48 protein-coding genes, 4 tRNA genes and 1 other RNA gene (2 of these 53 only partly in view) are annotated in these 57,671 nt (G+C 67.7%); 22 read left to right on the forward strand and 31 right to left on the reverse strand.

Annotated elements, in window-relative coordinates; all coding sequences use genetic code 11:
• Window positions 1-492, reverse strand: partial view of a DUF8020 domain-containing protein gene (locus tag NK1_RS02705; RefSeq protein ID WP_063006962.1) — the 5' portion only. The gene continues 204 nt to the left of window position 1, outside the view; 492 of the gene's 696 nt are visible here — the first part of the coding sequence; it begins with the start codon at window positions 490-492; its stop codon lies beyond the left edge, outside the window.
• A gap of 174 nt (window positions 493-666) precedes the next feature.
• On the opposite strand from NK1_RS02705, the gene NK1_RS02710 reads away from it, so the two are divergent.
• Both NK1_RS02710 and NK1_RS02715 read left to right on the forward strand, forming a co-directional pair.
• On the forward strand, window positions 667-1,818 hold the full coding sequence (locus NK1_RS02710) for an LLM class flavin-dependent oxidoreductase (protein WP_063006963.1): 1,152 nt from the start codon (window positions 667-669) through the stop codon (window positions 1,816-1,818).
• 207 nt (window positions 1,819-2,025) lie between these two features.
• Window positions 2,026-2,781 (forward strand): SDR family NAD(P)-dependent oxidoreductase, encoded by a 756-nt coding sequence (locus NK1_RS02715; protein WP_063006964.1) that lies wholly within the window; start codon window positions 2,026-2,028, stop codon window positions 2,779-2,781.
• Between the two features lie 15 nt (window positions 2,782-2,796).
• Here the strand turns inward: NK1_RS02715 and NK1_RS02720 are convergent, their stop codons facing one another.
• Window positions 2,797-3,384, reverse strand: a complete 588-nt coding sequence (locus tag NK1_RS02720) for an HhH-GPD-type base excision DNA repair protein (RefSeq protein ID WP_063006965.1) — start codon at window positions 3,382-3,384, stop codon at window positions 2,797-2,799.
• 140 nt (window positions 3,385-3,524) lie between these two features.
• On the opposite strand from NK1_RS02720, the gene NK1_RS02725 reads away from it, so the two are divergent.
• Window positions 3,525-4,364 carry a methyltransferase domain-containing protein gene (locus NK1_RS02725; protein WP_036497176.1) on the forward strand — a complete coding sequence of 280 codons (840 nt, stop codon included), beginning with the start codon at window positions 3,525-3,527 and terminating at the stop codon, window positions 4,362-4,364.
• 51 nt (window positions 4,365-4,415) lie between these two features.
• Here NK1_RS02725 and NK1_RS02730 read toward each other — a convergent pair whose 3' ends face one another.
• Both NK1_RS02730 and ffs read right to left on the reverse strand, forming a co-directional pair.
• Window positions 4,416-5,702 carry an aspartate aminotransferase type Ic gene (locus NK1_RS02730; protein WP_063006966.1) on the reverse strand — a complete coding sequence of 429 codons (1,287 nt, stop codon included), beginning with the start codon at window positions 5,700-5,702 and terminating at the stop codon, window positions 4,416-4,418.
• 125 nt (window positions 5,703-5,827) lie between these two features.
• Window positions 5,828-5,922, reverse strand: an RNA gene (ffs, locus tag NK1_RS02735) — signal recognition particle sRNA small type.
• A gap of 107 nt (window positions 5,923-6,029) precedes the next feature.
• On the opposite strand from ffs, the gene NK1_RS02740 reads away from it, so the two are divergent.
• The gene (locus NK1_RS02740; RefSeq protein WP_157104043.1) at window positions 6,030-6,998 is read left to right on the forward strand and encodes a hypothetical protein; all 969 of its coding nucleotides are present in this window, start codon (window positions 6,030-6,032) and stop codon (window positions 6,996-6,998) included.
• 44 nt (window positions 6,999-7,042) lie between these two features.
• Window positions 7,043-7,127, forward strand: a tRNA-Ser gene (locus NK1_RS02745).
• Between the two features lie 61 nt (window positions 7,128-7,188).
• On the opposite strand, the gene NK1_RS02750 is transcribed toward NK1_RS02745, so the two are convergent.
• Complete coding sequence (locus NK1_RS02750) at window positions 7,189-7,686, reverse strand: nitroreductase family deazaflavin-dependent oxidoreductase (RefSeq protein ID WP_063006968.1); 498 nt, start codon at window positions 7,684-7,686, stop codon at window positions 7,189-7,191.
• A gap of 131 nt (window positions 7,687-7,817) precedes the next feature.
• Here NK1_RS02750 and NK1_RS02755 point away from each other — a divergent pair, with 131 nt between their 5' ends.
• The 4 genes from NK1_RS02755 to NK1_RS02770 all read left to right on the forward strand — a co-directional run bounded on the left by NK1_RS02755 (window position 7,818) and on the right by NK1_RS02770 (window position 10,822).
• The gene (locus NK1_RS02755; RefSeq protein WP_063006969.1) at window positions 7,818-8,414 is read left to right on the forward strand and encodes a TetR/AcrR family transcriptional regulator; all 597 of its coding nucleotides are present in this window, start codon (window positions 7,818-7,820) and stop codon (window positions 8,412-8,414) included.
• A gap of 117 nt (window positions 8,415-8,531) precedes the next feature.
• A complete protein-coding gene (locus tag NK1_RS02760) occupies window positions 8,532-9,422 on the forward strand; it encodes an RNA polymerase sigma-70 factor (protein WP_063006970.1) in 891 nt (296 codons plus the stop codon).
• Window positions 9,419-10,423 (forward strand): methyltransferase, encoded by a 1,005-nt coding sequence (locus tag NK1_RS02765; protein ID WP_218023038.1) that lies wholly within the window; start codon window positions 9,419-9,421, stop codon window positions 10,421-10,423. The genes NK1_RS02760 and NK1_RS02765 overlap by 4 nt, the downstream gene beginning before the upstream one ends.
• Before the next feature lie 63 nt (window positions 10,424-10,486).
• Window positions 10,487-10,822 carry a hypothetical protein gene (locus tag NK1_RS02770; RefSeq protein WP_157104044.1) on the forward strand — a complete coding sequence of 112 codons (336 nt, stop codon included), beginning with the start codon at window positions 10,487-10,489 and terminating at the stop codon, window positions 10,820-10,822.
• A gap of 16 nt (window positions 10,823-10,838) precedes the next feature.
• Here the strand turns inward: NK1_RS02770 and helR are convergent, their stop codons facing one another.
• Together helR and NK1_RS02780 are read right to left on the reverse strand one after the other, a co-directional pair.
• A complete protein-coding gene (gene helR, locus NK1_RS02775; protein WP_174552685.1) occupies window positions 10,839-13,040 on the reverse strand; it encodes an RNA polymerase recycling motor ATPase HelR in 2,202 nt (733 codons plus the stop codon).
• Window positions 13,041-13,250: 210 nt separating this feature from the next.
• Window positions 13,251-14,696 carry a WS/DGAT/MGAT family O-acyltransferase gene (locus NK1_RS02780; protein ID WP_063006971.1) on the reverse strand — a complete coding sequence of 482 codons (1,446 nt, stop codon included), beginning with the start codon at window positions 14,694-14,696 and terminating at the stop codon, window positions 13,251-13,253.
• A 102-nt stretch (window positions 14,697-14,798) separates the two neighbouring features.
• Here NK1_RS02780 and qcrB point away from each other — a divergent pair, with 102 nt between their 5' ends.
• Window positions 14,799-16,409 carry a cytochrome bc1 complex cytochrome b subunit gene (gene qcrB / locus NK1_RS02785; RefSeq protein WP_063006972.1) on the forward strand — a complete coding sequence of 537 codons (1,611 nt, stop codon included), beginning with the start codon at window positions 14,799-14,801 and terminating at the stop codon, window positions 16,407-16,409.
• An 83-nt stretch (window positions 16,410-16,492) separates the two neighbouring features.
• Here the strand turns inward: qcrB and NK1_RS02790 are convergent, their stop codons facing one another.
• A complete protein-coding gene (locus NK1_RS02790) occupies window positions 16,493-16,702 on the reverse strand; it encodes a DUF397 domain-containing protein (RefSeq protein WP_063006973.1) in 210 nt (69 codons plus the stop codon).
• A gap of 398 nt (window positions 16,703-17,100) precedes the next feature.
• Between NK1_RS02790 and NK1_RS02795 the strand changes: the two genes are divergently transcribed.
• Together NK1_RS02795 and gluQRS are read left to right on the forward strand one after the other, a co-directional pair.
• Window positions 17,101-17,571, forward strand: a complete 471-nt coding sequence (locus NK1_RS02795; RefSeq protein ID WP_157104054.1) for a DUF309 domain-containing protein — start codon at window positions 17,101-17,103, stop codon at window positions 17,569-17,571.
• The gene (gluQRS, locus tag NK1_RS02800; RefSeq protein WP_063006975.1) at window positions 17,568-18,488 is read left to right on the forward strand and encodes a tRNA glutamyl-Q(34) synthetase GluQRS; all 921 of its coding nucleotides are present in this window, start codon (window positions 17,568-17,570) and stop codon (window positions 18,486-18,488) included. Before NK1_RS02795 ends, gluQRS begins: the two co-directional genes overlap by 4 nt.
• Window positions 18,489-18,530: 42 nt before the next feature.
• Here the strand turns inward: gluQRS and NK1_RS02805 are convergent, their stop codons facing one another.
• Window positions 18,531-19,067, reverse strand: coding sequence for a DUF4190 domain-containing protein (locus tag NK1_RS02805; protein ID WP_063006976.1), 537 nt, complete (start codon window positions 19,065-19,067; stop codon window positions 18,531-18,533).
• Between the two features lie 49 nt (window positions 19,068-19,116).
• Here NK1_RS02805 and NK1_RS02810 point away from each other — a divergent pair, with 49 nt between their 5' ends.
• Entirely contained in the window at window positions 19,117-19,890 is a 774-nt protein-coding gene (locus NK1_RS02810) for a queuosine precursor transporter (protein WP_063006977.1), read from the forward strand.
• Window positions 19,891-19,917: 27 nt separating this feature from the next.
• On the opposite strand, the gene tgt is transcribed toward NK1_RS02810, so the two are convergent.
• From tgt to NK1_RS02835, 5 genes are read right to left on the reverse strand one after another with little or no spacing between them, the layout of a single operon-like run.
• The gene (tgt, locus tag NK1_RS02815; protein WP_063006978.1) at window positions 19,918-21,186 is read right to left on the reverse strand and encodes a tRNA guanosine(34) transglycosylase Tgt; all 1,269 of its coding nucleotides are present in this window, start codon (window positions 21,184-21,186) and stop codon (window positions 19,918-19,920) included.
• A gap of 25 nt (window positions 21,187-21,211) precedes the next feature.
• The gene (locus NK1_RS02820; RefSeq protein ID WP_063006979.1) at window positions 21,212-23,158 is read right to left on the reverse strand and encodes an ABC transporter ATP-binding protein; all 1,947 of its coding nucleotides are present in this window, start codon (window positions 23,156-23,158) and stop codon (window positions 21,212-21,214) included.
• The gene (locus NK1_RS02825) at window positions 23,155-24,891 is read right to left on the reverse strand and encodes an ABC transporter ATP-binding protein (protein WP_063006980.1); all 1,737 of its coding nucleotides are present in this window, start codon (window positions 24,889-24,891) and stop codon (window positions 23,155-23,157) included. The genes NK1_RS02820 and NK1_RS02825 overlap by 4 nt, the downstream gene beginning before the upstream one ends.
• 46 nt (window positions 24,892-24,937) lie before the next feature.
• Window positions 24,938-25,423, reverse strand: coding sequence for an RrF2 family transcriptional regulator (locus NK1_RS02830; protein WP_063006981.1), 486 nt, complete (start codon window positions 25,421-25,423; stop codon window positions 24,938-24,940).
• On the reverse strand, window positions 25,423-26,019 hold the full coding sequence (locus NK1_RS02835; RefSeq protein WP_062994680.1) for a TetR/AcrR family transcriptional regulator: 597 nt from the start codon (window positions 26,017-26,019) through the stop codon (window positions 25,423-25,425). Before NK1_RS02835 ends, NK1_RS02830 begins: the two co-directional genes overlap by 1 nt.
• Before the next feature lie 206 nt (window positions 26,020-26,225).
• Here NK1_RS02835 and NK1_RS02840 point away from each other — a divergent pair, with 206 nt between their 5' ends.
• Window positions 26,226-28,598 (forward strand): MMPL family transporter, encoded by a 2,373-nt coding sequence (locus tag NK1_RS02840; protein ID WP_063006982.1) that lies wholly within the window; start codon window positions 26,226-26,228, stop codon window positions 28,596-28,598.
• 230 nt (window positions 28,599-28,828) lie between these two features.
• Window positions 28,829-31,138 carry an MMPL family transporter gene (locus NK1_RS02845; protein WP_063006983.1) on the forward strand — a complete coding sequence of 770 codons (2,310 nt, stop codon included), beginning with the start codon at window positions 28,829-28,831 and terminating at the stop codon, window positions 31,136-31,138.
• Between the two features lie 29 nt (window positions 31,139-31,167).
• Here NK1_RS02845 and NK1_RS02850 read toward each other — a convergent pair whose 3' ends face one another.
• From NK1_RS02850 to NK1_RS02865, 4 genes are all read right to left on the reverse strand, one after another.
• Complete coding sequence (locus NK1_RS02850; RefSeq protein WP_063007063.1) at window positions 31,168-32,103, reverse strand: LLM class F420-dependent oxidoreductase; 936 nt, start codon at window positions 32,101-32,103, stop codon at window positions 31,168-31,170.
• A gap of 48 nt (window positions 32,104-32,151) precedes the next feature.
• Window positions 32,152-33,357 carry an aminotransferase class I/II-fold pyridoxal phosphate-dependent enzyme gene (locus NK1_RS02855; RefSeq protein ID WP_245660313.1) on the reverse strand — a complete coding sequence of 402 codons (1,206 nt, stop codon included), beginning with the start codon at window positions 33,355-33,357 and terminating at the stop codon, window positions 32,152-32,154.
• 234 nt (window positions 33,358-33,591) lie between these two features.
• Window positions 33,592-39,918 carry a type I polyketide synthase gene (locus NK1_RS02860; RefSeq protein WP_063006985.1) on the reverse strand — a complete coding sequence of 2,109 codons (6,327 nt, stop codon included), beginning with the start codon at window positions 39,916-39,918 and terminating at the stop codon, window positions 33,592-33,594.
• A 35-nt stretch (window positions 39,919-39,953) separates the two neighbouring features.
• A complete protein-coding gene (locus NK1_RS02865; RefSeq protein WP_245660314.1) occupies window positions 39,954-40,550 on the reverse strand; it encodes a GNAT family N-acetyltransferase in 597 nt (198 codons plus the stop codon).
• 531 nt (window positions 40,551-41,081) lie between these two features.
• Here NK1_RS02865 and NK1_RS02870 point away from each other — a divergent pair.
• The gene (locus NK1_RS02870) at window positions 41,082-41,387 is read left to right on the forward strand and encodes a hypothetical protein (RefSeq protein ID WP_063006987.1); all 306 of its coding nucleotides are present in this window, start codon (window positions 41,082-41,084) and stop codon (window positions 41,385-41,387) included.
• Window positions 41,388-41,440: 53 nt separating this feature from the next.
• Here NK1_RS02870 and NK1_RS02875 read toward each other — a convergent pair.
• The 3 genes from NK1_RS02875 to NK1_RS02885 form a co-directional block, all read right to left on the reverse strand.
• A tRNA-Ser gene (locus NK1_RS02875) sits at window positions 41,441-41,531 on the reverse strand.
• Between the two features lie 68 nt (window positions 41,532-41,599).
• A complete protein-coding gene (locus tag NK1_RS02880) occupies window positions 41,600-42,088 on the reverse strand; it encodes a nucleoside deaminase (protein ID WP_063006988.1) in 489 nt (162 codons plus the stop codon).
• Window positions 42,085-42,621: a tRNA adenosine deaminase-associated protein gene (locus NK1_RS02885; RefSeq protein WP_039775235.1), complete on the reverse strand. Its 537-nt coding sequence runs from the start codon at window positions 42,619-42,621 to the stop codon at window positions 42,085-42,087. The genes NK1_RS02880 and NK1_RS02885 overlap by 4 nt, the downstream gene beginning before the upstream one ends.
• A 58-nt stretch (window positions 42,622-42,679) precedes the next feature.
• Between NK1_RS02885 and NK1_RS02890 the strand changes: the two genes are divergently transcribed.
• Complete coding sequence (locus tag NK1_RS02890; protein ID WP_063006989.1) at window positions 42,680-43,630, forward strand: prephenate dehydrogenase; 951 nt, start codon at window positions 42,680-42,682, stop codon at window positions 43,628-43,630.
• Between the two features lie 13 nt (window positions 43,631-43,643).
• Here NK1_RS02890 and NK1_RS02895 read toward each other — a convergent pair whose 3' ends face one another.
• From NK1_RS02895 to NK1_RS02905, 3 genes are all read right to left on the reverse strand, one after another.
• Entirely contained in the window at window positions 43,644-44,264 is a 621-nt protein-coding gene (locus NK1_RS02895; protein WP_084460522.1) for a putative glycolipid-binding domain-containing protein, read from the reverse strand.
• A 64-nt stretch (window positions 44,265-44,328) separates the two neighbouring features.
• Window positions 44,329-46,296, reverse strand: coding sequence for an ABC transporter ATP-binding protein (locus tag NK1_RS02900; RefSeq protein WP_084460523.1), 1,968 nt, complete (start codon window positions 46,294-46,296; stop codon window positions 44,329-44,331).
• Window positions 46,250-48,121, reverse strand: coding sequence for an ABC transporter ATP-binding protein (locus tag NK1_RS02905; RefSeq protein WP_084460524.1), 1,872 nt, complete (start codon window positions 48,119-48,121; stop codon window positions 46,250-46,252). The genes NK1_RS02900 and NK1_RS02905 overlap by 47 nt, the downstream gene beginning before the upstream one ends.
• A gap of 328 nt (window positions 48,122-48,449) precedes the next feature.
• Between NK1_RS02905 and NK1_RS02910 the strand changes: the two genes are divergently transcribed.
• From NK1_RS02910 to NK1_RS02920, 3 genes are all read left to right on the forward strand, one after another.
• Window positions 48,450-49,619 carry a DNA cytosine methyltransferase gene (locus NK1_RS02910; RefSeq protein ID WP_063007067.1) on the forward strand — a complete coding sequence of 390 codons (1,170 nt, stop codon included), beginning with the start codon at window positions 48,450-48,452 and terminating at the stop codon, window positions 49,617-49,619.
• 70 nt (window positions 49,620-49,689) lie between these two features.
• Window positions 49,690-50,106: a very short patch repair endonuclease gene (locus NK1_RS02915; RefSeq protein ID WP_063006990.1), complete on the forward strand. Its 417-nt coding sequence runs from the start codon at window positions 49,690-49,692 to the stop codon at window positions 50,104-50,106.
• Between the two features lie 79 nt (window positions 50,107-50,185).
• Window positions 50,186-50,974: a DUF998 domain-containing protein gene (locus tag NK1_RS02920; protein WP_084460525.1), complete on the forward strand. Its 789-nt coding sequence runs from the start codon at window positions 50,186-50,188 to the stop codon at window positions 50,972-50,974.
• Here the strand turns inward: NK1_RS02920 and NK1_RS34175 are convergent.
• Both NK1_RS34175 and NK1_RS02925 read right to left on the reverse strand, forming a co-directional pair.
• Window positions 50,919-51,077, reverse strand: a complete 159-nt coding sequence (locus tag NK1_RS34175) for a hypothetical protein (RefSeq protein WP_157104046.1) — start codon at window positions 51,075-51,077, stop codon at window positions 50,919-50,921. The two genes, NK1_RS02920 and NK1_RS34175, sit on opposite strands and share 56 nt — an antisense overlap.
• A 68-nt stretch (window positions 51,078-51,145) precedes the next feature.
• Window positions 51,146-52,705 (reverse strand): esterase-like activity of phytase family protein, encoded by a 1,560-nt coding sequence (locus NK1_RS02925; RefSeq protein WP_084460526.1) that lies wholly within the window; start codon window positions 52,703-52,705, stop codon window positions 51,146-51,148.
• A gap of 113 nt (window positions 52,706-52,818) precedes the next feature.
• Between NK1_RS02925 and NK1_RS02930 the strand changes: the two genes are divergently transcribed.
• On the forward strand, window positions 52,819-53,595 hold the full coding sequence (locus tag NK1_RS02930) for a maleylpyruvate isomerase family mycothiol-dependent enzyme (protein WP_063006991.1): 777 nt from the start codon (window positions 52,819-52,821) through the stop codon (window positions 53,593-53,595).
• A gap of 10 nt (window positions 53,596-53,605) precedes the next feature.
• On the opposite strand, the gene NK1_RS02935 is transcribed toward NK1_RS02930, so the two are convergent.
• From NK1_RS02935 to NK1_RS02955, 5 genes are all read right to left on the reverse strand, one after another.
• The gene (locus tag NK1_RS02935; RefSeq protein WP_063006992.1) at window positions 53,606-54,439 is read right to left on the reverse strand and encodes a dienelactone hydrolase family protein; all 834 of its coding nucleotides are present in this window, start codon (window positions 54,437-54,439) and stop codon (window positions 53,606-53,608) included.
• Between the two features lie 25 nt (window positions 54,440-54,464).
• Window positions 54,465-55,316, reverse strand: coding sequence for a helix-turn-helix domain-containing protein (locus NK1_RS02940; protein WP_245660315.1), 852 nt, complete (start codon window positions 55,314-55,316; stop codon window positions 54,465-54,467).
• A 75-nt stretch (window positions 55,317-55,391) separates the two neighbouring features.
• Window positions 55,392-55,464: transfer RNA gene (locus NK1_RS02945), tRNA-Arg, on the reverse strand.
• Between the two features lie 36 nt (window positions 55,465-55,500).
• Window positions 55,501-55,590, reverse strand: a tRNA-Ser gene (locus NK1_RS02950).
• An 86-nt stretch (window positions 55,591-55,676) separates the two neighbouring features.
• Window positions 55,677-56,534: a dienelactone hydrolase family protein gene (locus NK1_RS02955; protein WP_063006993.1), complete on the reverse strand. Its 858-nt coding sequence runs from the start codon at window positions 56,532-56,534 to the stop codon at window positions 55,677-55,679.
• 162 nt (window positions 56,535-56,696) lie between these two features.
• On the opposite strand from NK1_RS02955, the gene hisC reads away from it, so the two are divergent.
• Window positions 56,697-57,671: the 5' portion of a histidinol-phosphate transaminase gene (hisC, locus tag NK1_RS02960; protein ID WP_063006994.1), read on the forward strand. 105 nt of this gene lie beyond the right edge of the window; only the first 975 of its 1,080 coding nucleotides appear in the window; the start codon lies at window positions 56,697-56,699; its stop codon lies off the right edge, out of view.

Below are 57,671 nucleotides of genomic sequence, written 5' to 3' on the forward strand. Positions count from 1 at the left end.
GCCCGCGATGCAGCCGATGACCGCGCCACCGATACCACCGGCCGCGGTGCCGATGGCAGCGCCGGTGGCGATGGTGTCCTTGAGACGGGTGAAGGCGGCGACCTCACGCTCGTAGGGGGTCTTCCACGGGGCGCTGTCCTCGAACGGGAGCGCGACCGGCTTGTAGACCGCATGCTGCAGATCGAACTGCGGGGTCAGCGTCGCCGTGCGACCGGAGATATCGGCGGCGATCGGGAACTCGAAATCGTCGACCCGGAACGTCAGCGGGGTTCCGGCCACGGTGGTTCCGTTGGCGGCCTTGATCTTGAAGACGCCGTCCTCGACATCCATCGACCCGGCGTCGGTCGAAACGATCGCCGCGTTCTCGGTGGATCTCGCCTGATAGTTCACCACACCGTCGTCGGCGGCCGGAGCGGCTTGAACCGTTCCCGCCAGCGCACCCAACGTTGTCGCGACCAGCGCCGTGAGCACGGCGAATTTCCTCATCTTCACTGCTTGATTCCTCGACTTTCCGACTGCCGGCACGCGGCAGCACAGGTTGCCGTGTCCGGCACAGACACACGGCATCGGTGGAGTTTGCGGGCTTTCGATGCGGATGGGCCAGATTAAGAACCAGCCCGATTACAACCGGTGACTCACTTCCGGCCATCGGCCATCATGTCCGAAATGAGCCTTTCGTTCCACTGGTTTCTTCCCACCTATGGCGATTCCCGCAATCTGGTCGCGGGCGGTCACGGCACCTCGATGTCGGGCGACCGTCCGGCCTCGCTGCGCTATCTGAACCAGATCGCGGGTGCGGCGGAGGAGAACGGCTTCGAGGCGGTGCTGACACCGACGGGCGCATGGTGTGAGGACGCCTGGCTGACGACGGCCATGCTGGTCGAGACCACCGAAACCCTGAAATTCCTGGTCGCCTTCCGGCCCGGTGTAGTGAGCCCCACGCTGGCCGCGCAGATGGCCGGAACCTTCCAGCGGCATTCCCGCGGACGGCTGTTGCTGAACGTGGTGACCGGTGGCGAGCCGCACGAACAGCAGGCCTACGGCGACTTCCTGGACAAGGAACAGCGCTACGAGCGCACCGGTGAATTCCTGCACATCGTGCGCGAGCTGTGGGAGTCCGACGCTCCGGTGACGTTCGAGGGCAAGCACCTTCAGGTGCGCAACGCGCAATTGAACAACCGGCCGGACCCGATTCCCCCGGTGTTCTTCGGCGGTTCCTCGGCCGCTGCCGGACCGGTGGCCGCCCGCTACACCGATACCTACCTCACCTGGGGTGAGCCGCTGTTCGCGGTGAGCAAGAAGCTGGAGTGGATCCGCCGGCTCGCGGTGGACGAGGGCCGCGTCCTCGATTACGGCCTGCGCATTCACGTCATCTCCCGCGACACGTCGGAGCAGGCCTGGGCCGAGGCCGATCGCCTGCTGGAAGCGGTGAACCCCGCGGATATCGAACGGGTGCAGGCGAATCTGGCCCAGAGTGAATCCGAGGGCCAGCGTCGGATGCTGGAACTGCACGGCGGCAACACCGATCGGCTCGAGATCGCACCCAACCTGTGGGCCGGTGTCGGACTGGTGCGCGGCGGCGCGGGAACGGCGCTGGTCGGCTCGCACGAAGAGGTGGCCGAGCGGCTGGTCGAATACTCCCGCCTCGGCATCACGCAGTTCATCCTCTCCGGTTACCCGCATGTGGAGGAGGCGTACTGGTTCGGCGAAGGTGTGCTGCCGATCCTGCAGCGCCGCGGACTGTGGCAGCCGCCCGCCCATCGCGAAAATCGCGTCACCACAACGCCATTCGCTACCGCGGCCGCGAGCAGCAGCTAGTCACCCACATGTCCGGTGTCCGCGCGAGCACGGTGCGGACGCCGGATGCCCGCGGCCGTTACCGCGCGCGGACCGCCACGCACTCGGCCGACCTCTCGGCGTACTCACCGGGCGTTTTATACAGTCGCTAACTCATAGCTACACTCGTTGACGAGCGATCAGAACCCCGTACATGAGCTAACCGATGTCTCGGAGAGGGTGTCGAGCATGGCCGTATACGACGTGAGCAACCGTGCGGCAATAGTCAGCGGTGGCGGATCCGGGATCGGACGTGCGGTCGCGCACGAACTCGCGCGCAGTGGCGCCGCGGTCCTGGTGTTCGATCTCGACGAGGACAACGCGAATACGGTGGTCGAGGAGATTCGCGGTGCGGGCGGGCAGGCGGCCGGCTTCGCCGGCGATGCCTCCGATCCGGAGACCGTCCGGCGCAGCGTCGCGGCGGCCGGCGAACTGGGACCGCTGCGGATCGCGGTCAACAATGCCGGCATCAGCGGGGAGAGCGCGCTGATCGGGGACTATTCGCTGGACGGCTGGCGCAAGGTGCTGTCGGTGAACCTCGACGGCGTGTTCTACGCACTGCGCGAACAACTTCCGGCCGTCGCGGCGGCCGGCGGTGGCGCCATCGTGAATATGGCGTCGATCCTCGGCAGCGTCGGATTCGCGAATTCGTCGGCGTACGTCACGGCCAAACACGGCCTGCTCGGGCTGACCCAGAACGCGGCCCTCGAATACGCGGCCCAAGGCGTGCGAGTCACCGCGGTCGGACCCGGATTCATCCACACACCGCTGCTCGGGGCGAACCTCGACGACGAAACCCAGGCGTTCCTCGCTCAGAAACACGCCCTGGGCAGGCTGGGCACCCCCGAGGAGGTCGCCGGGCTGGTCGCATTCCTGGCCAGCGACGCGGCCACGTTCATCACCGGCAGTTATCACCTGGTCGACGGCGGATACACCGCGCAGTAGCCGGATCGGCGGAAGCTATGTCGCCTTGGCTTCCTTCGCGGCAACCTTCATCTGCTTCTTGAATGCCCGCACCTCGAGCAGGGACTCGTTGTCGACGATATCGGCGGCCGAGCGGCGCGAATTCGGCTCCGAGTAGGCACCGGCCGCCTTCTCCCACCCCGCCGGGCGCACACCGAGTTGTTTGCCCAGCAGCGCCAGGAAGATGCGGGCCTTCTGGTCGCCGTAGCCGGGCAGTTCCTTCAGCCGGCGCAGCACTTCCTTGCCGTCGGGGTTGTCGCGAGTCCAGATCTCGGAGGTGATGCCGTCGTAATGTTCGACGACGTATCGGGCCAGTTCCTGGGTGCGTCGGGCCATCGACCGGCCGTAGCGGTGAATGGCGGGCGGGGTCGCGCCCAATTCCTCGAATTCCTCCGGATCGGCCTCCGCGATCCGGTGGATATCGAATCCGTTCATGCGGTCGGCGATCTTCTTCGGACCGCGGAAGGCGTGTTCGAGGGGAAACTGCTGATCCAGCAGCATCCCGGTCAGGAGGGCGAAGTCGTCCTCCGACAACAGCTTGTCCGACTCCGGTTCCTGCGCGAGGCACACTTTGCGGCTCACCATGTATCGATCATGGCAGACGGGCGAATATCCGCCTACCGACCGGCGTGACCGGTCTCACATGTCTACCCACCCGTAGATTTTCTGCGCGCGTAGGGTGAATCTTCATGCCCGACACTTTGGCAACACCCACGGTGGAAGATATGGCGCCCACACACAGCTCCTCGGCAGACAATTCCTCATCCTCGGGACTGAGGCCGGACCGCTTCGATCGCGCGGGCCGCGACCAACTCATCGATGTGCACGATCTGCAGGCCGCACTTCCCGGAATTCGCGGACTTCGCCGCTGGGCGCACGACGCCCTGGCCGTCGCTCCGGGCGAAAGCGCGGTCGACATCGGCTCCGGCACCGGCTCGGAGGTCCTGGTCTTCGCCGACGCCGTCGGCCCGACCGGTGACGCGGTCGGCGTGGAACCCGATCCGAATCTGCTGGCCGGGGCGGAACACCGTGCGGCCCAGCACAATTCGCCGGCCCGGTTCGTCCCCGGCGATGCCTACGGGCTGCCGTTCGGCGGTGACACCTTCGACGTCGCCCTGTGTGAGCGGGTCTTCCAGCATCTGACCGCCCCGGAGCGCGCCGCACGGGAGATCGCCCGGGTGCTGAAACCGGGCGGACGCGTGGTCGTCATGGACAGCGACTGGGGCACCGCCATCGTGCATCCCGGCGACCGGCGGGTCGTGCACGAGGTGATCGAAACTTTGATCACCAACACCACCAATCCGTTCTCGGGACGGCGGCTGCCCGGCCTGCTCACCCGAGCCGGGCTGGTCGTCGACGATATCGGCTCGCATGCGCTGGTGCAGGACGCGAGCGCCGGTGCCGGTGCGCTGGTGGCCCGCATCGCCGGGATGGCGGAGGCGCGCGGGGCGATCACCGAGGCGCAGCGGCGGGAACTGCTGGCGGAACTGGAAGCCGGTGCGCGCACCGGTGACATTCACCTCTCGGTGACGATGTTCGCGGTGCTGGCGCACAAGCCGCAGTAACCGATTCCGGCCGGACAGCCGCACATCGCGGCTGTCCGGTCCGCGCCACCGCTACTTCTCCAGCAGCTTCTCGGTCGCGGCGAGCAGGACACAGGTCGCCAGACCGTCCATCGCCTTCTCCAGATCGGCCAGCGACGGGAAACTGGGGGCGATGCGAATGTTCTTGTCCTCCGGGTCTTTTCCGTAAGGAAACGCCGAGCCCGCGGGTGTCAGGGCGATTCCGGCCTCCTTGGCCAGCGCCACCACTCGCCCGGCCGTACCCTCGACCACATCCAGGCTGATGAAGTAGCCGCCCTTGGGCTCGGTCCACGAGGCGACCTTCGAGGCGCCCAGGCGATCCTCCAGGATCCGCAGTACCAGTTTGAATTTCGGTTCGAGCAGCGCACGGTGGGCCTGCATATGCCGGCGCACACCCTCGGCATCGCCGAAGAAACGCAGGTGACGCAGCTGGTTCACCTTGTCCGGGCCGATGCTCTTCTTCGCGGCGTATTTCAGGTACCAGGTCAGGTTCTCGGTGGAGGCGCCGAAGAAGCTGACGCCGGAGCCGGCGAAGGTGATCTTCGAGGTGGAGGCGAAGACGAAGGGCCGGTTGGGGTTTCCGGCCGCGGCCGCCAGCCCGAGAACGTCGTACACCGGGGCGGCGGTATCGGTCAGCGGGTGTACCGCGTACGCGTTGTCCCAGAACAGGCGGAAGTCCGGCGCCGCGGTGGGCATCGAAACCAGTTCGCGCACAACCTCTTCGGAGAAGTTCACGCCGGTCGGGTTGGAATAGTTGGGAACCGCCCACAGACCCTTGATCTGCGGATCGGACGCGACCAGTTCGGCGATGGCGTGCACGTCCGGGCCGTCGTGGTTGATGGCGATCGGAATCATCTGCACGCCGAGCGATTCGGTGATCCCGAAGTGGCGGTCGTAACCCGGGCTCGGGCACAGGAACTTGATCGGTTCGTCGGCCCAGCGGCTCGGCGAATCGGCCGTGCCGTGCAGCATCGCGAACACGATCACGTCGTGCATCAGTTCCAGGCTGGCGTTGTTGCCGGCGAGCAGGTTCTCGACCGGAATGCCCAGCAGTTCACCGAAGATCGCGCGCAACTCCGGCAGCCCGTGCAGGCCGCCGTAGTTGCGGCAGTCGGTGCCGGTGCCGTCGCGGTAGTCGTCGGCGCCCGGCAGGGCGAGCAGGCCGGTGGAGAGATCGAGTTGCTCCGACGAGGGCTTACCCCTCGTCAGATCCAGCGTGAGCTTCTCGGTCTGGAGCTTCGCGTAGTTCGCGGTCTGCGTCTCGTGTTCCGATACGAGTTCCGCATGGCTCATCAAACCGATCTGCGTTTGCCGGGGCATCCTGAGCAGCCTTTCAAGCAGCGAGGTAACAGGTTGACGGATCGTGCGCTTCTGGCGCGGACCCAGCCGACCACGTTACCCGCCTGATGCGCCCCGCGGCAGTGAAGAAGATTTCCCCCGAGAAAGTAAGGGGACCCCGCGCACCCGGCAGAGCCCGTTGACCCTTGCTGCCTTCCGGCCCTGGGGGAGTTCACAGGATGCGCGCCGCGCGGGATCCGTCGGCCAGTGTAGTCACAACTGTCCACTCGAGTGGAATCCGGGCGGAGTCGATACGATCACCTGCGACATTTTTCGAGGGGGCTTCCGCGCCAGGACCGGAGGAAAGACGTGACAGGCAGTAATCCACCGCACGGTGGGCCCGAGTATCAGGGGCAGGGTCAGCCGCCCAACGAAACCGTGCACTGGTGGTCGACGCCGGCGGCTCCGGAGCAGCCGCTCACCGGTACCGATCCGACCGTGATGGGCGGGCGGCCCGGACCCGTGACCGGGACGGATCCGACGGTTCTGGGGGCGGGTTTCGACGCCTACCACGGTGGCGCACCGCAGCAGCCCTACGGGCAGCAGCCGCCGTCCGTGCCGAACTATCCCCAGCAGCAGTTCCCACCGCCCTACGCCCAACAGCCGGCCTATCCACAGCCGCCCAAGAAGAACAACACGCCGTGGATCGTCGGCGGCGTGGTGGGCCTGGTCGTGGTGATCGGCATCGTGATCGGCGTGATCGCGCTCACCGGCGGTAGCGGAAGCGGGGGCAAGGGCCCGCTCGGCGACAAGAAGGGCGTCGACGGCAACTACTCGATGGCCAATGTCACCGACGCCTGCTCGCTGATCGATACGACAGTCCTGCGCAAGTGGGCGCCCACACCCAAGGACGCTCCCGAGCACACCGAACGCGCCCCCGACTCCAGCTTCGGCGGCGGCAACCTGACCTGCCGCGCCCGCTACGACGGCGCCGGAAAGTACGGCACCGACGGCTCCGATATCGACCTCGAGGCCGACTTCCAGAGCAAATACAGCGATCCGCAGTTCAACAGCTGGAAGAACTACGACACCAAGACCACCGGCAGCGGCCGCACCTCCGGCGATATCGCCGGCATCGGCAGCCAGGCCTACTACGCGGCCTACCAGCAGAACTACTCGAGTTTCGTCACCCTCGACTACACCTGCGCGGCCCTGGACTCCAACGTCTCGGTGAAGGTGGAACTGCGGATTCAGGCCGAGGGCAGCATCAACAGCGACGACGTCGGCACCACCTGTAAGGACCAATTGAAGAAAGCCCTCGCCGGCCTGCACAAATAGCCCGGTTTGCGGTTGCAGGGGGTCCACCCGGTATATTGCTCTGCGGAGGATTCGCCTAGTGGCCTATGGCGCTCGCCTGGAACGCGGGTTGGGTTAACGCCCTCAGGGGTTCAAATCCCCTATCCTCCGCCGCGAAACGCCCGCTACCCGAGTGGTAGCGGGCGTTTCTTGTTGTCGGGGGTCCGGCACGTCAGCGGCCGGCCGGTCGGGGATGCAGGACGACCACGGGGATTTCGCGTTCGGTCCACGCTTGGTAGGTGTCGAAGTCGGCGTAGGCGTCGACGAGCAGCGGCCACAGGCGGGCCCGTTCCCCCGGGTCGGCGGTGACGGCGTGGACGGGATGGCGATCCCGCCCGATCTGGATGTGGGTATCGGGCTCGGCGCGCAGGTTGAGATACCACTGCGGATGCTTCGGAAGGCCGCCCTGCGAGGCGACGATGACGGTGTTCGCGCCGTCGGTGATGTAGAGCAGCGGCGTCGTGTAGACCACGCCCGACTTTCGGCCGCGATGTTCGAGCAGCAGGGTCGGCACCGGCTTGCGGAAGCCGGCCCCGATACGCCACTTGCCGCCGATGCGGCCGCCGGTGCGCCGGTAGGTCCACACCTGCGCCCGTCCCACGATCTTGAAGATCTTGGGCAGCAGCGGGGAGTCGAGTTGTTTCGGGCGGGGTGGCGTCGTCGTCGGCATGGGCTTCCTTCTGTCCGGGGACTTCCGCTCGACCATACAGTTGATTCCATATGTATGGTCAAGAGCGGAGGGCCGCTATCTCGGCAGACTCGGTACGGTCGACCACGCTTCGAGGAAGGGAGACGCGATCGGTGCGCACGCATGGCTGGGCGGGGGCGACGCCCGCGAACGACGACGAAGCCGTCGCGCGGATCCTCGCCGCCGCCCGCACCGCGATCGATCGATCCGGCAGCGAGTTCAGCATTGCCGAGGTCGCGCGGGATCTCGGCGTCACCCGTCAGACCGTGTACCGCTACTTTCCCAGCGCCGAGAGCCTGCTGACCGCGACGGCCGTCGCGCAGACCGGATATTTCCTCGATGTGCTGGCCGAGCATCTGAGCGATATCCGCGACCCGGCGACGGCGGTGGTCGAGGGTATCGCCTACACCCTCGAACGGCTGCCGCACGAGAAGTACCTCAACCTGCTGCTCACCCCGGGCCGCGCCGGGGCCTTCTCCGCGGGCGTAACCTCCGACACCGCACTGACATTCGGCCGATCGATCCTGCAGCGCTTCGCCGTCGACTGGACCGCGGCCGGATTGTCCGGCGCCGATCTGGACGAACTCGTCGAACATATGCTCCGGATCGTGCAGTCGTTCGTCGTGGACCCGGGTCGCCCGCCCCGGGGCGGCGCCGAACTACGTCGCTATCTCGCGACATGGGTCGCGCCAGCCGTCGCCGCGCGGTGACCGGGGCCCACAAACACCAGTGCAGTGATGCGCATCACTTGCCGGTGGTGTCACATCGAGGGGCCGGCGAGCGTCTCGTGTGTGCCGGAGTCGACAGAGCAGGGACAGGAGCCACCCATGAGCGAGCGCATCGACGGCGCCACCGAAGCGTTCGTCACCCACCGCAACCTGCTGTTCACGGTTGCCTACGAGATGCTCGGTTCGGCGGCCGACGCCGAGGACGTCCTGCAGGAGACCTGGTTGCGATGGGTGGACGTCGACCTCGACGAGGTGCGTGACCAGCGTGCGTACCTGGTGCGGATCGTCACCCGGCAGGCCTTGACCCGGCTCCGCACGCTCGGGCGCCGCAAGGAGTCCTACGTCGGCCCGTGGCTGCCGGAGCCGCTGCTGACCACCCCCGATGTCGCCGAGGACGTCGAACTGGCCGACAGCGTGTCGATGGCGATGCTGCTGGTCCTGGAGACCCTCGCACCGACGGAACGCGCGGTGTTCGTGCTGCGCGAGGTGTTCGATCTCGGCTACGACGAGATCGCCGCGGCCGTCGACAAGACACCCGCCGCCGTGCGCCAGATCGCCCACCGCGCACGGGCTCACGTCGCCGCCCGCCGCCCTCGCGGAGTGGTGTCCGCCGACGAATCCCGCCGGGCCGTCGAAGCCTTCCAGCAAGCCATCGAAACCGGCGACCTCCAGCATCTGGTCGACATGCTGGCTCCCGATGTGGTGCTGCTCGGCGACGGCGGCGGCGTGGTCCAGGCGGTCCTGCGCCCGATCGCGGGCGCCGACCGGGTCGCGCGCGCCCTGCGTACCGGACTGCCGCGACTGCGCGCCGAGGCGACCGTCGAAGCGGTGCAGATCAACGGCTGCCCCGCGCTGATCGTGCGGATCGACGGCCGAATCGACGACGTGGTGGCGATGCGCCTCGACGACGGCCGCATCACCGGCCTCTACGTGGTCCGCAATCCGGAGAAGCTCTCGCGCGTCGAACAGCAGATCACGGTCAGCCGGTGAATTCGCCGGAGCACCCCGCCTCGATCCTCGCCCTGGCCGATCTGGCCACACCGATGGCGGTCCGGGTGGCCGCCACCCTCCGGCTGGTGGACCACGCGGGCACCGTGGGTGCGACCGCCGAAGAATTGGCGGCTCGCACCGGCACCACCGCTCCCGCTCTCCGGCGACTGCTCGACCATCTGGTCGCCGTCGGCGTCTTCGACCTCGAGGCGGCGTCCGGCCGCTACCGGCCCACGAGCCTCGGCGACCAGATGAGCGCGGACTCCCCCGACGCGTTCGAACTGCTGCTGCTCGATATCGGCAGCGCCGGCGGACGCGCCGAGCTGGCCTTCGTGGATCTGCTGAGCACGATCACCACCGGACGACCCGCCTATCCACGCAGGTACGGGCGTGACTTCTGGGCCGATCTGCAGGCCGAGCCCGCGCTGCGCGCCTCCTTCGACGCCCAGATGAATTGCCGCTTCCGGGTTTACGCGGATCAGATCGCGCACCGTTTCGACTGGAGTCGCTTTCCCGGCATTCTCGACGTCGGCGGTGGCGACGGCACCTTGCTGACGGCGATCCTGCGCGCACATTCCGGTGTCCGCGGGCGAGTGCTGGATCTGGCGCCGACGGCTGCCGCGGCCACCGAGCGATTCGCGGCGGCCGGCCTCGACGATCGGGCGACCGCCGTGGCGGGCAGCTTCTTCGACCCGCTGCCGATCGGGGCCGACGCCTATCTCCTGTCCGATATCCTGCACGATTGGGACGACGAGCTCGCCGCGGCCATCCTCGCCGAATGTGCCCGCGCCGCAGCGCCTAACGGGACGGTGGTGGTGATCGAGCCGATTCGGGGTCGCGGGGCCGACACGGCGATCGACCTGTTCATGCTGATGTGCTTCGGTGGCCGGGAACGAACGGTGCCGGAGTTGGCCGAGCTCGGTGCGCGATGCGGCCTGGCGCTGCGGACCTCGTCCCCGGTCGCGGACGGGCGGACTGCCTTGGAATTCCGGGCCCGATGACACCCGGAAACCATGAGCTATTCTACGAGCTATTTGTCGGCGCTCCGGTTTATGATCGAACACATGTTCGAGCATTGGCCGGAGAAGGGAGAGTTCGCGCTGCATCGGGTGGTGGTTCCGCCGATGCCGGTGCTGGTGGACGTGGCTGCCGCTATCCCCACCTATCCACGGATGGCCGCACCCGAGGCGGTGGCGCAACCGGTGCGGGCGGGCGGGCTCGAGATCACGGGGCGCCTTCCGGGGAGATTGCATGCCTGGGCGCGAGCGGCGGACGGAACGTGGTTGGGGCTGGTGGAATTCGAGTTGCGCACCGGGAACGGGCGCAGCCGATTACCGGTGACCCAATGGTGTCCGGCGCACGCGCTGATCATGCGCGGCGGGTGCGGGCCGCCCGAGTAGACGGCCCGCGACATCGCTACGCGGAGCGAAGATTTCCGGCCGCCGCGGGCGCGCCGACCGGGACCAGACCGCTCAGTGCCGTGGGCAGCGGGTCTCGGTGCAGCACCCCGAGCCGCTGGGTCGCACGAGTGAGGGCCACGTAGAGTTCGGCGGCGCCACGCGGCCCGTCGGCGAGGATGCGCTCGGGTTCGACGACGAGAACGGCATCGAACTCGAGGCCCTTGGTCTCCGACGCCGGGACCGTGCCGGGCAGTCCGGGCGGGCCGATCACGACGGCGGTGCCCTCCCGGCCGTCCTCGTCGCGAACGAATTCCTCGATGGCGGAGGTCAATTCGCTCTCGTCGACTCGGCGCGACCACGGCCGCACGCCACAGGCACGCACCGACTCGGGCGGACGCACGGCCGGGGCGAACTCGGCGAGCACCGCGGCGGCGACCGCCATGATCTCCGCCGGCGTGCGGTAGTTCACCGTGAGCGAGCGGTAGCGCCAGCGGCCGGGGACATAGGGCTCGAGCATGGCATCCCACGACGTCGCACCGGCGGTCGACCGACGCTGGGCGAGATCGCCGACCACGGTGAAGGAGCGGCCCGGGCACCGCCGCATCAGCACCCGCCAATCCATCTCGGAGAGTTCCTGCGCCTCGTCGACCACGATGTGGCGATAGGTCCAATCCCGGTCGGCGGCAGCGCGTTCGGCGAGCTCGCGGGTATCCCGATCGGCGAATCGGGCGGCGAGGTCCTCGGCGTAGAGCAGATCGGTGGCGAAGAGGTGGTCCTCGTCGTCCATCGAGTCCTCGCGGCCGGTCATGAGCTCCAAGACGCCTGCGGCATACCGGGCTTCGGCCGCGCGTTCGCGTTCCACGGTGTCCTCCGCCGGCTTCTCCCGGCCCAGCAGATCGACCAATTCATCGAGCAGCGGCACATCCGACACCGTCCACGCGGCGCCGTCGGCACGCCACAGGGCCGGGTCGGCGCCCGCCGCGCGCAGCCGCTCCGGCGACGAATACAGCTCGGCCAGCAGCTGTTCCGGGGTGAGCACGGGCCAGAGCCGGTCGAGCGCGGCGGTGAACTGCTCACTCTCGGCGAGTTCGGCGACGAGGTCGGCGCGCAGGTTCTCCCACGCTTCCCGGTCCTCGCGGGTGATCCAGCCCTTGCCGATCCGGGCGATCGCGCGCTCGGTGATCACATAGGTGACGATCTCGCGGAACACCGCACGCGCCTCGTTGTGCGGCAGACCGCTCGTGCGTGCCTCCTCCCGCGCCCATTCCGCGGTCGCCGCGTCGATGCGCGCGGTGACATCGGCCAATTCGATGGTCAGCGGTTCCGCCGGGAGGCACTGCCGGTCCGCGACCGCGGCCGCGAGCACATCCAGCATCCCCAGCGAACCCTTGACGCGCACCGCGTCCGGAGTGTCCTCGGCGGTGACGTGCAGGCCCGGTACCAGATCGCCCGTGGTGGTGAAGACGACGTTGGTTTCACCGAGCGAGGGAAGTACTCGATCGATATGGCGCAGGAAGGCCGGGTTGGGGCCTACCACGAGAACGCCGTGACGTTCCATCTGCTCGCGCTGGGTGTAGAGCAGATAGGCGACGCGGTGCAGCGCCACCACCGTCTTGCCGGTCCCGGGACCGCCCTCGATCACCAGCACGCCGGGATGATCGAGCCGGATGATCTCGTCCTGTTCGGCCTGGATGGTCGCGACGATGTCGCGCATCCCCTCGCCGCGTGCCGCGTCGACCGCCGCGAGCAGCGCCGCATCACCGCGCTCCCCGGCGCTCGGGCGGCCGAAGATCTCGTCGGTGTAGTCGACGACGCGACGGCCGCGGGAATGGAACTGGCGGCGCCGCCGCATCTGCTCCGGGCTGGCGGCGGTGGCGGTGTAGAACGCGCGTGCCGCCGGAGCCCGCCAGTCCAGCAGCAACGGCTCGAAGTCGTCGTCCTGGTCGAACAGCCCGATACGGCCGATATACGAGCGCTCGCCGGAGTCGCTGTCCAGTCGGCCGAAGCACAGTCCGTTGTCGGCCACGTCCAACCGCTTCACCTCCCGCGCCAGCGTCCGCACCTCCACATCGCGATCCACCAGCGCACCGCCGTTGCCGCGCAACGCCGCGCTGTAGCGGCGCTTGGCCTCGGCGCGCTCGCCGTCGAGTCGCGTGTAGAGCGCGGACACGTAGTCCTGTTCGGCCCGCAACTCGTCCTGGTACCCCGGATCCGACATGTGTCCCTCACTTCCCTGGCTCGACATGGTTCATGTGGACACCTGTGTCCGTCTCGGCCGCTGCGCGTCTCCTCCCGTTTTCGCAGGTACACGGCCTCGGCGGGCCATTGTGCGGCACCACCGGGGCCTTGCCGCAAGCCCCCCACTCCGCTATATATTGAATATGGAAAGAGGTGCAGGGCCCTCTTCCGTCTCTCCCACCCCGTCGGATCAGTCTCCGGTGAGCTGCGTGGTCACCTCGCGGACCGCGGCCCGCAGTATCTCCGCGTAGTCGTCCACATCCACCACCAGAGGATCGGCGTGGACGGACAGGGTGACCGTCCTTCCCAGCCCGTGCAGGCCGTGGGTCAGATGCATCACCGCGCCGAGGGCGGGAAAACCGGCCGTGAAGCGGACCGCGCCGCCGGCGATCGACAGATCCGCCTCGCCGCGGTGGACGCTGGACAGCACCGTATGACCCGATATCCGCTCGGGGACCAGGTCCAGCGGGTAGCCGGCGATATCGCGACGGAGAACCGGGGCGGGGATCGCGTCGGTGACGCGGTCGCGCGCGGACTGCAGCGGATGGGTGGCGCGGACTCGTCGTTCGGCCAGCGCCGCGGCGATGCGGCGCGCCCGCAGAGGCAGGTCCGGTTCCGAGGCGCACAGATCGACGCCGAGGTCGCGATAGTTGTTGCGCGGGACCGCTTTTCGATCGGCCGACAAGGGCCCGGCCATCGAGACCTGTGCACCCAACGGGTCGCCGGATTCGCCGTGGAGGGCGAGATAGCGACTCATCGCGACGGATATCGCGGTCAACGCGACGACCGTGACCGTGTACTCGGGAACGTGCAGCTGCTCCCCCGCGATCACGCGGACGACCCGACGCGCGGGCGCCGGCGGGCGGTTCAGTGCGGTGGGAGCGAAGTTCGGTGCGGCGGGCGGGATCTCACCTGCCTCGGCGAGGCTGTGCAGTTCCCGATCCGCACGAGCCGCGACAAGGCCCCGCCGCACCGTGCGCGCCATCCGGGGCAGAAACGAAACCAGCGAGATCGCCTCGACAGCAATGGTTTTCGCGCTTCGCCCGAGGTCGGGGCGGATCCACCCGCGGTGGTGCCGATTCACCGCCGAACCGTCCGGCGATACCGCATCGACGGGTGAACCCGTGTCACCCGAACCGCCACCGAAATCGGCGTCCCCCCACGCTGCCGTATCCAGACCCCGCAACAACTCGCGCGCGATGGTGGCGGCCCGTTGCCCGTCGGCCAGCGCATGCGAAAGTTGCAGCACCACAACGAGTGCGGGCATGGAGCCACCCGGTGCGTCCCGGATTCCGCGATACAGATGAACGCGCCAGGTGTATCGCCGCGCCGGTACCGCTTCCCCGAGAATCTCCCCCAGTGAAGCTTCCACAGTCGTCCACAGCGACTCCGCGAGCGTGTGGACGACGACCTGCGCGTCATCGAAATCCGCAGGCTCCCAGGCGGGATAGGCGAAGCGATGTTCGCGGATCCGGACGCGCAAATCCGGGATTTCGGCGCTGCGCGCGATCACCGCTGCCCGCAGCGCGTCCGCGGACCGTCCGGTGTCGTCGAAGCAGTAGAGCAGGAACAGGTCGTTGCAGGCCCGGCGCGACAGCCAGAACCTGGTGGCATCCTGCGGCGTCAGTAGATCCACCCGCCGACGATATCCACAACCGTCCACAATTCCCGCACCGACACTATCGACGCAGGTCAACTCCAGTGCTACGCTCTGTAGTAGACAGTCTCGACCACTCTCATACACCCGGGGCGGGGTGAGTGCCATGACAATCCCGGACGGCGCGACGAGAGATTCCGCGCGGCGCCCTTCCTCAGAAGATCCATCGACAAGGTCTTTCCGACACACTGGTCGTTCCTGCTCGGAGAGATCGCGCTCTACAGCTTCGTCATTCTGCTGCTGTCGGGTGTCCATCTGACGCTGTTCTTCGATCCGTCGATGACCGAGGTCGTGTATCAGGGCTCCTACCAGCCGTTACGCGGTGTCTCGATGTCCCGGGCCTACGAATCGGCGCTGAACCTCTCCTTCGAGGTGCGGGGCGGCCTGTTCGTGCGGCAGGTGCATCATTGGGCCGCATTGCTTTTCGCCGCCTCGATCGTCGTGCATCTGTGCCGCGTCTTCTTCACCGGCGCGTTTCGCAAACCACGCGAAGGCAATTGGGTGATCGGCTCGTTGTTGCTGATCCTGGCGACGTTCGAGGGCTTCTTCGGCTACTCGCTGCCCGACGATCTGCTGTCCGGGACGGGCCTGCGGGCGGCATTCGCCGGAATCACCATGGGTATTCCACTGATCGGCACCTGGCTGCACTGGTTGATGTTCGGCGGCGACTTTCCGGGCACGATCATTCTTCCGCGCCTGTACATCGCGCACGTGCTGCTCCTACCCGGCATCATGCTGGCATTGATCGCGGCGCACATCGCCATCGTCTGGTATCAGAAGCACACGCAGTTCCCTGGGCCGGCGCGCACGGAGAAGAACGTGGTGGGCACGCGGATCGTGCCTGTCTTCGTCCTGGATCAGGGCGCGTTCTTCATGTTCACTCTCGCCGTGGTCGCGACCATGGGCGGGGTGCTGCAGATCAATCCGATCTGGAATCTGGGTCCTTACAACCCTTCCCACGTCTCGGCCGGCACCCAACCCGATTTCTACCTGATGTGGACCGACGGCTTCCTGCGCCTGTTCCCGCCGTGGGAGCTGTATCTGTTCGGGCACACCGTGCCGAGCGCATTCGCGGTGGCGGTGCTGATGACGCTGGTGTTCGCTCTGCTGATCGGCTATCCGTGGATCGAGAAGCGGCTCACCCACGACCGTGCGGCGCACAATCTGCTACAGCGCCCGCGCGATGTGCCGGTGCGCACCGCGATCGGCGCGATGGCCCTCGCCTTCTATCTGGTCCTCACACTGGCCTGCGTCAACGACATCATCGCGCTGAAATTCGATATCTCGCTCAACGCCACGACGTGGTTCTTCCGGATCGCGCTGCTGCTCGTTCCGCCGCTCGCCTACTTCGTCGCGTACCGGATGTGCCTGGCGTTGCAACGCGCGGACCGGGCCGTCCTGGCGCACGGCATCGAAACCGGCATTCTGCGCCGGCTGCCGCACGGCGAGTACATCGAGATCCATCAACCGCTCGGGCCGGTGGATCGCGACGGGCGGCCGGTACCGCTCACATATCAGGGCGCCCCCGTGCCGAAGCGGGTCAATCGCCTGGGGTTGTCCGGCGCTCCCGGTAGCGGGAGCTTCCTGCGCCCGGATCCGGCCGGGCAGCGCGAACAACTGGATGCGGCCGCCCACGAACAAGAACGCCTGCTCACGGCCGCGCTGCGCGGGCACCGGGATCAGCCGCACTGATCCGGGGTGAGGCGACCGGCACCGGTGTCACACCAAGGCCCCGAGTCGACGATGACTCGGGGCCCATCACCTGTCGCCCGAGGTCAGGCGGAGCCCAACTTCCCGTCGGTCACGCCCGAGACGAACGCATCCCACTCGCCGGGTGTGAAAGCCAGAATCGGCCCGCGGCCGCAGTCTTTGGTATCGCGAACCCCGACATTGCCGTCACCCAGAAATGCGACCTCGACACAGTTTCCGTCGGGACCGCTGTATTTACTCTTGCGCCACACCGCACCGGTCGAATCAATCTTCACCTGAACCTCTCCTTTACCACCGTAGATAACGCGACAATAGTGCTTTCCTCGTCGCCGGACCCGGACTTCTCGAGACTCGACGGCTCCACAATGCGCCTGGTCATAGCGCACGAACTACTCGATGAACGGACTGGTTCACGAGGCACGCACCGCCGTGGTGCGTCCTCGCATTGATCCCGGGAGAGCACCCTAGCAGCACCCACAATCGCTGTCCCGCGTCTTTTCACTTTCAATCACTCGAATTGCTGGTAAAGAATTCCCGTTCACTAATAGCGGGAGAATTGCCAAATGACCGGAGAATGATCCGCTAAACAAAACCGCCCCGCGAAATTCCCCCATCGGGGGCCGCGCCCCGCCCCGGATAAACCGTGCGGTTGCTCGGTATGGATCATGGAGTAGTGGTGGAACGAGATCGCGACGATGCCGGACACGCCCGAAATGCCCGTCCTCGAGACCGGTTCGGGCGACCACTACCGCCCGGTAGCGTGGGCGTCGCCCGTATTCCGGATGATCTCGACCTCCCACCGGGCGAAACCCTGGACTATGCCCAACGCCTCCTGGACGAGGGACTGGCCTTCAACGCACACGAGGTGCTGGAGGCGGCGTGGAAGAACGGACCGTTCGCGGAAAGGATGCTGTGGCAGGGCCTGGCCCAGTACGCGGTGGGACTCACCCACATCCAGCGCGGTAATCCGAAGGGCGCTCGCACCCTGCTCGAGCGGGCGATCGGCCGGTTGTCGGCCACGCCGTCACCGCCGTACGGCATCGATGCGGCCGGGCTCGTCGCACACGCCGAGGGTCTGCTGGCGGATCTGGATGCCGGCCGCGAGATTCCGGAGGACGCGCTGTGTCCCCGGCTGCGCGGATGATCCCGCACACCGCCGGGGCCGGCCGTTTCGCCCCCAGCCCCTCCGGCGATCTGCATCTGGGCAATCTCCGCACCGCCCTGCTGGCATGGCTGTTCGCACGCGGCACGGCCCGCAATTTCCGGCTGCGTATCGAAGACCTGGACCGGGTGCGTGCGGGTGCGGAGCAGCGCCAGCTCGAGGATCTGGCCGCGATCGGACTGGACTGGGACGGCGAGGTGGTCCGGCAATCGGACCGCACCGCACGCTACGCGGCCGCGATCGAGCGACTCGACGCGGCCGGAATGACCTACGAATGCTATTGCACGCGAAAAGAGATTCAGAAGGCCGTCTCCGCACCGCACGGCCCGATGGGCGCCTACCCGGGAACCTGCCGCGACCTGACCGAGGCGCAGCGGGCGGCCAAGCGCGCCGAGGGCCGGCCCGCCGCACTGCGGTTGCGCTCACAGACAACGGAATTCGAGATCACCGACGAGATCCACGGCCGGTACCGAGGGCTGGTCGACGATTTCGTGCTGCGGCGCGGTGACGGAACGGCGGCCTACAACCTCGCGGTGGTGGTGGACGATGCGGCACAGGGCTTCGACCAGGTCGTTCGCGGAGACGATCTGCTGCCCTCGACACCGCGGCAGGCCTATCTGGCGACCGTCCTCGGATTCGCCGTACCCGCGTACGCGCACGTCCCGCTGGTGCTCAACACCGACGGTGCGCGGCTGGCCAAGCGCGACGGAGCCGTAACCCTGCGCGACAGAATCGCTCTCGGGGAGACGCCGCGCCAGGTTTTCACCATGCTCGCGGCCTCGCTCGGCCTGCGCGGGGAGACACCGCGAGCACTCCTGGATCAGTTCACTCCGGCGACGGTGCCGCACGCACCGTGGATTCTGGATCCCGCACATCCGGATCCGCTGCGGCACAGCTGATCCGGCGAACGTGCGTCCGGCGGTCCGGACGCACTGCCGCTCCTACCAGTTCGCCGCCGCGATGTTGACGATCACCCACACGATGGTCAGCACGATGCCGACGGCACCGACCCAGATCCCGCCGAGCGCCATACCGCGGCCCTGACCGCCGCGCTCCTTGATCTGGTTCAGTGCGATCACACCCAGGATGATCCCGACGATCGATCCGATACAGGTGCACAGCCCCAGGATCGACGCGATCAGCGAACCGATCGCCAGGCCGTTGGTGCCCTGCTGCGGCGCCGCGTAGCCGTAGGGCTGATACGGCGTCGCGGCCGGATAGCCGTAACCGGGCTGGCCGTAGGGCTGCTGCTGCGGATAGCTCGGATAGGACTGCTGCTGTTGCGGCGGCGGGGTCGGCTGCTGGTAGGGAGACGACTGCTGATGCGGGGCCGAGGAGTATCCGGCCTGCGGATTGGGCGGCGGGGTGGGCTGCTGCTGCGGGGTCGGCGGAACCGACTGGTGGCCGCCCGAATCGGACGAGACACCTTCGCCGCCGTACTGTTTCCACCATTCGTCGGAATCGCCGGGATTCGTCATCGGTCCAGCCTATTCCACCGGGCCCGGTTGCCGGTATCGTGCACAGGTCGTGAGTGAGACACAAGAAACGACACCGACCGGGGAGTCTGGACGCCCCGCGGTCGAACACGCAGCATTCGCGCAGGCCGCGGGGGGTCCCTTCACGTTGATCGTGACCTTGTTCACGGCGACGCTGATGATTTCCAACATCTGCGCGACCAAGGGCGTGCAGTTCTTCACCGGGCACGAGATGTCCCTCGGCCCCATCGAAATCCTGCCGATCACCACCGACGGAGCGTTCTTCCTCTTTCCGCTCGCCTATGTGATCGGCGACGTGCTGAGCGAGGTGTACGGCTTCAAGGCCGCCCGCCGCACCATCTACTACGGCTTCGGCATGCTGATCCTGATGGTGGTCTGCTTCTGGATCGCGATCGGACTGCCCGCGGCCGGGTTCTACGAGAATCAGGACGCCTTCCGCACCGTCGCCGGAACCACGCCGCAGCTCGTCGCCGCCGGGCTCGCCGGTTATGTGGTGGGCCAGTTCCTGAACTCGGTGACGCTGGTGCTGATCAAGGAGCGCACCAAGGAGAAACATCTGTGGGCGCGGCTGCTGGGCTCCACCGTCGCCGGCGAATTCGGTGACACGCTGGTGTTCTGCTCGATCGCGGCGACCGCCATCGGGATCAACACGTGGGGCGCGTTCATCAACTACGTGATCGTCGGCTTCGTGTGGAAGACGCTGTGCGAGGTGCTGATCATGCCGATCAGCTACCGCTGCATCGCCTACCTGAAGAAGCACGAACCCAGCTACGCACCGCTGGACAAGCCCGCGATCTACAGCTGACGCGGCCCGGGGGCAGGGCCGTTCCGTTCAGTCGAAGCGGATCCGGCCCTGCCACCGCCCCAGGAATTCGGCCTTGAAGTCGTCGTAGTAACCGCCCTCGATGCTCGCGCGGATATCGTCCACGAGCCGAATCGTGAAGCGCTCGTTGTGAATCGTGCACAGCGTCGCGGCGAGCATCTCCTTCGCCTTGAACAGGTGATGGATATACGCGCGGGTGTAATGGACGCAGGTGTAGCAGTCGCAGGTGTCGTCGATCGGGGTGAAATCGCGGCGGAACCGGCTGGTGTTGATGTTGAATCGGCCGGCGGCCACATAGATGGCGGCATTGCGCGCGACGCGGGACGGATTGACGCAGTCGAAGGTGTCGGCGCCGTTCTCGATCGCGACGAAGAAGTCCTCGGGTTCGCTGATACCCAGCAGATGCCGCGGTTTCTCCGCCGGCAGTTCGTCGCAGCACCAGCCCACGATGGTGCCGAGATTGGCCTTCTCCAACGCCCCGCCGATGCCGTAACCGTCGAAACCCGTTCCGCCGCTTCCCCGCATCGCGTCCAGATCGCGACATGCCTTGCGGCGCAGATCTTCGTACTGCGCGCCCTGAATCACCGCGAACAGCGCCTGATACGGCCGGTGCGCGCGTTCGGCGGTGAGCCGCTCGTGTTCGTCGATGCAGCGCTGCGCCCACTCGTGTGTGCGGCGCAGCGACTTCTCCTGATAGCCACGGGTATTGAACAGCGTGGTCAGTTCGTCGAAGGCGAACATGATGTCGGCGCCGAGGCGGTGCTGGATCCCCATCGACACCTCCGGGGTGAACCGGTGGCTCGACCCGTCCAGATGGGAGCGGAAGGTGACGCCGTCGTCGTCGACCACGGCCAGCCGTTCCTTCCCCTTCGCGATCACCTCGTCGCTCTGCACGCCGACGGCCTCCATGGCCAGCACCTTCTTGAAGCCGACCCCCAGCGACATCACCTGGAATCCGCCGCTGTCGGTGAAGGTGGGGCCCGGCCAGTTCATGAACCGGCCCAGACCGCCCGCCTCGTCCACGATGTCGGAACCCGGCTGCAGATACAGGTGGTAGGCGTTGGCGAGCAGGGCCTGCGCGCCGATCTCGGCCATCGCCTCCGGCAGGACCGCCTTGACCGTGGCCTTGGTGCCGACCGGGATGAACGCCGGGGTGGCGATCTGCCCGTGCGGTGTGGTGATCACCCCGGTGCGGCCGTGTCTGACAGGCGGCCCGCCGCCGTGTCGCCCCGGGAGCGACGTACCGACGGTGAACGAGAACTGGGCGGGATCGGACACGCCGCTATCCTGCCAGGCGCCCCGGCTAGACCACGTCCAGCGTCTCCTCGTCGACCAGATCCTGATCGACCGCGGCACCGGTGAACTGCGCGTTGTAGAGGCGGAAGTAGGCGCCGCGCGCGGCCAGCAGCCGCTCGTGGGTGCCCTGTTCGACGATGTGGCCGCCCTCCATCACCACGATCAGATCGGCATCGCGGATCGTCGAAAGACGGTGCGCGATAACGAAACTGGTGCGGTCGCGGCGCAGCGCGGCCATGGCCTGCTGCACCAGCAGTTCGGTGCGGGTGTCGACCGAGCTGGTGGCCTCGTCGAGGATCAGGATGGTCGGCTTGGCCAGGAAGGCGCGGGCGATGGTGATCAGCTGCTTCTCACCGGCGCTGACCCCGGAGCCCTCCTCGTCGATCACCGTGTCGTAACCGAGCGGCAGCGAATGGACGAAGCGGTCCACATAGGCGGCGCGGGCGGCCGCGAGGATCTCCTCTTCGCTCGCCTCCGGATTGCCGTAGGCGATGTTCTCGCGGATGGTGCCGCCGAACAACCAGGTGTCCTGCAACACCATGCCGATCCGCGAGCGCAGCCGGTCGCGGCCGATGCCGGTGATGTCGACCCCGTCGATGGTGATCGCGCCGGAATCCAGTTCGTAGAACCGCTCCAGCAGATTGACCAGCGTCGTCTTACCGGCGCCCGTCGGACCGACGATGGCGACCACGTGGCCGGGTTCGGCGACCAGGGAGAGATCGTCGATCACCGGTTTGTCGGGCTCGTAGCGGAACGACACCGCGTCGAATTCGACCCGGCCGCGACCGATCGGACGCGGGTCCTCGTCGCGCGGATCCGGGACCTGCTCGTCGGCATCGAGGATTTCGAAGATCCGCTCGGCCGAGGCGACACCCGACTGCAGCAGGTTGACCATCGAGCCGATCTGGGTGAGCGGCTGGCTGAACTGGCGCGAGTACTGGATGAAGGCCTGCACCTCACCCAGCGACAGACTGCCCGAGGCCACGCGCAGACCACCGACCACGGCGATCAGCACATAGTTCAGGTTCCCGATGAACATCATCATCGGCATGATCAGCCCGGAGATGAACTGCGCCTTGAAACTGGCCTGGTAGAGCCTGTCGTTGCGCTTGTCGAACTCCTCGCCGACCTCGCGGATGCGGCCGAATGCCGTGACCACCTCGTGGCCGGTGAAGGCCTCCTCGACCTGCGCGTTGACCAGACCGGTGTACTTCCACTGATCGACGAAATGCGGTTTCGACCGCTTCGCGATCTGGGCCGTGACGATCACCGCGGCCGGAACCGTCAGCAGCGCGATCACCGCCAGCAGCGGCGAGATCCAGAACATCATGATCAGGATGCCGATCACCGACAGCACCGATATGACCAGCTGGCTCATGGTCTGCTGCAGGCTCTGCGCCACGTTGTCGACGTCGTTGGTCACGCGGGAGAGCACATCGCCGCGGGCGTTGGTGTCGAAGTAGCTCAGCGGCAGCCGGTGGATCTTGTCCTCCACCTCGCCGCGCAGCCGCTGCACCGCGCGATTGATCACCGTGGCCAGCAGATACGCCTGCAACCAGTTGAACAGCGCGGCCAGCACGTACAGCACCAGAACCAGCGTCAGCACCTGGCCTACCGCGCCGAAGTCGACGCCGTGGCCGGGGTTGATGTTCATCGAGGACATCATGTCCGCGAGCCGGTCCTGGCCCTGCGCGCGCAGGGACGCCACCGCCTGATCCTTGGTGAGTCCCGCCGGCAACTGCTTGCTGACGACACCGTCGAAGATGAGGTTGGTGGCCTTGCCGAGGATCTGCGGCCCCAGGGTGTTCATGACGACCGACGCGACGGCCAGCACCAGGATCGCGATCACCGCCACCCGGTCCGGAGCCAGGCGGCGCAGCAGCCGCTTCAGCGTCGGTCCGAACGATTTCGCCTTCTGCCCGGGAGCACCCGGCATCGGCCCCCCGGGCCTCATCGCGCCGCCTCTTCCGGACTGAACTGCGATTCCACGATTTCCCGGTACTCCTCGCATTCGCGCAACAGCTGTTCGTGGGTGCCGAGGCCGACCATGGCACCGTCCTCGAGGACGACGATCTGGTCGGCGTCGCGGATCGTCGACACACGCTGGGCCACGGTGATGACAGCGGATTCGCGCGTCTCCGGACGCAGCGCGTCGCGCACCCGGGCGTCGGTGGCGACGTCGAGTGCGGAGAAACAGTCGTCGAACAGGTAGATCTTGGGCTTCTTCACCAGGGCACGGGCGATGGCGAGCCGCTGCCGCTGTCCGCCCGAGACGGTGGTGCCGCCCTGGGCGACGGGTGTCTGCAACCCTTCGGGCATGTCCCGCACGAAATCCGCGGCCTGCGCGATCTCCAGTGCGTGCCAGAGTTGTTCGTCGGTCGCCTCGGGATCGCCGTAGCGCAGATTCTCCGCGATGGTGCCGGAGAACAGGTAGGCCTTCTGCGGCACCAGACCGATCTGCGAACGCAGCAGCTCCATATCCACCTGCCGCACATCGGTGCCGCCGACGCGCACCACGCCGGAGGTGACGTCGATCAGCCGCGGAATCAGATTGATCAGCGTGGTCTTACCGGATCCGGTGGAACCGACGATCGCGGTGGTCTGCCCGGGCGAGACCGTGAAGCTGATATCGCGCAGCACCGGTTCCGCGGCGCCCGGGAACGCGAACTCCGCGCCGGCCAGCTCGACGGTCCCCGGGTCGGCGACGAAGGTCTGCGGCTGTGCGGGCGGCACCACCGAGGAATCGGTTTCCAGCACCTCGGCGATGCGCTCGGCCGACACCGCCGCGCGCGGGGCGATCATCGCCAGGAAGGAGGCCATCATGACCGCCATCAGGATCTGCATGATGTAGGACAGCAGCGCGGTCAGCGAACCGATCTGCATACTGCCGGAGTCGATGGCATGCCCGCCGAACCAGATCACCGCGACCGTGGTTACGTTGCTGATCAGCATCACGGCCGGGAACATCAGCGCGGCCAGCCGGCCCACGAACAGCGAGGACGAGGTGAGCTCGTCGTTGGCCACGGCGAACCGCTGCGTTTCGTAGCGCTCGCGCACGAACGCCCGCACCACACGGATACCGGTGATCTGCTCGCGCAGCACCCGGTTCACCGCGTCGATGCGCTCCTGCACACGCCGGAATCCGGGAACCATCCGGGAGATGATCAACGCCATGGTCAGGCCGAGCAGCGGCACGGCGACCAGCAGGATCCAGGAGAGTCCGAGGTCCTGGCGCAGCGCCATCACGATGCCACCGATGCACATGATCGGCGCCATCACGAGGATGGTCACGCTCATCACGACCAGCAGCTGCACCTGCTGCACATCGTTGGTGTTGCGGGTGATCAGCGACGGCGCGCCGAAGATGCCGACCTCGCGGGCGGAGAAGGTGCCCACCCGGTGCAGCAGCGCCGCGCGCATCTCCCGCCCCGCACCCATCGCGGCCTGTGCGCCCAGATAGACCGAACTCGCCGACGCGACGATCTGCACACCCGATACGAGCAGCATCCAGAGTCCCGTGGTCCAGATGTAGCCGATATCGCCCTTGGTGACGCCGTTGTCGATGATGTCGGCGTTCAGGCTGGGCAGATAGAGCATCGCGATGACGGAGATGAGCTGCAACACAACAACCCCCGCCAACTGGGTGCGGTAGGGGGCGAGAAAGGCGCGCAGCAACCTGATCAACATGATGGGTGCAGGCTACCGTCATTCCGGGGTGGTGTCGGCAAGATTTTCACGCGTCGACGCCGGGCGGGACGGGGGCGGGCCGCCGCGTCCAGGCACCGGGATCGGCTACCAGGTCAGCGACGAAAGCCGGCAGCTCGTCGGTGGCGATATCGGCGATCGAGACCTGTTCCAGCACCGCGCGGATATTGACCCGCAGCGCGATCCACACCCGCTGCAGCGGTTCGGCCACCCCCGAATACGCCACGTCCTCGGGACGCTGCCCGCGTACCGAGGCGAGCGGTCCCTCGACCGCGCGGATCACATCGGCGATGCTGATCTCAGCGGCCGGGCGGGCCAGCCGGTATCCGCCGTCGGGGCCGCGCCGGCTGACCACCAGATCGGCCCGGCGTAGTTGCGCCGCAATGGATTCCAGAATTTTCGGCGAAATGTCCTGCGCCGTGGCGATCGTCTCCGCCTTCACCGAATTCGCTTGTGCGCGAGCGATTTCCAAGAGGATGCGGACCGCGTAGTCGATCCTTGCCGAAATGTGCACTAGCGCTGTCCACCCGGTCCGTTCAGTACGCCGAGAGCGGCCTCGATCAGGACCCGCTCGATCACCTCGTCACCGGCATCGGGAACGAGTTCGTTCGACCACAGCGCCGTGCCCAGTACCTCCAGGGCGGCGCTGGCCCGCAATTGCGCCTCGTGCGAGGGGTCCGGCCCGGCCAGCCAGACGCACAGACGCCGGTGCATATCGAACATGTCGGGGTGCCGGTCTCCGATCGCGTTGAGGATGGCCACCGTGTCGCGCACACACATCGCGCCCGCGGTGCGGTGCCGTAACAGCGTCCGGAGCTGGCGATTCAGCACTTCCCGAGCACCCGCCGGACTGTGCGGCACCCCGTCGAGTTCGTCGACCACGAGCTTCATGTCGTCGAAGATCGGTTCGATGATCGCGAGCAGCAGATCGAGCTTGGACGCGTAGTGATAGTAGAGCGACGCCTTTGTGATTCCCACCGCATCCGCGACCTCGCGCAGGCTGGTCTGCTCGAATCCCTTGTTCGAAAAAAGCCGGATCGCCGCCTCACGAATCGCGTCCTTGGTGCTCTGACCTGCGACAACGGATCCGGAGGTAGTTCGGGCGCTCATTCGATGATCCTCTCATCCACCGATCGAAGCGGAGGGCACGCCCCGAAAATCGAGGTTGTTCCTCCGCTTATCGATTGGGTAGTCTACCTACCGCACGGTAGGCAGAAAGCGTCGATGGAGGCGGATCGCAGTGCGGCGTCCGCAGTAGTGCTGTCTACGGGGCCTGAACTCAGCACCGCAAATCAGCTATCGCTAGGAGATACCGCGTGTCCGTGTACCTCTATCGGTGGGGGAAGTTCGCCTTCCGCCGAAAATGGATCGTGCTACCGGTCTGGTTGCTGATCTTCGTGATCGTGGGCGCCGTCGGCGTCGGGCTGAAGAAACAGAGCCAAGACGACTTCAACATGCCCAATCTGCCCTCGCAGAAGGCCACCGACATCCTGGACAGGGAATTTCCCGGACAATCGGCGGCCTTCAAATTCGACGCGGTGACCGGCACCTATGTCGCCGCGGCCACCCACGGCAAGCTCACCGATCCGGACAATCACCAGGCGCTCACCGCGCTTGTCGAGAAGATCAACAACCTCGATATCGTCGACAAGTCCAAGATCAAGCAGGACCCGCAGAATCCTGGCGTCCTGACCGACCCGGTCGCCGCGACGACGGCGATCGGCTGCACCTCCGGTGATCGCACCGACCCGAACTTCGTCGCGAAATGTGGTCTCGCGCCGCTGAACGTGCTCGGCAAGAACAACAATGCCGATACCGTCGCCTACTTCAGCGTGCCGTTCAAGATCAAGTCGTTCTCCGATATCACCAAGGCCGATCGGGACCAGGCCTACAAGGTCGCCGACGAGGCGCGCGCGGCCGGACTCGACGTGGAGATCAGCGGCACCATCGCCACCGAGCAGGCGCCGCCGGGCGGACAGTCGGAAATGATCGGTTACGCCGTCGCCTTCATCGTGATGATGATCGCCTTCGGCGCGCTGATCGCGGCGTTCGTGCCGATTCTGACCGGCATCGTGGGCGTCGGCATGGCGTCCTCGCTGATCATGGCCGGCACCTCGATCGTCAACATCCCGAACTTCACCACCGTGCTGGCGGCGATGATCGGTATCGCGCTCTCGATCGACTACGCGCTGTTCATCGTCTCGCGCTACAAACATGAACTCGCCGTACAGGATTCGCCGGAAGAGGCCGCGGGCGTCGCCATCGGCACCGCCGGTTCCGCGGTGGTCTTCGCCGGTATGACGGTCATCATCGCGCTGTGCGGCCTGAGCATCGTCGGCGTCAGCTTCCTCACCTGGATGGGTCTGGGTGGCGCGCTGGCCGCGCTGTTCGCGATCCTGGTCGCGCTGACCCTGCTGCCCGCGATGATGGGCGCCTTCGGCCGCTTCCTGTTCAAGCCGAAGCTGCCGCTGGTGGCGCGCACCGATACCGAGGACGACGACGCCGTCACCAACGGCAAGCGTTTCGCCCGGCTGATCGCCAAGGCGCCGTGGGTGACCCTCGGCGCGAGCGTGATCGTGCTCGGCCTGCTCGCCGCACCCGCGGTGAATCTGAGCCTCGGCCTGCCCGGTGAGGACAGCCAGCCCAAGACCACCACGGTTCGTAAGGCCTACGACCTGCGCACCGAAGGGTTCGGCGAGGGCAGCAACGGCACCCTGCTGGTAGTCGCGGATCTGACCAAGGTCAAGCCGGAGCAGCGTCAGGAGGCCGTCATGGCCCTGCACGACAAGCTGGCCGGCTACCAGGGCATGGACTTCGTGACCATGCCGTCGACGAACAAGCTGACGCCGCAGAAGACTCCGGACTATGTGAACAGCACCGGCGCCCAGCTGACCGCCGTGCCCGATCACGGCCCGAACAACTCCGAAACCCAGGACCTGGTGAAACATGCCCGGGACGCGGAATCGGACCTGCAGGCGAAATACGGCATGGAGTACGGCATCACCGGCTCGACCGCGATCTACGCCGATGTGTCCAATGCCCTGCTCGGCAAGATCGTGCCGTATATGACGATCGTGGCGATCGCGGCGTTCATCCTGCTGGTGCTGGTGTTCCGCTCGGTTCTGGTGCCGCTGACCGCCGCGTTGGGATTCCTGTTGTCGATGGCGGCCACCTTCGGCGCCACGGTGCTGATCTTCCAGCAGGACAAGCTCGGCCTGATCGGCGACCAGCATCCGATCGTGAGCTTCCTGCCGATCATGTTGATCGGCTTGGTATTCGGTCTCGCGATGGACTACCAGGTGTTCCTGGTGACCCGGATGCGTGAGGAATACGTGCACGGCAAGTCCCCGAAGGAGGCCATGGTGTCCGGTTATCACCACGGCGCTCGCGTGGTCACCTCCGCGGCCGTCATCATGATCTCCGTCTTCGGCGGATTCATGTTGGAGTCCGATGTGACCGCGAAGTCGATGGGCTTCGCACTGGCGGCCGGCGTGCTGTTCGACGCCTTCCTGGTGCGGATGGTGCTGATTCCGTCGCTGCTGGTGCTGCTGGGCGAATGGGCCTGGTGGATGCCGAAGTGGCTGGACCGGATCCTGCCCGATATCGATGTCGAGGGCACCAAGCTGCGCGAGCTGCAGCAGCGTGACCGCGACGCGGCGACGGTGAAGCAGCCGGTCCCGGTCGGCTGATCCGCGAACCACGCCACGGGCCCCCATCCGACCATCGGATGGGGGCCCGTGGCGTCTCCGGCTTGATCTTGCAGCAACGAGCCAGCAGACTCGAACCCAATGCTCTCCAGCTCGGCCACTCGACGGACCGACCGGAACGGCGAGTGCCCCGGCTACCGCACAGCTCGATCAGCGACCGGCCCCGGTTCGCACTCGTCGCCAATCGAGGCCAGCGACCCTAGGAGTGCCTCGTGTCCGTGTATCTGTATCGGTGGGGAAGATTCGCCTTTCGGCACAAGTGGATCGTGCTCCCGGCCTGGCTGATTCTGTTCGTGATCATCGGCAGCCTGGGCACGCAGCTGAAGAAGCCGATGAACGACGACTTCACGATTCCGAATCTGCCGTCGGAGCGTGCCACCGAGATCATGGACGAACACTTTCCGGGGATGTCGAAGGCGTTCAGCTTCGAGGCGGTCACCGGCACCTATGTCTTCGGGGCTGCGCCGGGACAGAAAATCACCGACACATCCCAGCGGGCGGCCGTCGCGAGGACGGTCACCGAACTGAACGATCTGAACATCGTCGATCACAAGACTCCGCTGGTCGATCCGATCACCGCCACCGAACAGATGGGCTGCTTCGCTCCCGATCGCAGTGCGCCGGAATTCGTCTCGCGCTGCAGTGCCGCGCCGGTGAACGTGCTGAACAAGGAGAATCCGGATACCGTTGCGGTGCTGACCGTTCCGTTCACGATCCAGAAGTTCACCGACATCACCGCCGGCGATCGCGCGGCCGCCTACGCCGTCGGCGACGATGCGCGCGCCGCCGGATTGCAGGTGGAGATGAGCGGGTCGCTGGCGATGGAACAGCAGCAGCCCAGCGGGCAGGCCGAGATGATCGGCATGGCCGTGGCGCTGGTGGTGATGGTGGTGGCCTTCGGCGCGATCGTGGCCGCCTTCGTGCCGATCATCACCGCGATCGTCGGACTCGGATTGGCGACCTCGGTGATCTTCCTCGGCACCTCGTTCATGTCGGTTCCGAGCTTCACCACATTCCTGGCCTCGATGATCGGCATCGCGCTCTCGATCGATTACGCGCTGTTCATCGTCTCGCGCTACAAACACGAACGCGCCGTGCAGAGTTCGCCGGAGATCGCCGCCGGCACGGCGCTGGGGACGGCCGGTTCGGCGGTGGTGTTCGCGGGCGCGACGGTGATCATCGCACTGGTCGCACTGGCCATCGTGAACATCAGCTTCCTGACCTTCATGGGTCTGGGCGGGGCGCTCGCGGCGGCGTTCGCGGTGCTCACCGCCATCACCCTGATGCCGGCACTGCTCGGTGCCTTCGGGAAATATCTGTTCGAGCCGAAGCTTCCGGTGATCGCGCAGCACGATCCCGAGGACGATTCGGTGGTCACCAACGGTATGCGGGTGGCACGGGTGATCGGGCGGATGCCGTGGCTGACGCTGGTCGCGAGCATCATCGTGCTGGGTCTGCTGGCCGCGCCCGCGTTGAGCCTGAATCTGGGTCTGCCGGGTGAGGACAGCCAGCCGAAGACCACCACTATTCGCAAGGCCTACGACCTGCGCACCGAGGGATTCGGTGCGGGCAGTAACGGCAAACTGCAGGTCGTCGCCGATCTGTCCCAGGTGCCCACCGATCAGCGTCAGGCCGCGCTCAGCGCACTGCACGACGAATTGGCGGCGTATCCGGGTATGGATTATGTGACCCAGCCGCAGCCGAGCCGGGACGGCGCGGGTGCGTTGATGACCGCGGTGCCCACCACCGGGCCCAACGATCAGGCCACCAAGGATCTGGTCCGCGACGCCCGCGACGCCGAATCCGCGCTGCACGACCGATACGGCATCGAATACGGAATCACCGGCACCACAGCCATTTACGCGGATGTCGACCATGCGCTGCTCAGCAAGATCCTGCCGTACCTGGCCATCGTGGCGGGTGCGGCATTCCTGTTGCTGATCGCGGTATTCCGCTCGGTGCTGGTGCCTTTCACCGCCGCACTGGGATTCCTGCTCTCCATGGCGGCGACATTCGGCGCCACCGTGCTGATCTTCCAGAAGGGCGCGCTCGGCCTCATCTCCGAACCGCGGCCGATCGTGAGCTTCCTGCCGATCATGTTGATCGGCTTGGTCTTCGGCCTCGCCATGGATTATCAGGTCTTCCTCGTCACCCGCATGCGCGAGGAATACGTGCACGGGAAATCACCCACGGACGCGATGATCTCCGGTTACCACCACGGCGCGCGCGTGGTGACCTCGGCCGCCGTCATCATGATCTCGGTCTTCGGTTCGTTCCTGCTGGAATCGGATGCGACGGCCAAATCGATGGGTTTCGCGCTCGCCGCGGGCGTGCTGTTCGACGCCTTCCTGGTGCGGATGGTCCTGATTCCGTCGCTGCTGGTGCTGATGGGCAGGGCGGCTTGGTGGATTCCGGGGTGGCTCAGCCGGATCGTGCCGGATATCGACGTGGAGGGTGCGCGGTTGCGCGAGCTCCACGTCGACGATCCGGACGAGCCCAGGAGTCCGGTGAAGGTCGGCTGAGCCGACGCTGCCACCGCGTACCGGGTCGTTCAGCCCAGCCGGGTGGCGACCTCGCCGGCGACCAATTCCAGGTGGTCGAGATCGGACAGGTCCAAAACCTGCAGGTAGAGCCGGGTGATGCCGGTGGTCTCGCGGTAGCGGCCGATCTTGTCGACCACCTCCGCCGGGGTGCCGGCCAGGCCGTTGGTGCGCAGTTCGTCCACCTCGCGGCCGATCGCCTCGGCGCGGCGGGCGATCTCGGCCTCGTCCCGGCCCACGCACAGCACCTGCGCGGCCGAGCGGACGATCTCACCCGGATCGCGGCCGATGTCGCGGGCCGCCGCGGCGACCCGATCGAATTGCGCCGCAGCGGTTTCCGCATCCGTGAACGGCAGGTTGAACTCGCGCGCGTACCGCGCGGCCAGGGCCGGAGTGCGCTTCTTGCCCGCCCCGCCGATGATCACCGGCGGACCCGGCTGCTGCACCGGCTTCGGCAGGGCCGGACTGCCCTGCAGCACATAGTGTTTGCCCGTGAAATCGAAGGTCTCCCCCACCGGGGTCTGCCACAGGCCGGTGATGACCGCCAGTTGCTCGGCGTAGCGGTCGAAGCGCTCACCGAGATCCGGCAGATCGATGCCGTAGGCGCGATGCTCGTCGGCGAACCAGCCCGAACCGAGCCCGAGTTCGACCCGGCCGCCGGACATCTGGTCGACCTGCGCGACCGAGATCGCCAGCACCGACGGATGCCGGAACGTCGCCGCGGTGACCAGTGTGCCCAGCCGGATCCGGGAGGTCTCGCGCGCGAGCCCGGCCAGTGTGATCCACGCGTCGGTCGGGCCCGGCAGACCGGACACCCCGCCCATCTTCAGATAGTGATCCGACCGGAAGAATGCGTCGAACCCCGCCTCCTCGGTCACCTTCGCAACCCGGAGCAGATCGTCGTAGGTAGCCCCTTGCTGGGGCTCGGTGAAGATTCGTAGTTCCACGAGCACCAACGTACCGGTCGGCCGCGTACCGGTACGCCGGCGCGGCGCTCAGCCGGTCACGCCCAGGTCCGGCAGTTGGGCGGCGCCGGCGACGGCCTCGCGCAACAGGTCGGCGGCGGCCTCCAGCTGGGCGGGTTCGTGTTCGGAGGTCAGGAAGAAGCGCAGGCGTTCCTGACCGGCGGGCACGGCCGGTGACGAGATCGCGCCCGCGTAGACGCCGTTCTGCAGCAGCGTCGTGGCGACGTAACCGGCGCGCAGTTCGCCGGGGACGATCACCGGGCAGATCGGGGTGCCCTCGGAGATGCCGAGGTCGATGCCGCGCTCGCCGAGCAGGGTGCGGAAGTGTTCGGCGTTGGACCACAGCCGGCGCAGCCGCTGCGGTTCGGCCTCGAGGACGTCGAGTGCGGCCAGCGCGGCACCGATGGTCGAGGGTGCGGGGCCGCCGGTCAGCATCGCCACACCCGGCGCGGCGGCCTTCATCGCGGCGATCAGGTCCGCGTCGGCGGCGATGAAACCGCCGCAACTGCCCAACGCCTTCGACAGGGTGCCCATCCAGATGTCGACGGCGTCGCCGGGCATCCCGTAGTGCTCGCGGATGCCGTGGCCGCGCTCCCCGAAGACGCCGAGGGAATGCGCCTCGTCGACCATGACGGCACAGTCGAATTCCCTTGCGATGGCGGCTATCTCGCTCACCCGCCCGACCGTGCCGTCCATGCTGTAATGGCCTTCGACCACGACCAGCGCCCGATCGAAGTTCCCGCGCGACATGCGCAACACCGAACGCAGCGACTCCGGATCGTTGTGGCGGAAGTTGAGCCGCCGCGCTCCCGACCACTGCACCCCGGAGATCACGCTGCCGTGGATGAGCGAATCGCAGATCGCGACGTCGTCGGCGCCCAGCAGGAAGCCGATCACCCCGGCATTGGTGAGATAGCCGCTGGTCGTGACCATCGCGTCGCCGACGTCGTACATCGCGGCCAGGCGCTGTTCGAGTTCGGCGTAGATCGGGATCTCCCCGGCGACGATGCGGCTGGCCGAGGCGGAGGCACCATAGGTGTCCAGCGCGTCCTTGGCCGCCTGCACCACCTTCGGATGGTTGCCCAGGCCGAGATAGTTGTAGGCGCTGAAGTTCACCAGATCCCGGCCCTGCCACCGAATCACGGTGTCGTTCGGGCTCTCCCGCACGAGGAACATCGGATTCGGTGTGCCGCTGTGCTCGTGCACCGCCGCGATCGCCGCACGCTTCTGCACCATCGCCGCGACCTCGGGGTGGTCGGCGAATTGGCGTCCGGGGCCGCGGCGCGGGCGGGCCGGTCTGGTGTTGGCAGCACCCGTGAACGCAGCGCTCGGGCCACCGGACGTCACGGGAGCCGGCGCTGAGGCACCGGTCCCTCCGGAAGCTGTGCCGGACAACAACTTCCGCGCCAGATCCCGCGCCGATTCACTCATCCCGCATCCTCTCCGGCGCAGCGGACGGCTGCGGCCTTCTCATCCCGTCGCCCCCTGCACGATCGCCTCGGCCACCCGCGCACCCGCTTGTTCGAGGCTGAACGAGCGGCCCATCTTCATCGACATCAGTTCCACGCCCAGCGATTTCGTCACCAGCGCACCGAATTCCACCGCCATCAGCGAGTCCAATCCGAGTTCGGGCACCGGGACCGTCAGGTCGATGGAGTCCGCGGAGACGCCCATGACCTGCGCCAATTGCTCGGCCAGCATGAAGGCGACGACCTCGTTGCGTTTGCCCTCGTCGAGTTCGGCGAGCTGGACGCGCAGCCGCGCGGCAGCCGAATCATCCTGTGCCGCAGCGGCGATCAGTTCCTTCGTGCGCCCGGTCTGGGCGAAGAACGGCGCGGTGGCGTTCACCTTGGCCCAGTCGACCGGAATGATCGAGGCCTGCGTGACGCCCAATCGCAGCGCCTGCTCCAGATATTCGGTCCCCTCGTCCATGGTGATCGAATCGAAGCCGGTGTTGCGCAGATATCGCGCGATGTGCTCGTCGTCGGCCATACCGCCGCCGGACATATGACCCCAGCCGACGACCAGTGCGGTGCCGCCCGCGCGGATAACCGTATCCCCGATGGCCTGCAGCGCGATATTGGCTGCGGTGTAGGCGTATTGGCCCACACCGCCGAACATCGCACTACCGGAGGACCACAGCGCGAACTGGTCGAGCCGCGCCCCCGCGGCCCGGACACCGGCGACGAGCGCACGCGCACCGTCGGCCTTCGCCCGGAACACCTTGGCCAGACTCTCGGCATCCATGACGGTGATGCGCTTGTCGTCGATGGCGCCCGCGGTGTGGAACACCCCGCGCAGCGGATGCTCGGGCCGGTGGGCGCGAGCGACGACCGCCGCCACGGCATCGGCATCGGTGATGTCGACCCGCTCGATCGTGACCTCGATGCCCTGCGCCTCCCAGGCCGCGAGCTGCGCGACGGCGGCCTCGGTGGTGGCGCCGCCGCGGCCGAGCAACGTCAGCCGGCGGGCGCCGTGGCCCACCAGCCACCGACCGGTGGCCAGGCCGAAGGCGCCGAAACCACCCGTGATCAGGTACTGGGCCGCGGGATCGATCTCGATCTCGGGCAACTGCGGACGGACCAGCGGTCGGTCCTCGGTCAGATCCAGGGCGACGCGGCCGATCCGGGTCGAGCGGGCCACCTCCTCGAAGGCCTGAGCCACCTCGGCGGTTCCGTACTTCTGGAACGGCAGCGGCCGATAAGTGCCGTCGTCGAAACTGGCATTGACCTTGCGGCCCAGCTCCATCACCTCGGTATGCCGCAGCCGCAGCATCCGGTCCAGATCGAAGGAGAAGTAGGAGACGTTCTTGTCGAACGCCGACAGATCCAGCATGCCGCCGGTGTAGATATCGGCCTTGCCGATCTCCACGATGCGGCCGAATTCGGCGATCACCGCGAAGTTCTGGCGCAGGATCTCACCCGGCGCGGAGCTGATGATCACGTCCACGCCGCGGCCGTCGGTGAGGGCGAGCACCTCGTCGACGAAGGTGAGCGACCGCGATCCGACCGCATGATCGGCACCCTCGGCCAGCACGTAGGCGCGCCGTTCTTCGCTACTCGCGGTGCCGATCACGATGGCGCCGTGCAACTTCGCGATCTGCACCGCCGCGCTGCCGACGCCACCGGCCGCACCGTGCACCAGCACGGTCTCGCCGGCCCGGATCCGCGCGAGTTCGAGCAACGAGTATTCGGCGGTGGTGAAGGCCGTGACGCTGCTGCACCGGCCCGCGTCGGTGTCGGGGTGGACGTGGGTGAGCGAATCGGTCGAGGTGGTGTGGTAGCGCGCGACCATGCCCTTGGAGGTCAGGCTCACCGCATCCCCGACGGCGTAGTCGGTGACGCCGGGACCGACCCGGACCACCTCGCCGCCGCCTTCCATACCCGGCACCAGCCCGAAGAAGGTTTCCGACAGTTCACGTTCACCGAGGACGCCGATCACCTTCAGCGCGTCCTTGTAGTTGAGGCCCACGGCACGCATCCGGACCTCGACCTCGCCCGGACCGGGCTCGCGCCGATCGCAGCGCCGCCAGCCCAGCCGCGCGAAGGTGCGCGAACGAGGCAGTTCCAGTTCGAAATTCGCCTCGGGGTCGGTGAGCGGTTCGGCGGTGTCGAGGGCGTCGAGCCGCTCGGGCAGGGTTCGGGTCACGACCGTGGTCCAGCGCAGGCCGTTGCGCAACACGGCCTCGTCGACCAGGTCGTATTGGAAGCCACCGGGGATCGCCAGTTCCGCGGACAGGTCCGCGACCGTCGTGCCGGCATCGATGTCGACCAGTCGCCAGCGCAGCCGGGACTGTTCGTTGAGCAGCACGCGACGAGCACCGGCGATGGCCGCCTGACCGGGATCCGGCGCCGTCTCGTCCGCGGGATGGGCATACGCGTGGGCGCTGACCACGGTCGCGTACATCGAGCCGTCGCCGGTCAGCGGAATTTCGATCTCGTGCTCGGTGACCCGCTCCTCGAGATAGCCGTCCAATGTCACCGCGATCCGGCGCAACGTCCACAGCGCGGCCACATCACCGTCGGGTGCGTGTCCGGGAACCACGCACACGTGCAGCCGTCGCACGTCCTCGGCGTCGAAGATATCGCGAAGTCGTTGTGCCAGTTGTGGTTCCAGCTCGGTGTCGGCCGGGTCGAGCAGGAGGACGGCCGAGCCGGCACCGCCCGCGACGGCATCGCGCACCCGCTCGATCCGCGAGTCGATGTTCTCGCCGTAGCCGAGGACCAGGGTGTACAGGCCGTCGTTCCCGGGAAGTGCGGTCGTGTCGACCGGCTCGCGCAGTTCCCACCGTTCCTCGTAGAACATGTCGGTCATGCGCTGCAGCGGGCCGCGGCCCGGAGTCAGGGATCCGAATTCCATTCCCCTGATCTGCATGACCACGGTGCGCTCGGCGTCGATCAGATCGATATCGGCCAGCGGCCGGTCGCCCTCGGTGAACCGGGCCACGGCGGTGACCTCGACCGGCAGCGGCGCCAGGCGGCGTACGGTGCGCACGCCGACCGGGACCATCGCGCCCTCCTGGGCGCCACCGCGCCCGGCGAGCAGGGCGGCCACACTCTGCAGTGCCGCATCGACGATCGCGGGATGGGCGAGGTACCGCTCGCCCTGGCCGATGGTGCCGTCGAGCTGTGCGACCACGGTGTCCGGCGAGATCCGGATCGCGGTGGCGCGCTGGAAGGCCGGGCCGTATTCCAATCCGCGCGCGGCCAATCCGGCGTAGAACTCGGCGGGATCGACCGCGAGCATCCGCTCGACATCGGGCACGTCCGCGGTGATCGGCGCGTAGCTGCCTTCGACCAGGCGGCCCAGTGCGTGAACGGTCCAGATGGTTCCGGCCGCGCCCCGGGAGCGGATGGTGAAGCGTCCGGTCGAATCCTCCACGTGGAGTTCGACGATCGGCGCCTCGCCCTCCTCGACGACCAGCGGTGCGACGAATCGCACGCCTTCCACGGCCACCTGATCCGATTCGGTGCGCACCGCGGCGGCGCTCAGCGCGGCATCCAGATATCCCGCGCCGGGCAGGATCCGGGTGCCACCCACGACGTGATCGGCGAGCCACGGTAGCGCCGCGAGCGACAGTTCCACCCGCCAGACATTGGAATCGTCGGGATGCTGATCGCCCAGCATCGGGTGCGCGTCGGGCGTGCCGTGGCGCAGCAGCCGGAATTCCGGCAGTTCGTTGCGCAACCGGGTGCGCTGCCACGGATAGCGCGGCAGATCGATGTGCGGCGCCGGGTCCGGCACCCCCGCGAACAGCGCGTCGATGTCGAGAACTCCGGCCGCGTACAGCCCGGACAGGGTCTGGCGCAGACTGTCGGCGTCCTGCTGTTTGCGGTGCAGGGTCGCCACCGTCGTCCCGGTTTCGCCCGCGCCGATGAGGATCTCGCGGATATTGGCGCCGAGCACCGGATGCGGGCCGACCTCGACGAACACCCGGTTGCCGGAGCGGACCAGCGCGGTGATCGCATCGGCGAACCGCACCGGCTGCCGTACGTTCGCGCACCAGTAGTCGGCATTCCAGTCGGCCGTGGTGACCTGTTCGCCGGTCACCGTGGAGTACAGCGGGATGCGCGGTTCGGCGACGGTGAGCCCGGCCAGCACCGCACGCAGCTCGTCCAGGATCGGATCCATCAGATGACTGTGGTAGGGCACCTCGACCTGTAGCCGGCGCGCGAAAATACCGTCGGCGGTGAGCTTTTCGGCGATCTCGTCGAGGCGGTCGGCCGCACCGGCCAGCGTGACGGCCGAGGGTGAGTTGATCGCCGCGATATCGACCGAGCCGTCGCCGGCGATGACCTCGCGAGCCGCCTCGGCGGGCAATCCGATCGCCAGCATGCCGCCCGTTCCGGCCGTCGTGGCCTGCAACCGGGCACGGTGGTAGCTGACCAGCAGCGCGTCGCGCAGCGACAGCATTCCGGTCACGTAGGCGGCCGAGACCTCGCCGACGCTGTGACCGACGACGACGGCGGGTTCGATTCCGTATTCCCGCAACGCCGCGTACAGCGCGACCTGGACCAGGAAGTTCGCCGGTTGCGCGACGGCGGTCGAGGTGACCCTCGACTCCGCTTCGGGACGCAGCAACTCCTCGACGACGGACCAGCCCGCGATGTCGGTGAACACGGCGTCGATGCGGCGCGCCTCGTCGGCGAAAGCGGTGTCGGTGGTGAGCAATTCGCGCGCCATACCCCACCACTGCGGGCCCATACCGGTGAAGACGTACACCGGTTCGGCGGTGCGCTTGGCGACCGTGCGACCGATTCGTCCCTCACCGTTCGCCAACTCCACCAGGCCCCGGACCAGTTCGGTGTCGTCACCGAAGGTGACCGCGGCGCGATGGTTGTGGTGATTGCGACGCCGCCACGCGGCCTCGGCCAGCCGGCCGGGGTCGGCCCCCTCGGCGATCAGTTCGGCGACGCCGCGCGCCAGTTGCCGGACGGCTGTCTCGTTTCGCGCGGAGAGCGGCAACACGCCGAAATGCTGTGGTGCCCGGCGGTTTTCGCGAGCGCCCGGGTATTCCTGCAGAATCGCGTGCGCATTGGTGCCGCCGTATCCGAAACCGTTGACGGCCACCGTCATGCGCTCGACCTCGGGGCCGACCTGTTCGGCCTCGGTCTGGAGGCGAATTCCCAGTTCCTCGAACGGAATATCGGGATTGGGAGTGTCCAGCCAGCCCTGCGGCGCGATGGTGCGGTGAGTGATGGCCAGCGCCGATTTGATGACGCTCGCGATCCCCGACGCGGCCTCGGTGTGGCCCAGCGTCGCCTTCACCGAGCCGACGCCGACCGGGTTCGGCCGTCCGGTGGCGGCGCCGTAGGCCCGGCCGATGGCTCGCAGTTCCAGCGGGTCGCCCACCGGCGTTCCGGTGCCGTGCGCCTCCACGTAGGTGATCTCGTGCGCCGGGATTCCGGAGCGCTCGATCACGGTCTTGGCCAGCGCTTCCTGGGAATCCGCGTTCGGAACCGTGATGGCCGTGGTGCGGCCGTCCTGATTCGATCCGGTGGCCTTGACCACCGCGTAGATGCGGTCGCCGTCGCGTTCGGCATCGGCGAGCTTCTTCAGCACCACGATGCCGGCGCCCTCGCCACGGCCGTAACCGTCGGCGGCGGCGTCGAACGGTTTGCTGCGGCCGTCGGCGGCGAGGAATCCGCCCTTGCACATGGAGACGAACGGCTCCGGCTGCGCCATCACGGTCACGCCGCCGGCCAGCGCGTATTCGCAGTCGCCGCTCTCGATGGCCTGGCAGGCCAGATGCAGGGCGACCAGCGACGAGGAACAGGCCGTGTCGACGGTGACCGCCGGGCCGGTCAGGTTGAGCGCGTAGGCGATCCGGTTCGAGAGCATCGTGTACGACGCGCCGGCCGCGGTGTGCATGTCGACATGCGGCAGCGCCGGTCCGCCGACCGATACCGCCAGCTGATCGAGGGTGAAGGCGCCGATGTAGACGCCGAGCCCCGAACCGGCGCTGCGACCGGCGACACCCGCGTCGTCGAGCGCCTCCCACACCACTTCCAGGACGAGTCGCTGCTGCGGGTCCATGGCGGCCGCCTCACGCGGGGAGATGCCGAAGAAGTCGGGATCGAACTCCCACGGATCGCCGGTCATGAAGGCGGCGCGTTTGGTGTACATGCGGCCGGGCGTGCGGCGGTCGGCGTCGTAGTAGCGCCGCCAATCCCAGCGGTCGGCCGGGATCTCGGTGACCCCGTCCCGTTTATTGATCACGAAGTCCCAGAAGGACTCGGGCGAATCGATACCGCCGGCGTACCGGCATCCGATTCCGACGATGGCAATGTCAGACACAGCGACTCCTCGGCCGACTCGAAAGTTCCCGCTGATCAGAGCGGACGCGGTCGGCGAATCATGATGTTCATTTCCGGCCCCGTCCTGCCCAGCCGGACGGACCCGGTGCGTTCGTTACCCAGGGCCTCGTAGTAGCCGACGTTCTCGTCCTTGCAGATTCCGCACAGGAGTACGCCCTGCCGGTCGGCCTTGTCGGTGAACGACGCGTACAGCGCGCGACCGACGCCGCTGCGCTGCAGTGCCGGATCGGTGCCGAGGTAGACGTGGAACAGATGGGGTTCGGCCGGTGCCGCCCGATCCATGGTCCGGTCGACCTCGGTTCCCCTTCCCACGGCGGTGCCCATTCCCGCGAGAAACACTGGGCCCGCGAGGAATTCGCGCATCCCGCCCGGCCGGTACCCTGCGGGATACCAGAGCAGAGCGCCGACGATGCGGCCGTCCAACTCCGCCACCTCGGCGCCACCGGCCGGCAGGAAGCGGTGCTCGATCATGGTCCGCAACATCCGGGGCGCGCGCCGGTGCCGGACGTTTTCGTCCGGAAAGACGTATTCCTCGATCGGATCGTCGTGGGCGAAGGCCGCGGCCAGTACCCGTACCATTCCGGCGATGTCGTCGCGCGTCGCGGTCCGCACGACCGGACTCCCGGTTTTGCTCAAAACTGTTGTCCCTCACCTGATTTGCACACTGCCGACCACATCGGCGAACGTCCCGCCAGCGAACTGGTCGCTAGATTACCTCAGCATGGAACGCTTCCTACCAGTCGGTAACGTGGAGTAGATCACGACGGTACGACACGCTCCACGAGCCGGCCGCGCGCCCGCCGCCGGGCAACCGCCGGGCAGCCCCGCCGAATTCTTCGCTCCCGTGCGAAATACGCCCCGAGCGCGGCCGAATCGCCCGCCCGGATCACGACCACCACCGCCCGCAGTCGTGAAAACAGTTGCGTTTCAGAAATATTCACGACGGTAGTGGTCGCCGCTCAGGCGACGACACGCAGTGAACCGCGAGCAATCACCTCCCGTACGCGCGCGATTCCGGCGACTCCCCACCCGTGGTAAATCCACCCGATCGCCGCGACCCGGCAAGGCATCGCTTCGGGCGCCATATGCGCCGCGATCGCCGCCCTCGCCCCCTCGGCCTCCGCACAGCCGTTTCCCGCGGGTGTGTCGTGCACGGAGACGACCTGCACCAACGACACGGACGAGACCTACCTGATCGAGGCGTGGCAGCACTGCCGGGTGGTCGGCGGGATCTCCGAGACCGAGACACCGTTCAACCTGGTTGTGCGGGCACACCGGACGGTGCGGGTCGAGGGAGTGAAATGCCCGCCGGTGGTGATCGAGCGGCCCGGTCACAGCGGCGGCACCGACACCACGGTGCTGCCCACCGAGCCGACTCGGATCAGCTACTTCAAGGCCGTCCGCCACGACCCGGACGCGCCGAAGGTACGCACCGGTTCGGCCGGGTGACAACGAGCGGGTGACAACGACGAAGCCCCCACCCGGAACCGGATGGGGGCTTGTGGCGGTGGCGGAGGGATTTGAACCCTCGGTGGGGGGTTACCCCACACACGCTTTCGAGGCGTGCTCCTTAGGCCGCTCGGACACGCCACCGCAGGTGACTTTACCGGACGGGCGCGGCGAAACCGAAATCGCGTGGTCAGCGACACCGGGAGCAGAGCTCAGGGGCGTTGAGCGCGGAAGAAGGCGTCCAGGACGGCCGCGCATTCGGCCTCCAGCACGCCCCCTCGGACCTCGGGCCGATGGTTGAGGCGACGGTCACGCACCACGTCCCAGAGCGAGCCGACCGCACCGGTCTTGGGCTCCCAGGCGCCGAAGACGACGCGGCGGACCCGGGCCAGGACCAGCGCTCCGGCGCACATCGTGCACGGTTCCAACGTCACCGCCAGCGTCGCGCCCTCGAGCCGCCAGCCGTCGCCGTACACCTGGGCGGCGCGGCGCAGCGCCAGGATCTCGGCATGCGCGGTCGGGTCGCCGAGTGCCTCCCGGGCGTTGCCCGCCCGGGCCAGTTCGCGGCCGTTGGCGTCGAAGACGACCGCGCCGACCGGGACGTCGCGCGGGTCGGTCTGCGCCGCGGCGGCGAGGGCGGCCCGGACGAGGTCCTCGTCTCCCGGAGGTGACCCCGGACTCGGCGCTGCCCCCGGGCTCAACGGTGCAGCTTGTCCAGGACCGCGGAGAATTCGTCGGCGAAGCCCAGCCGCTGCGCGACCATTCCCAGCTGTTCGTCCGGATACAGATCGGTTTCCGCGAGGATCACGCTGAGCACGGGCTCGGGCAGGCCGAGGTCCGCCAGCACACCCAGATCGCCTTCCTCCCACGGATCGATCTCATCCAGTTCGTCCGGATCGATATCGGGGACTTCGACATTCAGCGCGTCGAGCACCTCGACGGCGATGTCGTAATCGATCGCCGCGGTGGCGTCCGAGATCAGCAACCGGCTCCCGGTCGGACCCGGCCGCAGGACGATGAAGAATTCGTCGTCGACGTCCAGCAGTCCGAATACCGCACCGGTGCTGCGCAGGGCGCGCAGTTCGTCCTCGGCCGCGGACAGACTCGACAGTGCCGCGGCGCTGAGCGGGCTGCAGCGCCACGTGCTGTCTTCGCGGACGACCGCCACGGCGAACCCTTCCACATCGTCGTAATCGTCCGACGCGGCCCTGTTCGTGCTCGAGCGCTGTGCCATGGCCGCAACGGTAGTCGGCTTCGGTGGAAATGTTGAAGTCGTATGCGAATCTGATCCGATGACAGGCGATCGGAATTCCTCGGTGTGCGTACTGGGTACGGGTTTGATCGGCGGTTCACTGCTGCGCGCGGCGGCCGCGGCCGGCTACCGGGCCTGGGGTTACAACCGGTCGGCTCCGGGTGCGCAGGCCGCCCGGGCCGACGGATTCGACGTCGGATCCGATATCGCGGCGGTGCTGTCCCGGGCCGCCGCCGACGACGCGCTGATCGTGCTGGCGGTGCCGATGCCGGCCATCGATACCGTTCTCGCCGATGTGAAGACGTTCGCGCCCGACTGCCCGTTGACCGATGTGGTGAGCGTGAAGGAACCGGTGCGCGCCGAGGTCCACCGCCAGGAACTGGGTGCGCGCTACGTCGGCGGGCATCCGATGGCGGGGACGGCCGAATCCGGCTGGGCCGCATCGTCTCCCGATCTGTTTCGCGACGCGGCCTGGGCGCTCGGCGTGGACCCGGGTACCCGCGCCGAACCGTGGCATCGGGTCGCGCGGCTGGCGCTGGACTGCGGTGCGATCGTGGTGCCGGTGCTGTCGGACGAACACGACCGCGCGGTGGCCCGCATCTCACATCTGCCGCACGTGCTGGCCGAGGCGCTGGCGGTCGCGGGAGCCGCGGGCGGCGATCTGGCTCTGGGTCTGGCCGCCGGATCGTTCCGCGACGGCACGCGGGTCGCCGCGACCGCGCCCGAGCTGGTGCGCGCGATCTGCGAACCGAACGCGGCCGCACTCACCGAGGCGATCGATGACGCGCTGCGCCTGCTCGAGGCCGCGCGCGACAGCCTGCGCGACGAGGGCACCCTCGGCGAGCTGATCGACGCGGGCTACAGCGAACGCGACCGCTACGACACCCTGCGGCGCTGGGACATCACCGATATCCGCCCCGGCGATCAGGATTGGCTGGAACGGTTGCGCGATGCGGGACGCCGGGGCGGCGTGATCCGCTCCCTGGACTGAGCACGGAGCGGGGTCAGACCCGCTCGGCGAGGCCCGGATAGTCGAGGACGAATCCGTCGTCGTCGACGGTCACGGTCGCGCTCGACACCGGCGAGAGCACATGGATCCCGTCGGCGCCGCTGCTGTAGGTGAGGATCGCCTCCTGTACGAGCAGATCCGGAACCCGCACGTAGACAACCGGAACCTGCACGTCCTCGGTGGCGTGCGCCAGCCCGAAACGGCGAATCGGCAGGGTGTTGAAGAGCGGGCTCAGCACCACGTCCACATCCAGCGCACCGCCGAACATGGACCGCACGTGCGTGCCGCCGGCATCGACGAGCCAGTAGTTCTCCTCGTCCCGGGCGATCGAGGCGTGCCGTTCACCCGAGGCGACGGTACTGCGCAGCGACAGCCGCTTCGTGCGGCCCACCTCGTCGGTGACCAGGTCGTAGGACGCGCTGAACGCGGGATGTTCACCGCAGCCCCCGGCGATGATGCGGCCGGAGGCGCGGATCCGGTTACCGGTGAGGACCACGCGGACCGATTCGATCCGGGACGCGTCGTGCGCGCGCCAGGTGAGCACCGCCGGCCAGCGGGGCGCCCCGGCCTCGCTCGCCTGGGCGGTCTCGGAATTGCCCTGGACTGGCTTACTCACCCCTCTACCGTAGGTGACAACCGGGCTCGCGGTGTGGTCGCGGCGCGCGAGTTGTTCACCTGCGCTACACCAGCGATTCGCGCCACGCGGTGTGCAGCGCCGCGAAACGTCCGGTCGATGCGATCAGATCCGCGGGCGTCCCGTCCTCGACGATGCGCCCGGAATCCATCACCAGCACCCGGTCGGCGATGGCGACGGTCGACAGCCGATGCGCGATGATCACCGCGGTGCGCCCGCGCAGCACGGTCTCGAGCGCGCGCTGTACCTGCCGCTCGCCCGGAATGTCGAGGCTCGAGGTGGCCTCGTCCAGCACGATCACCGCCGGATCGGCCAGGAAGACACGAGCGAAGGCGACGAGCTGACGCTGACCGGCCGACAACCGCCCGCCGCGTTTGCGCACATCGGTGTCGAATCCGTCCGGCAGCGACATCACGAAGTCGTACAGTCCGACCGCACGGGCCGCCGCGAACACCTCGGCATCGGTGGCGTCGGGCCGGCCGAGCCGGATGTTGTCGGCGACGGAACCGGAGAACAGGTACGACTCCTGCGTCACCATCGCGATCGCACGGCGCAGCTCCGCGTCGGCGATCGTGCGCAGGTCGATGCCGTCCAGCGACACCGTGCCCGACACGGGGTCGTAGAACCGCGCGATCAGCTTGGCCAGGGTCGACTTTCCGGCACCGGTGGCACCGACCAGCGCGACGATCTGACCGGCCTCGACGGTGAGCGAGAACCGCGGCAGCACCGACCGCGCGGGGCGCGCCTCGCCGCCGGACACATCGTCCCGGCTCGGGTAGCCGAAGACGACATCCGTCAGGCGCAGTTCACCTCGCGCGCGCTCGAGCGGATGTGGGGCATCGGGTTCGGCCACACTCGGCCGCTCCTCCAGCACGCCCGATATCCGCTCCAGCGCGGCCGCCGCGGACTGATAGGAGTTGAACACCTGGGCCAATTCGTCCAGCGGGCCGTAGAACTGCCGCAGGTACAGCAGGAAGGCCGCGAGCACACCGATTTCGGTGTGGCCGTGGATGACTCGCCACGCACCGACGACCAGGATGACGACGTTCGTCACATTGCTGATCAACCGAACCAGGCCGATGTAGGCCGCCATCCCGTGCAGCGCACTGATATTCGCGGCCCGGTATTCGGCATCGGAGTCGACCAGAATGGCCTCGTTGCGTTCCTCGCGCCGGAAGGCCTGCACCGCACGGATTCCGCCCATGGTCTCGACGAAATGCACGACCACCTTCGCGATCGCCCCTCGGGTGCGGCGGTAGCCGGCCCGCTGGCGCCGCTGCGCCCAGCGCGTCACGAAAACCAGCGGGACGAAACCGACCAGCACCACCGCGGCGAGCGGAATATCGAGCCACAGCAGGATCGCGGCGATCGTCACCACCGACAGTACGGCGCTCAGCGCGTCGTTGAGCGCACGCTCGAGCAGATCCTCGAGCGATTCCAGATCACTGGTGAGCCGCGCGACGATCTTGCCGGAGGTGTAGTTCTCGTGGAAATCGATCGAGAGCCGCTGCACGTGCGTGAAGACCCGCAGCCGCAGATCGAACAGCACCTGCTGGCTCAACCGGCCGGAGATGCGCAGGAAGAGAAAGGTCGTCACGCCGCCCAGCGCGGTGCAGCCCAGAATGCCGCCCACGGCCAGCGCCAGCGGCAACCAGTCGCCGTCGAGCGCGCGGCCCACCCCGGTGTCGACGCCGTGGGCGACGAACAGCGGCGTCGCCACCAGGGCGGCATTGTCGATCACGATCAGCACCAGCGCGGCGGCCGCCCACCGGCGGTAGGGCCGGATCAGCGACCACAGCAGCCGGCGCGACCGTGCCGCCAGGGCGAGGTTGACCGCATCGGTCTGCTCGCCCTCCTCGGCCGCTACGCCCCGCCAGTCGGCCTCGGAATCGGCGTCGACGCGCAGGGCCCGGGCTGCGTCGTCACGGGCCGCCGCGTCCGGGCGGCCGGTGATCGTGCCCGCCCGGTCAGTGTTCGTGCGCGAAGCTGCGTCCTCGCTCGGGTTCTCCGGCATCGAGCTCACCTCCCATCAATTCCCGGTAGCGCGAACAGGTTTCGAGTAGTCGTTCGTGAGGTCCGTCGGCGATGATGCGGCCGCCGTCGAGGACGGCGACCCGATCCGCCCACGCCGCGGTCGACGGGCGGTGGGCCACCAGCAGCACGGTGGCTCCGGCCAGCGCCTCGCGCAGCCGCACCTGGACCTGTTCCTCGGTGCTCACGTCCAGGGCGGAGAGCGGGTCGTCCAGGACCACGATGTGCCCGCCGGAGTGTTTCTGCCGGTCCAGCACGGCTCGCGCCAGCGCCAGGCGCTGCCGCTGCCCGCCCGACAGGCTCAGGCCCTGCTCTCCGATCCGGGTGCGCAGGCCCCACGGCAACTCGTCGACGAACCGCGCGGCGCAGGCCACCTCGAGTGCCCCGCGGGCCCGGTCCTCGCCGGCGTCGGGATAACCGAGGGTGATGTTCTCGCGCACGCTGGCCGAGAACAGCACCGGATCCTCGAAGGCCACCGAGACCTGCGAACGCAGATCCGACAGCCGCATCGAGCGCACGTCGATCCCGTCGATCGTCACCGCGCCCGCCGCGACGTCGAACAGTCGCGGCACCAGACCCAGCAGCGCCGACTTACCGCTGCCGGTGGCGCCGACCACCGCGACCGTCTCGCCCGGCCGCAGCCGCAGCGAAATGTCGTGCAGCAGATCGCGATCGGCGTCCGGGAAGCGGAAACGCACCCGGTCGAAACGCAATTCACCACGCAGCGGCCGCGGCGGGGCCACGGGATGTTCCGGATCGGTGATCTCGACGGGTGTGTCGATCACCTCCCAGAACCGTTGCGCCGCGGTGCGGGCGTGGTTCATCTCGGCCAGCAGGAAGCCGAAGCCCATGATCGGCCACTGCAGGTAGGTGGTCAGCGTGATACCGGCGACCAGGGCGCCGACCGTCATCGCCTGTTCGGTGAGCAGATATCCGCCGACGGCGAGCGCGGCCGCGATACCCAACGCGGACAACGTGTTCAACGCCGTCCACAACCGTGCCGCCAACCGCACCATGGCCAGCTCGAGGGATTGCAGCTCCCGCGCCTCGGCGCGGAACCGGCGACCGAACCACGGGCCGCGGCCGAACGCCTTCAGCACGCGGATACCCTGCGCGGACTCCTCGACCGTCGTGGCGAGATGCCCGGACTGGTCCTGCGCGCGACGCGAGGCGCGACCGTAACCCTGTTCGAATTGCAACGCGAGCAGAACGAGCGGAACCGCGATGAGCAGTTCGATCAGCCCGATCTGCCAGCTCAGGACGAACAGCAGTGCCACGCCGACGCCCAGCGTCGCACTCAGCGACATCAGCGAGGGCGCGACGAAGGCGAAGAAGCGCCGCAGGGTGGACATGTCGGTGATCGCCCGCGAGGTTAGTTGTCCCGACTCCATCCCGTCGTGCACGCCGACCGAGAGCACCTGCAAACGCTGGAAGAGCTTGCCGCGCAAGGACACCTCGAGCCGGCTCGCCGGCGCCGCGATGATCCACCGCCGCCACCACGAGGTGACCGTGCTGAGCACCGCCAGCCCCACCACCAGCCCGATCGGCCCCCAGATGCCGCCGAAATTCCGCTGCGCGACCGGGCCGTCGACGATCCGCGCGGTGACGAACGGCAACGCGATATCGCACAGCATGCCGAGCCCCGACAGCACGGCACTGCCGAACAGCGCCGCCCGATAGGGCCGGATCTCCGGCCACAGACGCCGCAGCGAACCCGCACCCGTCACTCGGGCGCCGAAGTTTTCGTCGACCGTTCCGGTTCTGTCGTCCTCCGAATCGGATACGGTCTCCGTCGTAGCGACGGACACAACAATCCCCCTTCGCCAGGTCGTCTTTCGCCGATCGATCACCACCGCACCGCCCCGGCCCCCGACCGGGCGCGCGTACGACCTTCCAGATTGCCAGCGCTCGCGCCGCCCGCCAACCGATTTTCGACCGCTACACCACTGCACACGCCCGAACAGCACAGCCGCTCGTCAACCCGTCCCACCTTCCAGTGCACATCCGCAGAACACCCCACTGATTGCTGACGTCCCCCACCTGCTCGAGTAACCTCCACACCCGGGCCCTTCGCGACCGCGCCGGTGCCCGACGGGGATTCGGGCGAAAGGACCACCGGCTGTGAACAACACGCGGATGGTCGGGTTGTTCGCCGGAATCGGGGGGTTGGAACTCGGGCTCAGCGCCCATGGCTGGCATTCCGAGCTGCTCTGTGAAATCGACCCCGGCGCACGCGCGGTCCTGTCCGCCCGCTTCCCCGAGGTCGAAACCCACGCCGATGTCACCCGCCTGCGCGCGCTGCCCGCCGGAACCGAATTGGTGGCGGCCGGATTTCCCTGCCAGGACCTCTCGCAGGCGGGACGGACGGCGGGGATCACCGGCGAGCGGTCGGGCCTGGTCGACGAGGTGTTCCGGCTGGTTCGCCGCAAGCGCGGGCCGCGCTGGCTGCTGATCGAGAACGTCCCGTTCATGTTGCAGCTGGGGCGCGGGCAGGCGATGCGGCACATCACGGCCGCATTGGAGGAGCTGGGCTACACCTGGGCCTATCGAGTGGTCGACGCGCGCGCGTTCGGGCTGCCGCAGCGGCGACAGCGGGTGCTGATGCTGGCGTCGCGGTCGGAGGATCCGCGGCCCGTGCTGTTCGGCACCGATGCCGGGCCGCGCACGATCGGCGATCCCGAGGTGGATCCCTGTGGCTTCTACTGGACCGAGGGGGTGCGCGGACTGGGCTGGGCGGTGAATGCGGTGCCGACGTTGAAGGGCGGGTCCGGGCTCGGTATCGCCAGTCCGCCCGCGGTCCGATTGCCCGCCGGTGAGATCGTCACCCCCGGAATCACCGATGCCGAACGGCTGCAAGGCTTTTCCCACGACTGGACCGCGCCCGCACTCGCCGCCGCAGGGGTGCGTCCCGGACATCGGTGGAAGCTGGTCGGCAATGCGGTGAGTGTGCGGATGGCGTCGTGGATCGGGTCCCGCCTGGCCGCCCCGGTCGACGGGGTGGCCGCGGAGTACGCGCCGCTGACCGCGCATCGCTGGCCCACGGCGGCGTGGGGCCATGCCGGTAAGGCGTATCGGGTCCCGGTGTCGACATGGCCGGTACACGAGCCGTACGAGGATCTGCGCTGGTTCCTCGACGATGCCCGCCTGCTGTCGGCCCGCGCGACCGCCGGTTTCCTGCGTCGCGCCGCGCGGGGCACGCTGCGCTTTCCGCCCGGCTTCATCACCGATATGGAGAACCACCTGATCCGCATGGGAGGCCTGCCGCGGGAGGGTGCGGGTATCCCGTACGTCTCGGCGGCGGTGTGAAGTGTCGAATCGGTCACCGAATCGGGCCCCGGGAACACCGGCCCGCCGGTGGACGCTGTAAGGGTTGTGCATGAGTTCCGGCCGTCCCCTCACCGACGCGGTGACCAGTGCCCGGATGGCCCGGCAGCGGCGGACGGGTACCGCCCCGGAGACCGCGCTGCGTACCGAACTGCACCGGCGGGGCCTGCGTTATTTCGTGGACCGCGCTCCGCTTCCGGGTCTGCGTCGCCGCGCCGACCTGGTGTTCCCGCGTCGCAAGGTGGCGGTGTACGTGGACGGGTGTTTCTGGCACCGCTGCCCCGAACACGCCACCTATCCGAAGAACAACGCCGAGTGGTGGGCGGAGAAATTGGCCGGCAATGTGGCGCGCGACCGCGATACCGATGCGCGGCTCACCGCCGCGGGGTGGCTGGTGGTGCGGATCTGGGAACACGAGAATTCGGTCGCCGCCGCGGATCGGGTGCAGTCGGCTTTGTCGGGGCGATAGACCATGATGGAAGTGCAGCCGACATTGCAACGGGAATCCCGCACATTCCGAACGTGGGCGATGACGTGAAACGAGGGCAATGACGCCGAGCGGGCCGCACGATCGTGCGGCGGACGAATCCGGTGCGGTGGCCGTACTGGAGCGAGACCACGCGCCGGTGCGGGTGCGGTTCCGCCTCGTCCGCTCGTTGATCGCGGCCGCCGTCGCCGTCGCGGGCGTCTGCTATTCGTCGTGGATCCTGGAGTTCGTCCTGCCGATCCATCTGAACCCGATCAGGTCATTCCTCAGCGAATTGGATGCCGAGGGCCGTCCTTTTCGCTGGGTGTTCGATCTCGGCGACACCATCGCCGGTTCACTCACCTTGATTTCCGCGGTCGCGGCGATGTTCGTCTTCTCGCGGCGGCGTCTGTCGACCGTGGGCTGGGTGGCGCTGGGCTGTTTCGGCGCGTCCACGATCGCCGATGCGCAATGGCCCTTGCACACCTGCTCGGGGCCGTGCCCGCCGTCGGACAGCGGCATGTTTCCGCAATTGCACCAGATTCACGCGCTGACCAGCACGCTGGCGGTCACGTCGATATTCGTGGCGATGATCGCGTTCAGTGTCGCCGCCTTCCGCTATCGGCGCTGGCCGATTCTGCGGCATTCCGGATTGTGGATCCTGATCATCGGCTCGGCCGCGACGGCGTGGATGCTGATCGCCGACAATCTGCCGGGCAATTACGCACTGGGCATCGCCCAGCGCATCCAGGTCGGATCCATGTCGCTGTGGCTGATCGCGCTCGCCGTGCAGATCTGGGTCGCGCAGCGTGCGATCAGCGGCGACGGGCGGAAGCGCGCACGGCCTCCGGCTCCTCGTTCCCCAGCATGACCAGCGAGCGGGGCGCCGATTCCGCCACCGCGCCCGCGATCGCCATGGCCGCGAAGGTGGCCAGTATGACGCCCATTACCAGTACCTCGACAACTGTGTTCATATCCCTACGATGACAGCGCCGACTGGCATGCATTTGTGCGGAACTTGGGTATAGCCTGAGAATGCCGGTTAGCCCACCGAGACGGTGACGGTATGCGTCGTGGTCCGCGCCGGAAGCGCCCCGGTGTCGACCCGCAGAATTTCACCGGTGTCCTGGCGGCCGTCCGGCAAGATCTTCGGTTTCAGGCCGAAGGGCGCCGCGCTGCCGGTGCTGCCGGCCAAGCCGAAATCGCTGTCGTCGGAGATGTAGAGCGTGCGGCCGCCGTCGGTGGTGGCGACGCCTTCGATTTTGTCGTGGCCGAAGAATGCGCCGGCCGGATTCAATCCCGCGACCAGTCCGGCGAGGTCCAGGTTCGATTTCTTCGCGACCGGGGTGATGCCGGCCTTGCCGAGCGCGGCGATCCCGTCGGCGGTCGATACCTTGCCGACATAGGTTTCCAGCGGTGTGTCACCGACGAGCAGGCCGAGATTCGGGTCGTAGCGGGTGCCGGGCACATTCGCTCGGGGTCCGATATCGGTGGCGCCGTTCAGATCGATCGTCCACAGTTTCTTGTTCGCCTTGGGCGCGAGTTCACCGTCACGTTCGTCCACGAGAAAGGTGTGGTCGTCCAGTGCGGTGATTTCGGATACGGCTAGTTTGCGCTTCGGATCCTCGAGCGGATAGACGAATTCGGCGACGGCACGGGTCTGCAGATCGACGGTGACGATCCGGGTCATCGGCACTTCCCGCGCCGAATCCAAACCCGGTGTCTGCAAACCACTTTGAATCACACCGACAAGTCGCCGGCCGTCCGGCGTGACGGTGAGACCTTCCATTCCCTGATTCGGCGTTCGCATCGTCAGTTCCCGCGGCAGGCCGGAACCCGGTGCGAGACGGTCGATTTCGGTGCCGGACGCGTCGAAGTGCACGAGGAACGGACCGTATTCGTCCGAGACCCAGAAGGTGCCGTCGGGCAGGGCGACCAGTCCCTCCGGGTCCAGGCCGTGATCGATGGGCGGCAAGGTATGACCGTCCAGGTCGCGCATGGTCTCCCCGGTCGACGCGGCGGTGTCGACCAATCCGTTGAAACCGACGCCCGCGCGGTTCTTCAGGTCGATCGTGGATTCCAGTACCGCGCGCGTTCCGGTCAGCCGGAATTTGCCGATCTTCGGCACGAAAGTGGGTATGGGAACGAGCTTTTCGTTCTTGCCGGGCCCGTCGACGTTCGGGCCGCGGTCGGTGAGCCCGTAGAACTCGTCGGCCGAACCCGGCACCGGCGTCCACGCGGACCCGAATCCGCTGCCCTGCACCGTGGTGCCGCCGAAGTCGCCGAGCGGCGCGATATCGGTGGTGTAGAGGTGCACCGCATCGGAGGTGGTCACCGTGAAGGTGTCCTCGCCCTGGTAGCCGGGCTCCGGCGTGTAGCGCACGGAGCCGTCGGCGGTGCGGTCGAGACGGCCGTGCGGCGGTGTGCCGAAGGCGACGGCCGCGCCACCGCCCGTGCGGGCGGACAGGTCGTCGAGCGATACGACCAGCGGCCGGTCCCGGTCGGTGTGCCATTGCGGTTCGCTACCGCCGGACGAACAGGCGGCGGCCGCGCAGAGCACGGCGCCGGCGAGGGCGAATCGGAGCAGATGACTGGTTCCCACCGGTGATACCTATCCTGCCGAGTCGACGATCAGCTGTCGGGAACCTGAACAGTTATCCGACGGCAATCGAGTTCGCCCAGCGGGCGTTCCCAGCGCTGGGTAGGGTCACCCGGGTGACCAGCGAAGCGCCGGAATCATCCGTTCCCGTCGACCTGCTCGAAGCCGTGCACGCGGCGACCGAGTCCCTGTTCGGCGCGGTGGAAGCGTTGCACGACAGCGATATCGCCGAACCGTCACTGCTGCCGGGCTGGACTCGCGGCCATCTGCTGGCCCACCTGTCCCGCAATGCCGACGGACTGGTGAACCTGCTGCTGTGGGCCCGCACGGGCATCGAAACCCCGCAGTACGCAAGCCAATTGCTGCGCGACTCCGATATCGAGGCCGGTGCGCCGCGCCCCCTCGCCGAGCAGCTGAGCGACCTGCGCGCGTCCGCGGATCGCTTTCTCGGCCTGGCCCGGGCCATGCCGCCGGAACGCTGGCAGTACCGCGTGCGGGCGCGCACGGGTAAGGAACTGGCCGCCGCCGTGGTGCCGTGGTTGCGCCTGCGCGAGATCGAGATTCACCGCGTCGACCTGAACATCGGCTACCGGCCCGCCGACTGGCCGGCCGCCTTCGTGGCCCGGATGCTGCCGGAGGTGGCCGCCGGATTCGACCACGCGGCCTCCGCCCACCGCCCCGCCGATGCCAAACCGATGACCTCCGACCCCGATCAGCCGCCGCCCCCGAGCTTCACTCTCGTCGCCACCGACACCGATTTCACCGCCAAGGTGGGCCCCGACCCTTCCGACACCATTTCCGGCCCCGCAGCGGAGCTGCTGGCATGGTTGATCGGCCGCAGCGACGGCGTCGGGCTCACCGGATATCTGCCGAATCTGCCCGCGTGGTTGTGAGGCGCCGGACTCAGCGGTTCACGCGCCCCGGAACCTCGAGCCGTTCGGCGAGGAAATCCAGCACGCGATGCAGCGCGGCCTGAGTCGGTTCGCCCGGTTCGTCGATGAGATGTTCGGTGAGCACCGAATGCGCGCTCAGTACGCCCTCCGGGTTGGCCGCGGCGTCGTCGAGTTCGATGGCGATGAACGCGTCGCCGAGCTGCGCGCGCAGGAAGTCGAAACGCTCCGCCGGTGAGCGGCGGTCCCCGCGGAAACGCAGGCCCAGCACGGAAAGCCCTGCGGCACAACGCTGTTTGATGCGGTCGAGATCGTCGGGCGAGACGTCGATCGAGCTCTTCTGCCGCGCGGTGAAACCCAGCGGCAGACCCGGCTGGGAGAGCACCGGTGCGACCAGCCGATCGTCCACAGCCATCCCCAGTGCGAATCCCCCGGTGAAACACATCCCGACGGCCCCGACTCCGGGCCCGCCGCACCGCCGATGCTCGGCCTCGGCCAGCGCCCGCAACCACTGCACCACCGGTGAGGTGCGTCCCGTCGCCAGCACAACGAACTCCCGGCTGACGCAGATCGGCCCGAACTGACCGGCGATATTCGCCACCGCGGCGAGCGTGCCGTGCGCCGCGGGATCCGGGTCCCGCCCCGGATTCCCGTACAGATGCGGCACCACCGCCGTGCAGCCGATGCGCGCCACCCGCCGGGCGAAGTCGAAGACATCCGGCGAGATGCCCGGGAATTCCGCCATGACGATCACCGCGGGCCCGCTGCCCTGCCGAAAGATCGTGCGGGACTTGCCCTCATGGGTGAAAGTCGCGTGTTCGAAATCGTGAAGATCGTCGTCTGCCATGGCCGGCCCTTTCTCGTTCGGGCCCTCACTGTCGGCCGGCCACCCCCGCCGGGTCTTGAAAAAATGTTCCCCAGGCCCGGTAGCGGTGCTGCCCGATCAGGGTGTGCGTCTCACGTGCGAGCGTGCCCGGCGTGCGACCGGCGAAACTCGCGATCTCCCGGGACATGTGTGCCTGATCGCTGTACCCGCAGGAGGCCGCGACATCGGCGGCCGGCCGGCCCGCCACCAGCCCCTCCACCGCATGCCGGAACCGCACCAGCATCGCGGCGCGTTTCGGAGTGAGCCCGATCTGCGATTCGAATCGCGTCCACAACCGTTTGCGACTCCAGCCACACGACTCGGCCAGTTCGGCGACTCGCACCTGCCCGCGGGTCGCCACGATGCGATTCCAGCCCGCACGAACTTCCGGATCGGGTATGCGATCGGGCCGGAAGCGTTGCGCCAGAAACCCTCTCGTGAGCGCGAACCGCTCCTCCCACTCCCCCGCCTCCGCCAACCGCGCCCGCAGCCGCTCCGCCGACGCCCCCCACACCTCGTCCAACCCCACAACAGCACCCAACTCCCCCGGCCCCACCCCGAGCACCGAATACGCCCGCAACGGCGACATCCGCACCTCGACACACGCCGCCCGCTCAGCCCGAATCCCCGTCAGCCCCCCGGAAAACCCCGCCACCATCCCCCCATTCGTCCGACTGGACTCGGTCGTCTCCACAACCAGCCCACCCCCACCGAAATCAACCGCCACGGTAATTGCCGGAATCACCGCCACCCGCAGCTCCAAGGGGCTGTCGGCACGATCGCGATACCCGAGCATCGCTAACCCATCCGCCACCTGGCGCGGTCGCACGATCTCCCACCCTGCCGCGCGATCCTCCACCCGGCCAGGGTAAACCGGCTTTCCCGACGGAATACGAAGAAGGCCCCGCCGCAATGCGGCGGGGCCTTCTTTCTGCGCGCCCGGAGAGACTCGAACTCCCAACCTTCTGATCCGTAGTCAGATGCTCTATCCGTTGAGCTACGGGCGCAGGTCTTGTTCAGTTGTGTGCCCGGTTACCCGGGCGTGGCGGAGGCGAGAGGATTTGAACCTCCGGTCCCCGTGAAGGGACAACTCATTAGCAGTGAGTCCCATTCGGCCGCTCTGGCACGCCTCCTGGAGCCTTCTTTCGAGGGCGCCGGTCCTTTCGAACCGCCGAGAGGCAAGAGTACAGAGCAACCGGTCAGGACGCAAAACGGCTGGTCAACGTAGGTGACTGTCGAACCAATCGAAGATTCTGGTCTGTGCGTCGATCAACTGCCGCTTCTCCTCCTCGGGCAGTTGCTCGAAGTCGGCCATATCGAAGCCGGGATGGTCCGGGCGGTGATGCAGACCGGGATAGCACACGACCAGCGTGGCCACCGAAGCCCGCGCCGCCGCGTCACGGAGGCGTTCGACGTGGTCGCACGGGTTGACCGGATCGTCGTTGCCGTAGAGGCCGAGCCAGGGGGCTTGCAGCTGCGGGGCGGCCTCCACCAGTGCGGTGGCCTCCGCGGTCAGCGGTTCCACGATGCCGGGTGCGGCCACACTCACCGCGGCCCCGATGGGCCGGTTCGTGGCGACCAGCAGCGCGGCCGTGCCGGCGTTGTCGAAGCCGAGCACGCCGACGGTGTCCGCGAAGACCCCGCGGCCGACCAGCCAGTCGAAACAGGCGTCGAAGTCGGCGAACAGATCCTCGCCGAACACCTGCTCGGCCTCGGCGCCACCCGCGACGGCGGTGGCGACAGCGCCCGGCCCGTCGGATAGGCGCGCCCCGACGGCGGCGAGATCACGGTCGTTGACCGCCCCCGCGCCGTCCCCGTGGCCCCGCTGCCGATCGAAGCGGTGGAACAGATTGGGCGCCACCATGATCCAGCCTTCACCGGCCAGCGATTTCATCATTTCCAGCAATACATCGGCAAACTGACGGGACTCGTGGAGTACGACGATGCCGCCGCGCGCGTAGCCCTCCGGCTCGATCACCGTGATGGGCACCCGACCTCCGGCCGACGGTTCCGGAGCGCCGTCGACCACCTGCCCGCTGTCGCGCAATGGTGCTTCATCTCGATAGATGCCCGACATGAAACCAGGGTAGTTCGCATCCGTCACATTCGGGAGAAGTTGCACGGAAGTACCCATTCCTCGGAAAATTTTCCGACATACCGCCCAGGCGGTTCGTACCGGCGGGACCTTCGAGACAACCGCGCCGAGCCGCCGCGACGTGCGAGGAATTAAGGTGTGGGGGTGAGTGCTCGTATTCGTCCGGACCTGGAGTCCATTCCGGCTTACGCTCCGGGTCGCAGCCATCCGGGCGCCGTGAAACTGGCCAGCAACGAAACCACCCAGGGCCCGCTGCCGAGTGTCGCCAAGGTGATCGCCGAGGCGGCCGAACTCATCAACCGGTACCCGGACAACTCCTCCGGCGAACTTCGAGCAGCCCTCGCCGAGTTCCACGACGTAGCGGTCGAGAACGTCGCGATCGGCTGCGGCAGCGTCGCACTGTGCCAGGAACTGGTGCAGATCACGTGCGCCTCTCCCGCCGACGAGGTGGTGTTCGCCTGGCGCTCGTTCGAGGCGTATCCGATTGTCACGCAGGTCGGCAACGCGACGGCGGTGCCGGTACCGCTGAACGACGAATTCGCGCACGACCTGGATGCGATGGCGGCCGCGGTCACCGAGCGCACCCGGCTCGTCTTCGTCTGCAATCCGAACAACCCCACCGGCACGGCGTACGGCCGCGCCGCACTGACCCGCTTCCTCGACGCGATCCCCGAGGACGTGCTGGTGGTGCTCGACGAGGCGTACTTCGAGTATCTGCGCCTGCCCGCCGACGACCGGGCCGACGGCGTGGAGATCGGCCGCGGTCGCTCGAATGTCGTTGTGCTGCGCACCTTTTCGAAGGCATACGGGCTCGCGGGCCTGCGCGTCGGTTACGCCGTGGGTGATCCGGAACTGATCACCGCGCTGATGAAGGTACACATCCCGTTCAGCGTGAATCGGCTCGCGCAGGCCGCGGCCATGGCCTGCCTGCAGGCGCGGCACGAACTGCTCGACCGCACCGATCAGGTGGTGGCCGAGCGTGAGCGCATGCGCGACGCACTGCTGGCGGCCGGATACCGGGTGCCTGCGTCCCAGGCCAACTTCGTCTGGCTGCCGCTGGGCGAGCACAGCGCGGAGTTCGGCACGGCGAGTGCCGAAGCCGGAGTCCTGGTGCGGCCC

The sequence above is a fragment of the Nocardia kruczakiae NBRC 101016 genome, from assembly GCF_001612965.1.
GTDB classification, from domain to species: domain Bacteria; phylum Actinomycetota; class Actinomycetes; order Mycobacteriales; family Mycobacteriaceae; genus Nocardia; species Nocardia kruczakiae.

Excerpts from the sequence above, each read along its gene's own strand:
- NK1_RS02710 (WP_063006963.1), top strand. The coding sequence starts at position 667 with ATGAGCCTTTCGTTCCACTGGTTTCTTCCCACCTATGGCGATTCCCGC.
- NK1_RS02715 (WP_063006964.1), top strand. The coding sequence starts at position 2,026 with ATGGCCGTATACGACGTGAGCAACCGTGCGGCAATAGTCAGCGGTGGC.
- NK1_RS02720 (WP_063006965.1), bottom strand. The coding sequence starts at position 3,384 with ATGGTGAGCCGCAAAGTGTGCCTCGCGCAGGAACCGGAGTCGGACAAG.
- NK1_RS02725 (WP_036497176.1), top strand. The coding sequence starts at position 3,525 with ATGGCGCCCACACACAGCTCCTCGGCAGACAATTCCTCATCCTCGGGA.
- NK1_RS02730 (WP_063006966.1), bottom strand. The coding sequence starts at position 5,702 with ATGCCCCGGCAAACGCAGATCGGTTTGATGAGCCATGCGGAACTCGTA.
- NK1_RS02750 (WP_063006968.1), bottom strand. The coding sequence starts at position 7,686 with ATGCCGACGACGACGCCACCCCGCCCGAAACAACTCGACTCCCCGCTG.
- NK1_RS02760 (WP_063006970.1), top strand. The coding sequence starts at position 8,532 with ATGAGCGAGCGCATCGACGGCGCCACCGAAGCGTTCGTCACCCACCGC.
- NK1_RS02770 (WP_157104044.1), top strand. The coding sequence starts at position 10,487 with ATGTTCGAGCATTGGCCGGAGAAGGGAGAGTTCGCGCTGCATCGGGTG.
- helR (WP_174552685.1), bottom strand. The coding sequence starts at position 13,040 with ATGTCGGATCCGGGGTACCAGGACGAGTTGCGGGCCGAACAGGACTAC.
- gluQRS (WP_063006975.1), top strand. The coding sequence starts at position 17,568 with ATGATCCCGCACACCGCCGGGGCCGGCCGTTTCGCCCCCAGCCCCTCC.
- NK1_RS02805 (WP_063006976.1), bottom strand. The coding sequence starts at position 19,067 with ATGACGAATCCCGGCGATTCCGACGAATGGTGGAAACAGTACGGCGGC.
- NK1_RS02820 (WP_063006979.1), bottom strand. The coding sequence starts at position 23,158 with ATGAGGCCCGGGGGGCCGATGCCGGGTGCTCCCGGGCAGAAGGCGAAA.
- NK1_RS02825 (WP_063006980.1), bottom strand. The coding sequence starts at position 24,891 with ATGTTGATCAGGTTGCTGCGCGCCTTTCTCGCCCCCTACCGCACCCAG.
- NK1_RS02835 (WP_062994680.1), bottom strand. The coding sequence starts at position 26,019 with ATGAGCGCCCGAACTACCTCCGGATCCGTTGTCGCAGGTCAGAGCACC.
- NK1_RS02855 (WP_245660313.1), bottom strand. The coding sequence starts at position 33,357 with ATGGTGCAGAAGCGTGCGGCGATCGCGGCGGTGCACGAGCACAGCGGC.
- NK1_RS02885 (WP_039775235.1), bottom strand. The coding sequence starts at position 42,621 with ATGGCACAGCGCTCGAGCACGAACAGGGCCGCGTCGGACGATTACGAC.
- NK1_RS02890 (WP_063006989.1), top strand. The coding sequence starts at position 42,680 with ATGACAGGCGATCGGAATTCCTCGGTGTGCGTACTGGGTACGGGTTTG.
- NK1_RS02900 (WP_084460523.1), bottom strand. The coding sequence starts at position 46,296 with ATGCCGGAGAACCCGAGCGAGGACGCAGCTTCGCGCACGAACACTGAC.
- NK1_RS02910 (WP_063007067.1), top strand. The coding sequence starts at position 48,450 with ATGGTCGGGTTGTTCGCCGGAATCGGGGGGTTGGAACTCGGGCTCAGC.
- NK1_RS02915 (WP_063006990.1), top strand. The coding sequence starts at position 49,690 with ATGAGTTCCGGCCGTCCCCTCACCGACGCGGTGACCAGTGCCCGGATG.
- NK1_RS02920 (WP_084460525.1), top strand. The coding sequence starts at position 50,186 with ATGACGCCGAGCGGGCCGCACGATCGTGCGGCGGACGAATCCGGTGCG.
- NK1_RS34175 (WP_157104046.1), bottom strand. The coding sequence starts at position 51,077 with ATGAACACAGTTGTCGAGGTACTGGTAATGGGCGTCATACTGGCCACC.
- NK1_RS02935 (WP_063006992.1), bottom strand. The coding sequence starts at position 54,439 with ATGGCAGACGACGATCTTCACGATTTCGAACACGCGACTTTCACCCAT.
- NK1_RS02955 (WP_063006993.1), bottom strand. The coding sequence starts at position 56,534 with ATGTCGGGCATCTATCGAGATGAAGCACCATTGCGCGACAGCGGGCAG.